Genomic DNA, 57,671 nt, shown 5'->3' on the forward strand with positions numbered 1-57,671 from the left:
CTTTCGGATCCAGGTGAGTCATTCGGCCCAGGAACCTCCCTCCGAGTTCCTCCCGGCTGAACCGGGGATACAAACAGAGCGCCTCGTGGCGCACACGGTGCGCTCGATCACCCAGCGGTGCCGGCCGAGGCGGCTTGAGGTCTCGATCCCGCGGCGGGCGATCCGGGCGCAGATCTGCCTGCAGCGCAGGTAGGAGCGGATGAAACGGTGGTCGTAGGCTTTGTCGCCGTGCAGCTTGCCGGGTCTGCGCCGTCTTGGGCCGCGCCGCGAGCGGATCGCTGGGATGGCGTCGACGAGCGGGATCAGGGCCTGGCTGTCGTGGACGTTGGCCCCGGAGATCGCGAGCGACAGGGTAAACCGGTGCGTTCGGTGAGCAGGTGGATCTTCGACCCGTACTTGCCCCGATCGACAGGATTCGGACCTGTCAGTTCCCCTTCTTGAGGGCTCGCATGTTCACCGAGTCGACCGCGCACCTCGACCAGTCCAGCTCGCCGCGCGAGCCGAGCTCGTCCAGGACGACCTGGTGGAGCTCGGCCCACACCCTGGCCCTGCTCCACTCGGTGAAACGCCGGTGAGCGGTCGGCCCCGACGGCTACCGGACGGCCTCTGACGACTCGTTCGGTCAAGGAGGTCCGGCAGTCAGCCGAGGAAGTCGACGCGGTCGATCAGGCCGTCGCGGACTCGGTAGGCGACCAGCACGCGGAGGGGGTCGCCCGTGATGCCGTGGGCGATCTCGTGGTCCACCACCCAGTCACCCTCGGTGAGCCGGCCAACGATCTCGGCCCGGCAGCGGCCCTTGGCGAACATGTCGGCGTACGCCTCCCGCACGGCGTCGCGCCCGAGCAGACGGTCGCCGCTGCGGCGGTTGATGCAGACATCGGGGGCGTACGTCGCCGCGAAGGCTTCGAGGTCGTGGCTGTTGTAGGCGGCGAGCTGGCGTTCGACGATGGTCTCTGGGGTGGTCATCAGTTGATCATGCAGAACATTCCCTCGCTCGTCCAGGGAAGACCGGGACTACCTGCCGATCGGCACATTCCCACGCACCAGGCCGTAAGTTGCGGTCCCACCGTTGGTGGGTGGCGGCCGTCCACGCATTTCGATCTGCGCCCGGTCGGCGAACCGCGGGTGACCTGCGGTGTCGGTCGTCTGACAGTCGTCTACCGGTGGCCTGCCGGTCGTTCGGCGGGGCCGACGGCCGGATGCCGGTGGCATGAAGGCGGCGCCTGACACCGTGCAGGGGCGGCCGGCCGGAGCCAATCGGGCGGTCCGATCCCGAAGGAGTCACCCATGCGCACACCCGTCACGATCATCGGCGCCGGGCTCGGCGGTCTCACGCCGGCCCAGGTCCTGCACCTCCACGCAATCCCGGTCACGGTCCATGAGGCCGAGCCCTCCTCGTCTGCGCACACGCAGGGCAGGCTGCTCCACCACGAATCGTAGGTAACTGCCAGGCACGTTGGCGCAGGGCCGCGGCAGACCGTGGCCGGTTCCGGGTTCGGTGCCGGTTGCGGAGCCGGACCCCGTCGCGGCCCGTGAACGAAGAGCTTCACTCAATACTCAAGAAGGAGGCCGTCAATGGCCGAGGAACAGCACAGTGCCGAGAGCGGCGACGCGAAGGCCGGTGGGACGTCGCGGCGCAGTGCGCTGAAGGCGGCCGTGGCTGGGGCGGCGGCGGTCACCGCGATGGGCGCGGCCGCCCCCATCGCCCACGCGGACGGGCCCGGGCGCGGCGCGCCCACCTTCGTCCTCGTCCACGGCTCGAGGAGCAACTCCTTCTACTGGCAGCCCTTGTTGCGCGAGCTGGGTCTGCGCGGACACCGCGCGATTGCGGTCGACCTGCCCGGGCACGGGCTCGGCGCGTACCTCCCCGAGTCCTACCAGTCCCCGCAGGACCTTGAGCGGCTGCGCACCTGGAGTTCTCGGAAGTACTGCACGTACAGGTCGGGGGTGAATGTGCTGAGCATGACGGCGGGTTGGTCGGTCAGGTTGGCGAAGGTGTGCGGGGTACCGGGCGCAACCACCACCAGCGTGCCCGTGGTGGCGTCGCAGTCCTCGCCACCGACGGTGAACCGCACGGTGCCGGAGAGGATGTAGAAGCCCTAGTCGTGTCGGGCGTGGCGGTGCTGCGGCGGTCCCTGGGTGTGCGGGGCGAGGACGGACTCGGCGATCGCGAGGCGGTGCCCGGTGTGGCTGCCGTCCTCCAGAACGCGCATGTGCGTGGTGCCCAGAACGATCGTCTCGCCGTCGCCGGGACCCACCACCGATACAGCGGGTTGGGTCTGCGGCTCGCTGGTCTTCGCTTCTTCGGTCATGCTCACAAGTGCACCGCCGGGGACCTGCCAGTGTCCAAGACCCGTCCCGCGGCGCCGATACCTCGTGGGTATTGTTGCAGCGTGGAGCTACGGACCTTGCGCTACTTCGTGGCGGTCGCCGAGGAACTCCACTTCGGCCGGGCCGCCACCCGACTGCACATGAGTCAGCCGCCGCTGAGCCGGGCGATCAAGCAGTTGGAGACCGATGTCGGGGCCCTGCTGTTCGCCCGCTCGAGCACGGGAGTCACGCTCACGCCGGTGGGCTCGGTGCTGCTCGACGAGGCGCGGGCCCTACTCGACCATGCCGACCGCGTCCGGGTACGCGTGAGCGCGGCAGCCGGCGTCGCGACCATCACCGTCGGCATCCTGGGCGACGGCACCGACCCGGGAGTGGCCAGGCTGGCCGCCGCCTACCGCCGAAGCCACCCCGGCATCGACATCCGCATCCGCGACACCGATCTGACCGACCCCACCTGCGGGCTGCACGCCGAACTGGTCGACGTCGCGCTGACTCGGGCGCCGTTCGACGAGACTGCCCTGACGGTGCGTGCCCTGCGGACCGATCCGGTCGGCGTGGTCCTGCGCGCCGACGATCCGCTGGCCCGCCGCGACGGACTGCGGCTGGCCGAGCTGAGCGACCGCCGCTGGTTCCAGTTCCCGCAGGGCACCGACCCCATCTGGCAGTCGTACTGGAACGGCGACAGGCCGCGCGAGGGCCCGGTGGTGCGCACCGTCCAGGAATGCCTGCAGGCCGTGCTGTGGAACGGCACGGTCGGCTTGGCCCCGCTCGGACACGATCTGCCCGCGGAGCTGGCCGTGGTGCCGCTGATCGACATGCCGCCGAGCCGAGTGGTGGCGGTGTGGAACGAGGGTGACACCAACCCGTTGATCCGATCCTTCATCGAGATCGCGACAGCCGCGTACCGTCACTGAGCACCGGCAACCGGTGCTGCCGCAGCTCGTGAACAATGAGCGGTGTCGCATGGTCCGGGCCCGCTCCAACTCGGGCTACGGCAGGTCGAGTTCACCGTCAGATATGTCGGGTTCCTCTCAGCTCGCCGCGCGAGCCCGCGTGTGGGACAGCGCTATCCGGCGCCGTGTGGGATCGACATCGGTGATCTTCACAGTGAGCAGGTCCCCAACCTGAACAACATCCTCAGGCCGCTCTGCGGGCGGTTCGGAGAGCTCGGTGTTGTGCACCAGCCCCTCGAAGCCGTCCTCCCGGTCCTCGATACGGACGAAGGCACCGAACGGCACGAGTTTGGTGACCGGCCCAGTGACGATCTGCCCGACCTGCCGCGCGACCTGCAGCATCGGGTCCTCCTGCAGCGCCTTGAGCGAAAGCGACACCCGTTCCCGGACCATGTCGACGTCAAGGATCTCGGCGGTGATCTCCTGACCGGCCGTGAGGATGTCGGCGGGATGGTTGATGTGCCGCCAGGAGACCTCGGAGGCGTTGATCATCGCGGTGAAACCGCCGATGTCCACGAAGGTAACGCCGAAGCCTGCGACCTCGGTGACGGTTCCGGTGCAGGCCTGGCCACGGCGCAGAGTCCTGAGGAAGGCCCAGTCGTGGTCGCTCGGGGTCGGTTCTGTTCTCCACCGGGCTCGTAGGACGCCGTCGCTGTCGGGCAGGACTGCGGTGAACAAGGGGTGGCGCTCGTCGATGTACACGGGCAGGAGAGCTGCGGCACGTGCGCCGGCGATCTGCGCGGCGAGTTCCGCGAACTGGGTCTCGTCGGCGACCGTGCTGGCGATCTGCCCGTCTTCGGTCTCCCACACGAACTCGATCAGGCCCTCGTCTGGGAGATCGGCCAGGACCGCGGCAACGTCGGCGGAAAGGTCCGGCCACACAGTCAGCTTCGCGCGCGGGGCGAGGCGGGCACGCACCGTGTCCAGGGAACCGTCATCGAGCCGGTGCCAGCGGGAGGCGTTGTCGACGTGGTTCTCCTCCAGGATCGCTGCTTGGCGCATCGCCACGCACCAACGCAGCCGTGCCCAGAAGAGGTCGTCGGCGGGGCGCTGTTCGCCCGGCTCGTCGAACTCCGCATCGTAGGGGGAGGCATCCACGGGTTCCGGAAAGAGCCCCAGTGCGCGAGTGCGAGCCACGGCCCTTTCGCAGGGGACGTTGCTGCCGATGTAGACGTACTGGTCCCAGCCGACGTGTACGGCAAAGATGCCCTCGACCTCCAAGCTGCACCAGAGGCCGTTGTCGCGGAGCATGGCCCGCACCAGTTCCAGACCGACCGAGACCGGCGCGAGGGCCCCGTCGTGGAAACCGCCGAGGTCGGGCGGGAAGAGTCCCGCAAGACCGTGACCCTCGACCGCCGGTTCCAGGCCGAATTGCGTGAAACCGGGCGCGATCTGAGGCTCGCGGATGGACAGGAGCTGGACCCCGGTGTCCTCGGCAAAGGCTGCGACTGCCTGAAGGTAGGCGGTCTCGACCGGTCCGTGGTCGCTGACCGATTCCTCCGCCCCGACATAGCGTCCGTGCTCGTCGCGGTCAGCGGGATCGTACTTCGTGACCCGGTAGACGTAGGGCAGCATTCACCGCCCCCCGACAGGCGGGAAGGGCTCCGCTGCCTGGTGACACCTCAGGACGTCCGCGCCCGCGTCGCGGTGTGGGACGGGCTGCTGACATCGGCGGAAGAGGTTCACCGGGCCATCCTGCCGCAGCCGACCGGTCCGCCGCTCCCGATATTCGACGCCCCGGGAAGCCGCCGTCCATGGCCCCGAAAACCGGGACCACCCTGGCCCCGGTGAACAATGCCGAACCACTGAAAATCACACGCCGATCATCACGTGGAGGTGTGATGCCGTGGCTACTCAACCCCATCGAGTTCGAGGAGAAGCACTACGCCAACCCGGCAACGGCCGAATCGGTGAACCTGAAACCACGTCAACCCGCCCTGACCAGCCGATCAGCAATTACCGCACGGCAGGGGAACCTCAACCCTGCCGGGTCGGCGCACCCTGGTGAAGCACACTGGCTCGGGAACCAATCCGGACGACGAAGGAGCCTGATCATGGCCGATGTCGACGTACTCGTGGTGGGAGCGGGCCCGGTGGGCCTGACGGCGGCGGCCGAGCTGCGGCGGCACGGCGTGGACTGCCGCATCGTCGATCGGCTGGCCGTCCCGCAACCCCATGCCAAAGCCATCGGCGTCCTGCCCCGCACGCTGGAGGTGTGGGACGCCATGGGCCTGATCCACGGGGTGCTGGACGACGCGGTGCCGCACCTGGGCCAGCTGGTCTTCATCGACGGCAAGTCGGGCCCCCCGGTCGAGCTGACTCTGCCGCCCGAGATCCCCTACCCCTTCTCCACTCTGCCCCAGTGCTCGACCGAACGGCTGCTCGCCGAGCATCTTGCGCGCTTCGGCACGGAGGTGGAGCGGCCGACCGAGCTCCGCTCGGTGGAGATGCGCCCGGACGAGGTCGAAGCCGTCCTCGCGCACGCCGACGGCCGGACCGAACGTCTGCACGCCCGCTACGTCGTGGGCTGCGACGGCGCGCACAGCCTGGTCCGCAAGGCGGCCGGGCTGACCTTCGAGGGCGACGCCTTCCCCGAGCAGTACATGATCGGCGACGTCGAGCTCGACTGGCAACTGCCCGCCGGCTACAGCATGCGGGCCGTGAACCTGGACGCGAACGGTGCGATGGACGACATGGTCGTCTGCATTCCGATGCCGGGCGTTCGGCGGTACTGGCTGTCGATGCTGCGCCCCCGCGCCCAAGCCTGGGGCGAAGACGGCTCGAGCGCGTCGGACGGGGCCGTCCTCGGCCTGGAGGATGGCCAGGGACCGGACCTCCTCCAGATCCAGGCCGTGCTCGACCGGCTGTCCCCGGAGCCGACGACCGCCTCGACGCTGCGCTGGTCCTCCACCTACCGGACCAACCACCGCCTGGTGGACCGCTACCGGAACGGCCGCCTCTTCGTCGCCGGGGACGCCGCGCACATCCACCCGCCGATCGGCGGGCAGGGTCTGAACACCGGCGTGCAGGACGCCCACAACCTCGCCTGGAAGCTGGCCCTGGCCGTCCGCGGTCTGGCCACGGACGACGTGCTGGACAGCTATCACGCCGAACGCCACCCGGTCGCGCAGGAGGTGGTCGACCGCACCGTCCGCCATGCGCGCACCGTCAGCCAAGCCCGAACCGTCGGCCATGCCCGCTCCGGCCTCAGCAGCAACGGGGACGACGCCGAGATGCTGCTGCGGCGCCAGGCCCAGCTGCTGGTCGCCTACCCGGACAGCCCGTTGATCCAGCCGCAGGCGGCGGACGGCACACCCGCGGCCGGTCCCGCCCCCGGCGACCGGGCACCGGACTGCCGCGGCCTGCTGAGCGACCTCGCCACCTACCCACGGCGGCTGTTCGACCTGCTGCGCACCCCGCGGCACGTGCTGCTCCTGTTCGCGGGCTCGGAGCACGCCTCGGGCAGCGGCGCCGCCCGGCTCGAGGCCTGCGCCGCCGAGGCGCATCGCGCCGCCCACGGCCTGCTCGACGCCTATCTGGTCACCGCCGCAGAGGTACCGCAGGACGCCCGCCCGGTCGGCCTGCGCCCGCCGCGGGTGCGCGACGCGGCGGGCGAGTTCCGCGACGCCTATGCGCCGCGTGACGGCGAGGCCATCCTGATCCGCCCGGACGGCTACGTCTCCGGACGCTTCCACCCGGCCGTACCGGAACGCCTGACGGCGCATCTGCGCCGAACCTTCGCCTGACTTCCGCTGCCGCGGGCGGAGCGCCGCCGGCGGCGTGTGGCGAAGCCGTCGCCGGTGTCCTGCGCCAGATGGGGGCCGTCGGCGTGGGCCAGGCCCTCGATGCGCACCCGGGACGGCGGTGGTGTGCACCGCGCGCATCGGGTGCGCACCACCGCCGGGGCGCCGCGCCGGGCGCGGGGCTGGTCCGGGCCGGCCATCTCCCGCAGCTCCAGCCGCGCGCTCGGGCAGCGCAGCAGCTCACGCCGGCGGCGTCGGAGACGATGCTGCTGTAGATCCGCGTGCCACGCGCGACGTCGTACTTCTCGGTCCAGCCGGCCGGGGGGAAATAGCGTTGCTCACACCCCCGGTCCCCGTGGCACGCTGACCGGGTGTTCCATGCGCTCCACCCCGTAGGCCCGACCTGGGACGAGGTCGACCCCGCCGACCGCCCCTTCGACCCCGCTTCGGCGGCGCAGGTGATCCACTCCCTCGGCCCGGCACGGCAGGTGCCCTCCCGGCTGGACCCCGCCGTCGATCTGACCAGAGTCAACTGGGCCTGGGATGTGGCCAAGCCCTGGTCCGATGCCATGACGCACGTGCCGATCGTGCGGGACCGTCTCCACCTGGTCCGACAGCGCCGGCTGCTCCGTCAGGCAGCTCGTCCAGTCGCGGCAGAAAGCCCGCAGCAGGGCGGGGGCCTCGCCGGGCCCGGGCAGCGCAGGAGCTCGCCGCCGGCAGCCGGGTATCCGGCGCCCCCGTCAAGGTGCGCGGGGCGGCGCCCGGACGAAGACCAGGGCGAGGACGAAAAGCGAGACGCGAGAGGTCGAGATCACCTGGGCGGTGCTCGCCTCGCTGTTCCGGTTCCGGATCGCCACCGCCGAACAGCTGCGGCCTCTGCGTGACGACCCGGGAGCAACCGTAGATGCGCGGTCTCATCGAGGAAGCTGCGGTCAAGCCCCGCTACCTGACGTGCCTACCGCTGTTCCACGGCTCGGGACAGGGCCGGAGGACCGGTGCCCGTCCGAGGGTGTCAGCGGTCGCACGCGCCGTCCGCCGCTGCGCCGGGTGTCCGCTGGGCCTCGATGGCGAGAGCGACGGCGGTGGCGGTCTCGGCGTGGCCGAGCGCGGCCAGGGCCGGGAGGAGGTCGCCCTTGGAGGAGAACTTCGCGGCCTGGCCGAGGAACATCTCGACCGTGTTCCAGTGGTCGTCGGTCTCGGCGTCGTACGCGGTGCGCAGGTGCGCGGTGGCGGCGGCCAGCAGGGCCGGCCAGCCGTCGTGGTCGGCCAGGTGCAGCCCCGTCAGCGGGGTGAGCCACAGATCGGCGTGGGCACGCAGCGCCTGGCCGGGCTCGCGGTAGTCCACGGCGAGTCCGCAGTCGGAGGTGAGTACCGGCTTGGTTCCGGGGCGTACGACCAGGCCGGCGAACCAGGCCTTGGGCGGCGGGGTGTGGACGGCGCAGACCTGGACGGTCAGGGCGAGGCTGTCGCCGGGATCGCGGGCGGGGCCGGTGTCGGGCAGGTGCCCTTCGACGACGGTGGCGGCCCGGCCGGGGCACCGGTGGATGTTGCGCAAACTCGTCATCTCGCCGCGCGTCCACCGTGCGCGGATGGGGCGCTGTCCCTGTATGGCGGCGCTGATCTCGTAGGGCAGCTGCTGGGCGAGGCGCACGATCGGCTTGAGGATGTCCTCCCACGGCGGGTCGTGCATGTCGTCGTCCAGGTCGGTCAGCGGCACGCCGAGCGCCCTGTCCGGGTCCAGACCGCGGCGCCCGGCCCCCGCGCGCACGCGGTCCAGGCTGCGGACCAGCTGCGCGTGCTCCTCCCGGTTCAACTCCCGCACGGTGTCGTTGCGGGCGGCGTAGCGCTGCTCGGCATCGGCCTGCAGCAGGTCGATCAGGTCGCCGAGCGCGGGTTCCGTGAACAGCGGCTTCAGCTCCGCGAGCGACAGCGGCGCCTGCCCGGCGACGACCCGGTCCAGGACCGTCATCCCGACCACCGCGTACGCGGCGGCCTGCTGCCACAGCAGCCGCGCCAGGCGGGAGGTGAAGGCGAACGCTTCCGCGGTGACCTCCGACAGCACCTCGAAGTGCAGCGGCAGAGCGCCGTCGCTCGCGTCCAGGCGCCGCTCGGCGGCATCCGTCGTCGTGGTCAGCCGCTCACCCGCCGCCTCCGCCGACGCCAGCTCGTGCACCAGGCTTCCGACCGTGTCCTCGAACGCGGCAATGACCTGGTACTCCGCCGAGCCGAGGCCCCACAAGCTCTCCCTGCTCGGGAAATCCACCCCTGATCCCCTCCCGCCACGGCCCGTCCGGTCGGCCGACCGGCCCCACGCTAACCCCTGACCGTCACCGAGCGCAGGCGAATCGCTACTCGAACAGCGGGCAGGCGGCACCAACTCCGGACCGGACCACCATCATTGGCCGCCCCGGCACCGCCCCGGCCCCACTGTTTCTGCTGTCCGGGCTGGGCCGGCCACGAGCCCGCGATCAACTGCCGCGCACGTCTCGCGGTCTGGCCCTACGGGTAGGGCCGGACCGCTCTCACCAGTGATGGCGCCTCGGCCCCGCAGCCAGGGCCGGAACCGAGGCGGGCAGCTCATCCGGTTCCGGCCTGGCAAGCGGCCAACTGCCCTCCTGGGCCCGCCTCCTGGGCGCGACGATCGGACACCGGACGCCCGCTGCCGTACCTGGATGCTATCGGCGCCGGGCCCTGCGCCTACGGAGCTCCACGAGCGCCCAGCCGAGGGCTGTGAACGCCGCGGCTGCAACCGCCATCGGTGCGACCTGGTCCAGGCCGGTGCTGGCCAGGTGTGTGCCGGGCACGGCGTTCGGCGCACCTGGTGTGCCCGGCGTCCCGGGCACGTCCGGCGCGCCTGGTGTGCCCGGCGTTGTCGGTGCCGCCGGTGTCGCCGGAGCTGTCGGTGTCGCCGGAGCTGTCGGTGTGGGGACGGGCAGCAGCCGGTTGACCACGGTCGCGGAGACTCCGACGTCGAGGTTCTCGGAGTTCAGCACCAGCGGGCCGGACACCGGGTTGTCCGGAGCCGCGTAGCCCTGCGGCGGGCTGACCTCCTGCCAGTAGTAGATTCCCGGTCCGGCCGTGGACGTGCAGACACCGTCGGCTCCGGTCGTACAGGGCTCGCCGACCTGGGTGTCGGGCTTCGTCCCGGAGGTCGCCGGTCCGTCGGTGCCGTTCGTCTCCTTCCACAGGGCGAACTTCGCCCCGGCCAGCGGCTTTCCGTCCTGGTCGTGTTTGACCAGGCGTACCGCGCCTTCCTGCTGGCGGAAGCCGAGGTCGAAGGTGTGGTCGTTCTGGCCCGGTCCGCCGGTGGTCAGCGTCCTTTCCGGGTAGCGGGCGCCCTCCGGGACGGTGCCCTTGGAGTCCACGAAGCGGTTGTCGCCGATGCCCTCCTCGGTCGGCACCCACTGGTACAGCGGCCCGCCCGGCGCGTAGTCCGCCGGGTTGTCGATCTTGATCGTGTACTTGGTCCTGGGCTTCAGACCACCGGGCACGTTCGAGTCGTCGAAGTAGTACTCACCGCGCGGTGTCGTCTTCGTCGACGCGACCGGCTTGCCGGACTCGTCGTAGAGGTTGACGGTGGCGCCGGGGACCGGACGCTGGCTCGGGCTCTGGATGCCCTTGCGCTCGGGGTCGTACCAGACCCGGTTGCCGATTTGCAGCGGCGCCTGGTCGCAGAGCACCTCCAGGTCGCCCATCGAAGCCCCCTTCCCGAAGGCGGGCCTGGCCTTCGAGGAGTTCAGGCCCAGGCCGGAACCGGGGGCCCGTGTCCCGTCACGGTTGGTGAACATCGTGCCGATGGTCCACATGACGTCGGTGGGGTCCACGGCCGAGATCGCGATGGAGTCCTCCACCTTCGACAACGCCATGCCGGCGTAGGCCGCGTTCGGATGGTTGCCCTGGAAGGTGCCCACGCTGAAGAACCTGGTCCCCCGCGATGTCATCGCGCAGCCGGCGTTCGTGTCCATCACGTACACGCCGCCGGACAGGCACGCCTTGTTCAGGTCTCCGCCGGCCGCGAAACTGTGGTAGGTCGAGGTGTCTGCGGACCGTGGAAACGCCGTCGCCCTGTCGGTGAGCCGGTCGCGGAACGCCAGCAGCATGGAGCCGTCGGTCTCGAAGGCGATCTCGGCCAGCTCTGGCTCGGGGTTGGCATAGAACCCGGTGCCGGTGCACGCCTTGCCGTTCTGCTGGGAGGGGATCGTGCCCGTCCACGGGAACCAGCCCGCCCCGGGACAGACACCCCTGGCCGTGATCTCGCGCGGGTAGTCCAGGGGCTGGTCCAGCACCGCCTTGCCGAAGGCTCCCGTCACCGGGTCGAAGGGCAGGACGACCGCTCGCAGGTCCGAGACCTTCCCGGTCGACTCGCCCGAACAGACACCGCCGAGATACCCGACGCCGTCCTGCAGGCCCAGGCCGAACGGACGCCAGTCCGCCGACGAGGGGCAGCCCGGGTCCGGAATGGCGTAGGAAGCCTCCGGCGCCGACGCGGTCGCCTTGGTGGCGTCGTAGCGGTACAGCTTGCGGTTGTTGAGGTTGACGACGAACAGGTCGCGGCCGTCCTCGGAGATCTTCAGGGCGCCCAGGCTCTCCTTGCCCGCCGCGGAGAGGAAGGCGTCGTCGGCGGTGCCGGCACCGTGCACCGACGCTCCGGCGTCCGGGACGGTGGTGAACAGCGACGTCGCCTTGTTCGCCACGTCGGTGACGTAGATCGCGCCGGCGCCGCCGGGGCCGTACGTCGTGTCTCGCTTGGCCAGCGCCGAACTGAACAGCCGCTTGCCGGACCTGCTCCACCCGATGCCGTGGACGGTGCCGGTCTCGGCGTTCGTGGCCAGATCGGTCGTGTCCGTGTTGGCACCGCGCGCACTGTAGGGGAACGTCACCAGCGTGCGCTGGTTCTGCGGCTCGTTCGTCGCGGGCTGGCAGGCCGTGACCAGCGGCGCGTTCTTCTGGCAGTAGTCGCCGGGATTCCACAGACCCGTGGTGTACGCCACGTTCTTTCCGCCACCGAGGTCGACGAACTCCTCGTTGCTGCTCAGCTGGTTCGGCGCGCCGTCCAGGCCCTGCCGCGACGCGAACGCCGGGAACAGCACGCCCGGCTTCGGGTTCACGACCTGGACACGGTACCTGCCGCTGGAAGACCGGGCCGTGCCCGGCGCCAGGGTGACCGTGCCGTCGACGGCCGTCACACCGGTGACCTCGGCGCCGCCGTCATTGCTGAGTATCACCGTGACCCCGCCGATGCCCGGCTCCAGGGCCGGGCTCCACACGCCGGTGGCGTCAACCGCCCGAACCACCCGAACCGTCACCGACCCGTCATCCGCCTGTGGATACGCCGCCGGAGCCGTCAGCATCGAACAGCTGCCGACCCCCACGGCGAGCACTGCGGCGCGGCCCACTAAGCGGCGGCCGAGCAAGCCCGACCGCCGCTGACCCGGCCCGCGCGTGGCGCCGGTCATCTCTTCACTTGTAGGTGTCATTCCCGCTCTCATCGTTCAGGCAACGATCCGCCTTGTGAACCGAAGCCTAAAGGAGGTTCAACAAGCACGTAATCAAATGGTTAAATTGACGTCATATCAACTTCTATCCACCCAAGGGTCGTTCCGTAACTGCCCTCTCAGGTCTGCGAGGGCAGTTACGGAGGTCGGAAACCGGGTGCGGCAGAGCAGCCCTGCCTGGCACCATGGCTCCCGTGATCACGTGTCGAAAGGCCGATGCCGCGTAGGCGGCCACGCGCGCTGCGCGCCGAACGACCGGTCTCCCGCGTCTGGGGGCCGACTCCGCCGCTCCGGATTCACGGACTCTCCGCCGGGACGAGCCTGGCTGTGCACCGGGTCGAGCACCTGAGCGTCAGCTTCTACCTACACCTGGGTGCCACTGACCGGGCATTGCGGCGATACCGCGAATTCCTGCACCCGCCGGGAAGGCGTCCGCTGTACCCGCAGGAATCGCATTGCTCGTGCTCGGGGTGTTCCTTCGATGACGTCAGGCACGCGCGTGACGTGCTGGAGGAAGTCCTGGAGAGACTGCCGGAACAGGCGCGTGCCGAGCTCGGCCGGCTTGTGAGGCCTCTGGATACGGTGTTCTTACGCCGCACCCTCCCTGACCCGCTCGCGCACCGACGCCAGTGGCGCACGGAGTTCTGGTGGTACCACCGCCTGGCTGAGAGGTCGGAGTGGGGGTGAAGGGACCTGCGGTCGGCCCCGCACGGAGAGGGGATGATCACAGCCATGACTGCTGTCGTGATGGCGGCCTGCATCTCGAGTTCGGAGTGGCAGACTTGGCCCATGACTCTCTCCCTCCCCGAGCCGGACCAGCAACTCTCCGATCCCAGCACGCTGTTGCTGGACTACCTCGACTACTACCGATCCGTGATCAGCGCCAAGACCGAGGGAATGTCCGACACGGAGCTGCGCGTCAGCCGGCTCCCTTCCGGATGGACCATGCTCGAATTGCTGAAGCACCTTGTCCACGTGACTCTTCCCCCGGCTGAAGCCGGGGGCTTCTCGCTAACCCTTGCGGGCGTTGCGACGGGCCAGCCCGGCCCGTAGGACGTTGATGGCTCCCACGGTGTCGGCGTGGGCCTTGTGGCCGCAGGCGACGCAGTGGAAGGTTTCCTGGGTGGGCCGGTTCTCCTTGGCGATGTGCCCGCAGGGCGGGCAGGCGCGGGAGGTGTTGCGGGGGTCCACGGCGATCACTTCCCTACCGGCGCTTTCAGCCTTGCTGGTGAGGATCGTCAGGAACACCCCCCATCCGGCATCGTTGATCGACTTGTTCAGCCCGGACTTCGCGCCAGCGCCGTTGGGCAGGAAGCCGCCGGGCCGGTCGGGGTCGGGCCTGGGTGTGGGGGTGCGCATCATGTTGCGGATCTTGAGGTCTTCGTGCGCGATGAAGTCGTGCTCACGCACCAGGTTGAGCGCGGTCTTGTGGGCGTGGTCGAGCCGCTGACGACGCACCTTGCGGTGCAGATCGGCGACACGGCGGACGGCCTTGCGTCGGCGGTTGCTGCGCCGCTTGCACCGGCTGAGGGCCTGCTGCGCGGCTTCGAGCTTCGCGGCGGCCTTCCGGCCGTGGCGGGGGTTGGGCACGAACTCGCCGCCCGAGTCGGCGAGGAAGTTGGCTATGCCCATGTCGATGCCGACCACGCTGCCGGTCGCGGGCAGCGGCTCCGGCTCGGGCTGTTCGGCGGTGAGGATGACGTACCAGCGCTTGCCTTCGCGTTTGACGCTGACGGTCTTGACCTTGCCGACCACCGGCCGGTGCTGGTTGACCCTGACGTGCCCAACGCCCTGGAAGCGGACGCGGGTCACCGGGTCGTGCGGGGTGGAATCCCACCGGCAACCGTCCCCGTCCTTCGGGAAGTCCACCGTGTCGAACCAGTTCACGCCCCGGAACCGGGGATAACCCGGCGTCTCCCCGGACTCGACCCGGCGGAAGAACGCCGCGAACGCCTTGTCCAGCCGACGAAGCGTCGCCTGCTGCGAAGAGAACGACCAGCGCCCCTGACGATCGGGGTCGAACGCCCGGATCTCCTTGAGCTGCGCCGACTGCCTGCCGTATCGGACAGTGGTCTTCGATACATGCCGGTAGGCGTCACGGCGCTCCTGCAACGCCCCGTTGTAGAGCGAGCAGTGATCACGCAGCATCTCGGCAAGAGCGTGCACCTGGCCCACGGTGGGCCGCATGAGGAACTTGTACGCACGGATCACCCGACCCACCCCCCTTCGGTAGATGTGATCAAGCTAGTGCACGCCACTGACATTGATGCTGATACTCAGGTTCCGGTGGTCGTGGCTCTGCCACTGACTGACGCCCTGCTGGGCTGTCTTCGGGTTGTTCTGTCCGGCCGCCGGGACCTGTTCTCATGGCTCCGGCCGGGCGGAACATGACCTGATAGCGCCTCTGTGTGTCAAGCGGCTGCGGCAAGTTGGGTGCGACGGTCGCGTTTCATGATCCGATAGACCACGTTGGACAGGCGTCGCTTGAGGGCCCGGCGGGCCTCGGACGGGGTCTTCCCCTCGGCGATCTTGCGCTGGTAGTACTCCTGCCCGTGGCCGCCGTCACGAATCTGGACGACAGCGATCACGTGCAGGACCGAGTTCAGCGCGCGGTTGCCGCCGGTGTTGAGCCTGTGGCGGACGTTGTTGCCGCTGGAGGCGGCGAGTTCTCGGGTGGTCGCCGATCCTGAGGCGGACTCCTTGTCGGGTCCTCGCAGCTCAGTGGCTATGACCGAGAAAAGTAGGCAGCGCCACAGGTGTGGCGCAAGGGATAGCCGCTGGTTTCACTCGTCCGTGGTCGCCAGCAAAGCCGGTGGGACGGGTCCTGACGACGGCAGCCGGTCAGGAATTCGGGTGTCCTATGGGTGAGGCCGTGCGAGCATCGGCGGGTGATCGACGATGAGGAGCTGTTCGCCGCCGACCTGATCGGGAGGCGGCTGCTGAAGGTGACCACGGCTTGGCATCATTACGCGGACGACGATCCGTCGCTTGTCCATCTGTGGCTTCACCTGGAGGGTCTGGGCCCGGTCCTGTTCCACACGCCCTCGACGGGCGTGTCTCTTCGAGCCGACCAGCCGCACGGACCGTACTCGATGGAGGAGCACGGCAGCGTCTCCGTGACCGACGATTCGCCGGACGTTCCAGTGACCCGGTTCGTCGGGCGGCCAATCCGCTCGGTTCGGCAGATCGGCTACAACGATGGCCGTGTCAGCTTCACGGCCGGCCTCACGCTCCAGTTCCCCGGCGGCAGCATCCGCCTGCTCGGTCTCGTGGACGACCTCCTCATCGCCCACGACCAGCATCTGGGAACTGTCGAGGCCCACCTACACGAGGATGTGACCCTCGCGCGAGTAGTGCAGACCTCCGGGGGCTGCCCGTCGCAGTGGGACGCCTGGACGACCACAGGCCAGTACCTGTAGCTGCGGTACCGGCACGGCGAGGGGACCGTCGAGCAGCATCCGAGCGAGGACGTCGACACCTGGGACGGCGAGGAGTCGAGGCTCTGGACCAGCTGGGACGACGGAACCGACGGCGGCTGGATCGAACTCACCGATTTCCTCGCCATCGCCGGCCTGCAGCTGGCCCTGGACGCCGAGGTCCACACCACACCGCCAATCGACCCGAAGGTCTGAGGACATTGGTCACCCACCCCAGCCGTGACTACGCGATCACCGCGATGTACTCCGTGGCTGACGACGCCTGGTACCTGGAACTGGACCTCGTCCGGGAGCAACGGGCCGTGGTGACCGCGGTCATCCCCGACGAAGATCCGGCGCGCGAGCCGACGGTGTGCTTCGATCCCCAAGGACGGCACCTGGACATCCCGTACGAGGTCATGCACTGGTTCATGGACCAGGTCGCGGGGGAGATCCGGACGTCCCGCGCCTGGATGCGGCTGAGGCCCGAGCTGGTGGAGGTCATCCACCGCTTGCGCCAGGAGTACCTGGGCTTCATCGACGACGCCGACTTTCCCGACATCCTCGCGGAACTGCGCGTCGCTGTCCCCGAGGCGGATCTCCCCGCCGTTCTCGCGGCTGCATTCGGGCTCCGTCCCGATGGCACCCCCATGGATGGCATTGAGGCGTTCCAGCTCGTCGCTGCGGGGGCAGTGGGAAGTGATCACTGTCCCACCGCCCCCGCGTCCGGGGTCAGTGGCTCGTGTTGAGCCGACTGATCAGCTGGCGGTTGGCAGCTCGGGCGGCCTGGAGTTCTTCGTTGCGCTCTTCCAGTTGACCGGTGAGATCGACCGCTTGCTGTTCAAGGGCAGTGATGCGGCGCTTGAGCTGGTCGATGTCATCGGGTCCGCCGAGTCCGGAGTCTCTCCACGTCTGCTCGCCGAGGAGTTCGGAGAGCTTGCCCTCCAGGGTCCGGATCCTTGCGGTGAGACGGCCGGCGCGTTCTTGGGCGTTGGCCAGGTCGGCTTGGAGTGAGGCGCGGGTGACGAGAGGGCCAATGCTGTCGGCCCTCGGCTCGGAATCGGCGGCGTGGACCCGGGCGAGCAGGTCCTTGTGGCGGTAGAGGAAGGCCCGGTCGACACCGGCCTGGCGGGCGATACCCGAGACGGTGATGGGCGTGCCAGCTTTGACGGCGGCGGCGACGGCCTTGATGACGCGCTGGCGCCGGCGGGCCGAGTCCGCCCGCCGGCCGTCGGCCATGGATGTGGTGGTCACGAGGTCCTGTCCGGTCGGAAGTCGACGAGTGGCTGGCGGACGGCTGGCAGGCCAAGGTGGACGACGTTGTTGCGCGCACGCCGCACCAGAGCGGTGGCCTGCTCGATTTCGGTGCGCTCCTGCTCGGAGAGCTCGTTGACGGAGTCCTTCACCCGGTTGATCAGGCGGCGGACGCGGCGGATCTCCTCGTCGGAGGGCATCGCCTCGGCCTTCGCCCACGCGTCGGCTTCGACCACGGCCACCAGGCGCTCGCGGTTCCGCAGGAGGTCGGCGAGGTATGCCTCCAGGTCGGGAAGGTAGGACACGTCGGTGCTGAAATGGCCGCAGCCCACGCAGCGGAATCGGACCGGGCAGTCGTGGCCGCCCGCGGCGACGTTGGACGGTTCGCTGCACAGCCCGTACGGGACGGCGACCTCGCCCACGGCTCGGCGCAGGCGCTCGGTGTCCAGCAGGGCCTTGACGGTGCGCCAGACCCGGTTGCCGTGGCGGTCGAACTGCATCGCGGTGACCCGTTCGACGGCCTCGCGGCGCCGCTGCTCGCCGACCCGGTAGTACTGCTGGGTGGTGACGGCTTCGTCGTGGTCCATGAGCTGCTGCAGGATGTCCGGGGGAACGCCGGCGTCGGCGTGGCGCTGGGCGTAGGTGTGGCGGTAGGCGTAGAGGAAGATCTTGTTCTTGTCGAACTCCAGCAGGTGCGTGACGGGCTGCCCGTCGACCTCGACCTTGGTCGGCACCCGCAGTTGCGGCAGGCTCTCGACCCAGGCACGGTGCAGGGCCTGCAGGCGCGCGACGCTGATGGGGCGGGTACCGTCCAGGCAGCGGTAGGACGTCGGCAGGAGCTTGAGGCGACCGGGCGGTGTGTCCGGGTACTTGGCGCGCAGGCGGTCCTGCTGGGCAGTGATCAGCCCGGCGGTCGCCTCGGCGATCGGCAGGCGCCGCCCGTAGCGGTGGGACTTGAAGTTGTCGTAGACCAGCACCGGCTTGCCCGCCTCGTCGCGCTCCAGGCAGTCGAAGGCCAGCCGGCAGATCTCCACCGGGCGGCGCCCGGTGTCGATGACCAGCTCGACAGCGAGCCGGATCTCGCGCTCGTGGCCCTGCTCCAGCCACGGCAGGTGCGCGCACAGGGCCTGCATGACCTCGACCGGCAGGTCGTGCCCGACTTCGTCCTCGTCCGGGACGGCCGGGACGTCGTCCACTCCCAGCGCGAAGTCGTCCGCGAGCCCGTGCAGGAGTCGGCCCGGGCGAGTGAGGCTCATCGCCCTCATCCGCGTCAGCATCCTGCGCAGGTCGACGCAGTGCTCCCGCCGGGTCTTGAGGGTGACCGTCCCCTGCTGTTCGAGGTAGGCCATGCGGTTCAGGTAAGCGACGATGTCGTCGCGCCCCAGGAGCGTGAGGTGCTCGCCCCGGTCGGGGCGCTGCAGTCTCAGGCTCTCCGACAGGCGGTTCAGGGCGCGGATGTGGGCCTGGACGGCGGTACCGACACTGCTGCCGCGGCGGCGCGGCATGTCGTCCAGCGCCCACTGCTTGGCCGCCTCGCGCAGCCAGGGCTGGCTGATCTTGGTGAAGTACAGCCAGCCGGTCTGCCCGAAGGCCAGCAGGTCCCAGACGTCCTTGCGGCGCTCGCTCTCCGGGGTCATGCGGGCCCGTTCGCAGTCCCGGACGATCGTGGTGCGCAGCTGGCGGTTCAGGCCGTGCAGCCCATCGGCAACCAGGTCCTCGACTGCGGCGACCTGACGCTCGCGCAGGAGGTCGCAGAACGGGCGGAGCTTGTAGTAGCAGGTGCGGGCGCCGTCGCGGACTCGCTACTGGAGACCGAGAACGACCTCCGCGACGACCCGCTCCGGCAGTCCCCGCAGGTTGACCTCCCGGCCCACGTCGATGGGCGCGGCGGTGCGCCGCCAGTGTTCCTCGTCGACGGTGCCGTGCCGCCGACGCAGGGCTCGCAGCCGGGACAGGTGGGCCTCGCAGTACTGCGCGACCTCGCTGGAGCGCTGGCGCAGGCACGCGGCGGTCCGGCAGCGCCCGATGGCCAGCAGCGGGGCCGTGGTGGGGTGGGCGAGGAAGTCCTCCATGGGCAGTTTGAAAACGGTGATGCGCCGGTGGTGGTGGGCGGTGCACAGCTGGATGGCGGAGGTCCGCCAGGGCCGCGGGCAGCCCGGCACGATGCACTCGCCGATTCCAGAGTGGCGCCCGCGCCTGACTTCGGCGGTCGCCAGGTACTCCTCGATGGGCAGGTTGCTGCGTTGCCAACGAGGTCTGCAGCCCGAGCACAGGCCGCAGGAGTAGGTGGTGGCCCGGCCGCATCCGGGGTGGATGCAGACGGGGACGCCCATCTGAGGGTGCTCCTTGGGGAAGTGGAGCACCCGAACGTCGGGGTCCCAGCCCAGCAGCTCCAGGAACTCCTGCTCTACCGCCGCCCACAACGCGGTGACGATCGGATCGCCGCTCCCGATGCCGGTCCGGGCCGGCAGGGTGGCGGTCACCGGGTGCCCTCGGCGGTCAGCTCGCGCGGGCTGGCGACCCGTTCGACCGCTTCCCGCAGGCGGGTGGGTGCCGGGTGCAGGTACGGCTGGGCAGAGGCGGGATGGTTCTGGCCAAACAAAGCCTGGATCTCATCGAGCGTGCCGCCGGCGTCGGCGACGTTGCTCGCGAACCCGTGCCGCATCCTGTGCGGCGCGACCGGCCCTTCCAGGCCGGCCCGGGCGGCCAGGGCTTCGATGAGGTCGCCGATCGCGTCCGGGGTGACCGGTGATCCCAGCGGCGCGCGGAACAGGTTCACCAACAGGAAGTCGCTGCCGCCCACGCCGAGCCGCTCGTGACGTTCGGCGACGTACTGGTCGAAGGCCTGCACCACCAGGAAGTCCACCGGCTGAACCCATCGGCGCCGCGACTTCGACCACGCCCCGTTCGAGTTCTCCCGGCGCACCACGTGCAGATGAGCTCCCTCCGACGTGCAGCCCAGCGCCCGCGAGTCGATCAGGAGGTGGCAGTCTTCCCGGCGCAGCCCCGCGACCTGACCGCGGCGCAGCCCGACGCGGGAGAGCAGCAGCACGATCAGGCGGTCCCGGGCATTGCGGCACTCCCGGAACATCGCCACCACCTGCTCATCGCTGGTGCGGTCAACCGCCGACACCGGCTCCTGGAGTCGGTGCCGGGCCTTCAGCCGGTAGGCCAGGCCGGTCCCTTCGCCCCGCGCCTCCTGCGGCAGGCCTCGGGTGTCGGCGAGCTCGTAGAGCACGCCCAGCACCCACTTCGGCGCCGCGCCGTCGCGGATCGCGTGGGTGAGGAAACCCCGGACGCCGGTCAGGATTCGGTTGACCCGGCGCTCGCCTCGCACCGGCTCGGCTCCAGGCCCCATCCGCACCGTGCCGATGCTGCCGTCCGGCTCGATCGGGGTGTACTGCAGTCACACCATGAACAAGCCCAGGTCCTGGGCCGCCTCCGGCCACTGCCGCCCGGTCCGCACGCACCAGGTGAGGTACAGGGCGGCATCTCCGGCGTAGCCCTTGGTCGTTAGTTCCGCCCGGTTCTGCCCGAACCGCAGATGGCGAAGCCAACGGTCAGCCGGACGTACAACCTCCAAGCGGTCATCGACAACTGTCCAGTACCGCACTCCGGACGGCACGAATCGGAAACGCTCGCACTTCTCACCTCGGGCTCTGTGAACTCGGCAACGACCAGCCACAGAGCAACACCCCCCGAGAACCGGCTTCCGACTCCCAACGAGGCGCCCTGAACCGACGTCACGCCACAGGTCCGGGACCCCCCGAGAAGTCCAAGGGTGCACTGCCGGTGTAGCTGGCGAAGTGATGCTCGGTGGGGAACCGAGTGATGTCGCCGACGTGGCCGAGGACCTTGGCGGCCAGCACGGTGCCCAGGCCCGGCAGGCTGGTGAGCGTGGTGCGGGTCGCGGCCAGCGCATCGCGCATCTGGGCCTCGTTGTACTTGACGAGGCGGTCCAGGCGCCGCAGGTCGGCCAGCAGGTCACGGGCTATGTCGCGGCGGCAGCCGTCGGTCGCGGTGACCGGGCGAATGCGCTTCATCGCGGCGGCGGACTTGTCGACGGACAGGCCGGTGGGCACGCCGCCGGGCAGCAGGTCGCGCAGGACGGCGTGCAGCCGGTTGAGCACACGGGTGCGTTCGTGGACCAGGTCGTCGCGCCGCTCGGTCAGCAGCCGCAGCACCGTCGACTGATCCTCGGGCGCAATCTGCCGCAGGTCCGGGCGGAACAGGGCGACCTGGGCGACGTGGCGGGCATCGGCCGCATCGGTCTTGCGGTTACCGCCGGTGCCCAGCAGCCGCGCGCGGGCAGACAGGGTAGACGGCACGTCGACCACGTGCTCGCCCGCGGCCGCGAGCTGCTGGGCGAGCGAGCGGCCGAGGCCGCCGGCGCCCTCGACGGCGAAGCGCCGCTCGGGCCAGGACTCGCACCAGGCCATGAGCTGGCGGAACGTGCCGGCGTTGACCACGAACCGGCGCTGAGCCAGCTGGCGGCCGGAGGCGTCGACGGCGACGGCGGTGTGGGAGGACTTGTGCGGATCGATACCGATCAGGATCACGCGCGGCCGGCCTTGCGCTCGAAGCGACGGGAGGAGGGCGGCGGTGGGCATCCTGACTTGAAGTGGTGTCACATCCATGCCTCTGTCGAGCCACACCGCGCGGGTGTCGGCCGGCGGCGGCACGCTATCAGAGAGCCAACCCGAGGGCGGCAAGGAGCACTGCGGGCCCGTGCCGACCGACACCCTGGACGCTACGGCTGCAGACCGCGCGTCTGGACCCGATTCAACAGGTCAGGAGCAGGGTCCAGAAGCCCCCTCAATGTCCTGTCTGCGCCACCCGGCCGGCGCCAACCTCCGGCTAGGGAAGGCATCATCAGCATGACACCAGCGGTTGCTGAGGACACAGCGGGCCAGGACGTGTTCGGCGGGGTCGACTCCGACGCCGACACCATCCACGTCGCGGTCGTCAGCGACAACGGCGGCCACCTCGCGGACGCCGAGTTCCCCACCACAGCGGCCGGATATGCCGCCGCCCTGGCCTTCCTGAACGCCCACGGCCACGTGCTCGCCATTGGTGTGGATGGCACCGCCTCCTACGGGACCGGCTTCACCTGCGAAGCTTGCGTGCACGGGCACCAGGTCGTCGAGGTCAACCGCCCCGACCGGGCGGAGCGCCGCCGCATCGGCAAGTCCGACCCCATCGACGCCTACGCCGCCGCCCGCGCAGCCCTGTCCGAACGGGCCTCCAGCGCGCCCAAGGACGACACCGTCGCCGGCATACGCGCCCTGCACAACGCCTCCCGCTCCGCCGTCAAGGCACGCACCGCCGCCCTGAACCAGATCAGGCAGATCCTGATCACCGCACCCGAGGCGATCCGCGCCAAGTACGGGCGGCTCAAAGCAAAAGAGCGGACCGACGCCCTGGCCCGGGTGCGGCCGGCCGGGGACACCGTCCACGTCGCGGTCCTGGCCGCGCTCAAGAGCCTCGCCCGGCGCGTCAAGGAACTCACCGCCGAGCACGAGGCCCTCACGAAGGCCCTCGACGCACGACCGGCGCACCCGCGACTACGTCGTCCGCCAGACCGAGACCGGGCGGACGAAGAAGGAGGTCATCCGGCTCCTGAAACGGGCCATCGCCCGGGAGATCTTCCGCTGCCTGACCACGACCGTCGCAGTCCCAGGCATCGCCGACCTACGGCCTCTGCGACAGGCCAAGAACATCACCCTCACCGCCGTGGCCGGGCACTTCGGAGTCTGGCCCGCCACCATCTCCACCCTCGAACGCGGAATCCGCCGAGACGACGACCTCGCCAACGCCTACCGCGAATGGCTCACCACCGCTTGACAGCCCATAGGCGCATAACGCAGCGAGCTCCGCCGCTTCGCGGCTCCGGCCAAGGATGCATTCCCTCCCCGGCTAAAGCCGGGGATACCCTGCAAGATCAGGGATGGAGCAGCGCTGGCTGCGCTGGGGCTTCCGGGCCGAACAGGTCTCAGCGCCCTGGGGCGACCGTGGCCCGGCCGACCGCTGGTACGTCGGACCACAGGAAACAGCCGCCGAACTTCTCGCCGCGCTGCACGCGGGTGGCAAGCACACCCGAGCCATCGTGTCGGGTACGCCCCTGTCCACCGTCGCCGCGCCCGGAGGCCGTTTCCCTGACGACGGCACCCCGCGGCCCACCCTGGGTTGGATCCTGTTCCATGTCCTCCAGGAGTACGCCCGTCACGCAGGCCACCTGGACATCGTTCGCGAGCTCACCGACGGCGTCACCGGCTGACGGTCATCGGCTACGGCGAGGCTTCGGACCTCACCACCGTCGAACGCGCGGGCTTCACGCGCTCGGGCCCGCTGCGGGTCTGGCGCGCCTCCAGGTGAGGACCCAGGCGGCGGTGAGCAGCGAGCCGGCGCCTGCCAGGGCCATCGCGCCGCCCGTGCCGCTCGCCGCGGCGATCGCGCCGAAGCAGACGGGGCCGACGCCCTGCAACGTCATGTGGCCTGAGCCCAGCAGGCCGAAGGCCTGGCCCTGGCCGTGCTCGGGGAGGACCGCCAGGAACTCCCGTTGCAGGCCCAGGCCATAGGCGAAGCCGCAGCCGGTGCAGAGCAGCAGTGCTGCCGCGGGCAAGCGGCCCGGCTCCACGGCGAAGCCGATCAGTGGCGCGCCCATCAGCGCGATCAGCGGCACCACCAAGTGCTCCCGCGTCGACGGCCGGAGCAGGCGGCCGACCAGCAGGTCGCCCAGGAGCATGCCGACCGGCAGGCAGGCCAGCAGCATGGCGTAGGAGCCGGCGGGAAAGCCGCGTGTGCCCGTGTAGGCGACGATCAGTCCCTCCGCGCCCGCGACGAAGCCGCTCGGCAGCCACTGGGCGAGCATCAGCCGGCGTACCGCGCGGTCGCGCAGCAGGGTGGTGCCGCCGCGCAGACTGTTCCGCACGGCGCCGCCACCCGTGTTGCCACCCGTGTTGCCGCTCGCGTCGCCCCGTTCCTCCCGCTCGACAGGGACAAGTGGCATCCGCAGCCGGACGGCCGCCGCGCACACCAGGTTCAGCGCCGCACCGATCGCCAGCGCCTGCCGCGGGCCCAGGGCCTCGACGACCGCGCCGCCGAGCGCCAGGCCGAACAGCTGCGCGCCGCTGGAGGCCAGGTTGTTGAGGGAGCGTCCGAGCACGTATGCGTCACCACTCAGCCAACGGGCCACCAGCCGGGCCGAGGCGCCGCTGAACACCGGCGTGGCGAGCGCGACGAGGGCGACCAAAGCCAGGCCGGCCGCCGTCGGCAACCGGACCAGGGCGAGCAGCGCCGCCGCCGCACCCTCCACCAGGAAGCCGCCGACGATCAGCGCCCGGGGCGGCAGACGGTCGGCCAGCGAGCCGAAGAGCAGCGAGCCGAACAGCTGCGGGAGGAAACCCGCTCCGAAGGCGAGGGCACTGAGCAACGCGGAGCCGGTACCCGTGAAGACCAGCACGGAGAAGGTGGTGATCCGCAACGAGCCGGCCGTCACGCCGACCACGCGGGTCACGAAGAGCAGCCGGAAGAACGGCTCGGCCAGCACCTCGCGGTAGGTCGTACGTCGCGCGGCGGCCGACTGCGCCGGGGAGGGTGGGGAAGCGGTCGTCATGCGGAGCAGCGTCGTACCAAGGGCCGGTGCACCGCGAATGATTCGCCCCAGCACGTAAGGTCTTGCGGGCGCGGTCTACTGTTGAGGCGTGCTCCGCTACACCGCCACCGCCGAGGATCTGCTGCGCAGCCGCTTCGCGCTCTCGCCGGCCTTCGAGCTCTGTGGCCTGCTGCGCCGTCTTCGCGGCATGGGCGCACCGCTGCCGGGCGGGTGGGCCGCGCGTCTCGCGCCCGGCTTCGCGCGCCTTCGCCGCGAGACTGCGCTGGACGCCGTGCTGGCCCTGCAGACCAGCTCTTCGGGCGCCAACTTCGTTGCCCCGCCGCCGCGCGGGCTCGCTCAGACCTGGGCCGACGACCTGGCGGCCATCCGGGCCACCCCGCTCTCCGTCGCCCGGGCCGAGATCGACCGGCTGGGACGCCGGGCGCCGGTCCGTGACCCGCAGGTGCGCGCGCTGCTGGATTCGGACGAGGTGGTCGACCTGATCGGCGACGCGCTCGATCGCGCCTGGAACGACCTGATGGCGCCCGACTGGTCGCAGCTGCGGGCGATCTGCGAGCGCGACGTGGTGCACCGCGTCGGCGTGATCGGCGAGCGCGGCTGGCGGGAGGCGATCGAGGGCCTGGACCGGGGACTGGTGTGGAGCGGGCTCAGCCTCCAGGTGCCGTTGCACTCCGAGAACGCGGTAGTCGACCTCTCGGGGGAGGGATTGCTGATGGTCCCCTCGGTGCTGGTCTGGCCGGGCGTGGCGGCGTTCTACGACGAGCCCTGGCCGAAGGCGCTCGTCTACCTGGCGCGCGGCACCTCGACACTCTGGGAGCGGGCCGCGCCCGGCCCGGACGCGCAGGCCACGCTGGCCGCCCTGCTCGGGCGCTCCCGGGCGCGACTGCTGGCGGAGTTGGGGACGCCCGCCAGCACCAGTCAGCTCGCCCGCAGCCTCGGCATGGCCCCCGGCGCGGTCGGCGACCACCTTGCCGTCCTGCGGGCGTCCGGCCTGCTGGCCCGGGCGCGCTCCGGCCGCGCGGTGCTGTATCGCCGCACCGCGCTCGGTGACGCGCTGGTCGGGGGTGCCACGGAAGAGATGTGACGTCCCGGGCCGGTGAGGGGCAGCTGGCCGAGGGGCCGACGTACGACCTCGGCACCGGTGTCGTCACGGGCAGCCCTTTCGCCGAGGCGCTGCCCGAGCCGGCGATGGGCGAGCGGGTCGCGCCGGCCGCGGCGATGCCCGGCGCGGTGCCCGGCGAGCTGGAGCGCGAGCTGCCCGCGCCGGCCTCCATGACGGACGCCGCCGTGGAGGCCGGCCGGGCCGCCCTGGCACCGCTTCCGCGGGCGGTGCCTGCGCGTCGCCCCGGCAGTGGGTCGAACCCGCAACCGGGTCCCCCGGCACCTTCGGGTGAGCAGATCCGGAGCCCGTTGTCGCCACGGCCCGGAGCGGTCGGCGCGGCCGCAGATCACTCCCGATGCATGACGGCCGCGAGGGCGCGCTCGCGAACGTCCGCCGACGGGTGGCGGCGCAGCTCGCGCAGCAGGGCCTGCCACTCCCGGGGCCAGCCGAGGCGATCTCCGAACGCCTCTGTCAGCGCCGTTGCGAACAGCCCGGCGGCCGGGCCGGTGTCGCCGTTCCGGCGGGCGGTCCGCGCCAGCGCGTCGAGTGTCCCGGGCGGCGGCAGTGGGCCCGAGGCGTGCTCCCGCAGCAGCGTCAGCGCGGTGAGCGCGGCCGCCGCCGGCCGGCCTCGGTGGGCGTCGGCGAGCGCGCCGAGCGCGTCTGCCAGCGTCTGCGGTCCAGCCGCCGGGTCCACCAGCCGGCGCAGCATGGCCGCCCTGACTGTCGCGAGGTCGGGTTCGGCCGCGAGCAGGTCGGCGGCGCCGGCGAGCAGCGGCCGGTGGCGGTCGTCGGCGGGGAGGTCGGCGAGGTGGGCCAGCCTCCGGCGGGCCGGTAGGTCCCGGTCGTCCCCGGCGTGGAGATCGTCCGTCCGCGCGGCGGCGGCGAGTTCGGCGAGGGTGCGGTGCAGCAGGCTGCCGGGGGCGGCGCCGCCGAGCGGGTGTGGCAGCCCGGAAGCGGCGAGCGTGCGGACGGCGCCTGCGGCCTCCCGCCAGCCGCCGCGGTTCGCCGGGTCGGTGACGGCCCGTCGGGCCACGTCGGCGGTCTCCGGGGCCCAGGCGGCCCACCGCGGCAGCGCGGCAAGGGCGGGCGCCGCGACCTCCGGGTCGGCCGAAGCGGCGACGGAGGCCACCAGGTGGGCGTAGCGGGCACGATGGGCCTCGGGTAGGTGCGCCGGATCGGCCCGTAGGACGGCGCGGCGCACGGGCGGCGGGGCCTGCCCGGCGGCGTCGGCGAGCAGCTCCCAGACCGGTTCGGCGTCCAGCAGGCCGGTCGTGAAGGCGACCGTCGCGGCGCGCACGTCGCGGTGCTGGCCCTCGACGCGGTACGCGGCGACCAGCAGGTCGGCGGCGCTCTGCGGCGGCAGGTGTTCGGCGGCCAGCCGCACGGCCTCCTTGCGGCTGGTCACCTTGCTGCCCTGTGCTCCGGACAGCAGGGCGCCGAGGTGCTCGGCGAGCTCGTGGGGCGGGGCGAACCGGGCGGCCCGGGTGGCCGCGTACACCGCGACCCGGGCGCGGTCGCCGCCCGCGTGGGCCAGCAGGTCGCACAGCGCGTCGGCGGGCCGGTCCGTCCAGGCCAGTGCGGCGAGCGCCGCCTCGGCGAGCACCACCTCGGCGGAGTCCACCTGGGCGCGGACGACCGCCTCGCCGTGCTCGGGGATCGCGGCGGCGGCGTGGACGGCCGCGGCCCGTGCGTGCAGCGGCCGGGTGGTGTCCTCGGCCGCCGCGGCGGCGAGCCCGGCGGCGGCCCGCCACTGGCGCGGGGTCCAGCGGCTCGCCGACCAGGTGGGGGGCAGGGCCGCCCGCTCCGGGCGCTTCAGGAACCTCCCGTACGGCGGCACGGGGGCGAGGAGCGGGTCGAGCAGGTCGGTGCGCCGTTCGACCAGCACGTTCTGCACCGGCGACAGGACGGCGGCGGAGGGCTCGAGTTCGAGGATCTCGGCGACCCGGGCGCCGCGGGTGCGCGGGTCGTCCAGCCACAGGGCGGCGGCCGTCGTGAACGCGCCGTCCGACCCGAACTGGAGGGCGTGCAGGAGGAGTTCCTGCAGCTCGGGGACGCCTCGGGCCCGTCGGCCGAGCGAGCGGGCCAGGGCGAACAACAGCCAGTACTCCGCGGTGTCGGCCATGGTGTCCAGCCATGGCCGCAGGGTCGCGAACACGGAGTGTTCCTGGCCCCGCCGCAGCCGGTGCTCCAGTCGGCCGAGTTCGACCGTGCCGGTCTGCCCGGCGATCCGCCGCAGGCTCCGCAGTGCCCAGTCGACCAGCTCGGCCCCGTCGGCGACGGCGTGCTCGCGCAGCACCTCGGCGACCAGCCGCTGCAGGGCGGCTCGGGTGGCGTACGAGCAGTCGCGGGCGTCGACTGCGTCCCGCACGGCGGCGTCGAGGACGGGCACCGCCGCCGGGGTCAGCAACCGGGCGGGCACCTGGACGAGCGCGGTCAGCGCCGCGCAGCGCACCGGGTCCTGCTCGTTGCGCAGCCGCGGGAGCAGACCGAGCGTGTCCTGGATGGCGGCCCGGTCGTCGGAGGCGGCCGCGTTGGCGAGCAGGCCAGTCCAGGCGGCGGCCCGGTCGTCGGCGTCCGGGCAGGAGAGGGCCGCCCGCAGCTCCGGCTGGGCCTCCTCGGTGGGCAGGTAGGCCAGGACGGGGGCGATCTGGGCCCAGGGGCGGCCCTCGGCACGGCGTGCGGCGACCTGCCGCCGCGCCTCGGCATGGCGGCGGGCGTGCGGGAACAGTGGCAGCAGAAAGGACAGTTCGGCCTCCCGCGGGAGGGCGTCGGCGTACACGAGGTCGAGGAACGCGTCGCGCCGGCCCGGCGGAAGGGTGCGCAGCAGGGCGGCGAAGCAGCGGGGCGCGGCCAGCCAGTAGCGGCCGAGAGCGGGGAGCGAGGGCGGGTCGGCGCGCACGAGTCGGCGTAGTGTGCCGCTGGTGGGCGGTGTGGTGTACGGCCCGACTGCGCCGCGCCGCGGGTCGGCGAGGATGCGGACGGTGCGTTCGGCGTCCGTGGCGGCCAGCGGCGGCAGATGATCACGGCGCAGCGGGAGGTCCGGACCGTGCCGCTCCATCAGGTCGAGGACCCGTTCGGGGCGAGCCCGTACGGTGGCACCGAGGACGTCGGCCAGGGCAGGCCACTGCCCCAGCCGCAACGTCTCGGGGCGCTCGGCGAGCACCCGCTCCAGGTGGTCCAGGACCTCGTCCGGGAAGCGTGCGGCGAGGGGTGCGAGCGGTGCGGCGTGCGCGAGGTCGGGCAGGGTCCGGGCGACGAACGCGGGACTGCAGGCGGAGAGCAGTCGGGCGGCCTCGGCGTCGCCCCACTCGGCGCGCAGGCGGCCCACCAGCCGCTCGGCGAGCCGGTGTCGGCGGCCGTGCCGGACGACCCGGGTAAGCTGCCTGCGCAGGGTGCAGGAGGCTCCGGTGAAGGCTTCCTCGATCGCCTCGTCCGGGATGCCCTGGGTGCGGGCGGCGCGCAGGGCGTATCCGCGGACCACCGGGTCGGGGTCGGTCAGCCGCTCGGTCAGGTGGCCGGTGGCGCGGCCGGCCGATGCCGCGAGCGCGGCCAGCCGCCGGCCGTACACGCCGGAGCGTTCCAGGTCGGACAGCAGCCCGGGAAGCTCGCCGTCGGGGTCGAGCTCCCGGGCCCTGCGGGCGAGGAGCCGTTGGCGCTCCGGGTGGGAGAGCGGGTCGAGGTCGGCGAGCAGCTGATCGGCTTCGTGCGGCATGCGGTCATTCTGGCCCGGCGGAGCGGGTGTCTCCTACCGGATTTCCTCTGCGCGGCCCGGGTGAGCCGGACGGCGGCCACAGCCGACGGCGGGTTCGCGCGGCGCCGGATCGGCGTCCACCGCCGCGAGGAACGCATGGGCAAGTTCTGACCTCGACGGCGGGCGGGAGTCCGGTCGGGGGTGTCATGCCGGGCCCGCCCAGGCCTCGGCGCCGAAGGCGGCCTTGATGTCGGAGACGATGGTGGCGGCGTTCACGGTGGCGGGCAGACCGTAAACGGTCGTCTTGCGGGGGTCGCGCACGACGAGCCGCAGCGGGGTGTCGCCGGGGTGGGCGGCGAGGATCCGTTTGAGTTCGGCGACGGACTGCGGGGTGATCCGGTGGGCGGGCAGGAGGAGCCGGACCGGCGGCCCGCCGGTGTGCTCGGCCGCGGACAGGTCGAGCAGGGCGAGTTCTTTTCCATGGAGGTTCAGGCTGCCGTCGCGGTCCTCGATCCGGCCGTGGACGGTGACGGCGTTGTCCTCGGCCAGGGCGTGCCGCACGAGCGGGTAGACGGCGGGGAAGAAGAGGACCTCCAGGCCGGCGTCGCGGTCTGCCAGGGTGGCGACGGCCCAGGGGTTGCCCTTCTTGGTGACCTTGTGCTGGAGGCTGGTGATCAGCCCGCTGAGCCGGACGTCGCCGGTGGTGCGGGCGGAGGTCAGGAGGTCGGCGATGGAGCAGTCGCGGGCGGCGGCGAGGACGTGCTCGGCGCCGTCGAGGGGGTGGGCGGAGACGTAGAGGCCGAGCATCTCCCGTTCGGTGGCCAGCAGTTGGCGGCGCGGCCATTCGGTGTCGTCGACTGGGATGTCGAGCCCCAGGGCGGCTGATGTGTCGTCCGTGGCGGTGAGGCCGGTGAAGAGGTCGTGTTGGCCGAAGCCGGCCGCTTTCTTGACCGGGATGATCGCGTCGATGGCCCTCTCGTGGACGGCGGCGAGGCCCTGGCGGGTGTGCCCGAGCGAGTCGAAGGCGCCCGCCTTGATCAGGGAGTCGACGGCCCGTTTGTTGAGGGCGGGCAGCTCGACCTTGTGGAGGAAGTCGGCGAAGGACGTGAAGCGTCCCTTGTTCCGACGGGCGTCGGTGATCGCCTCGATGACGCCGTCGCCGACGTTGCGCACCGAGCGCAGGCCGAACCTGACATCGTCGCCGACGGCCGTGAACTCGGCGACGGATTCGTTGACGTCGGGCGGCAGGACGCGGACCCGGTTGCGCCGGGCGTCGGCCAGGTAGAGGGCGGCCTTGTCCTTGTCGTCGCCGACCGAGGTGAGCAGGGCGGCCATGAACTCGGCCGGGTGGTTGGCCTTGAGATAGGCGGTCCAGTACGAGACGAGGCCGTAGCCGGCGGTGTGGGACTTGTTGAAGGCGTAGCCGGAGAACGGCAGCATCACGTCCCACAGGGCCTTGACCGCCTCGTCGGAGTAGCCGCCCGCCCGCATGCCGGCGTGGAACTTCTCCCACTCGGCGGCCAGGACCTCCGGTTTCTTCTTGCCCATCGCCCGGCGCAGCATGTCGGCGCCGCCCAGGGTGTAGCCGGCGAGTTGGCGGGCGATGGCCATGATCTGCTCCTGGTAGACGAGCAGGTGGTGAGTGGAGCCGAGGATGGGCTCCAGGGCCTGGTGGAGTTCGGGGTGGATCGGGGTGGGTTCCTGTTTGCCGTTCTGGCGCAGCGCGTAGTTGGTGTGGGCGTTGGCGGCCATCGGGCCTGGGCGGTAGAGGGCGTTGGCGGCGGCGATGTCCTCGAAACGGGTGGGTTCCATCAGTCTGAGCAGGGCGCGCATGCCGGCGCCGTCGAGCTGGAAGACGCCGAGGGTGTTGGCGTCGGCCAGCAGCCGGTACGTCCTGGCGTCGTCGAGGGGGATGACGGTGGTGGTCGGGTCGCTGGTGGCGGGTGCGACGGTGGCCAGATGGATGCCTCGGTTGGCGCGGATGTTCTCGATGGCCTGGTCGATGACGCCGAGGTTGCGCAGGCCCAGGAAGTCCATCTTGACCAGGCCCATGGCTTCGCAGGAGGGGTAGTCGAAGCCGGTGATCCTCGCGCCGTCGGCGGCGCGCATGTGCAGGGGGATGCGGTCGGTGAGTTTCGTCTTGGAGAGGATGACGGCGGCCGCGTGGACACCGGTGCCGCGAGTGAGGCCCTCGACCCCACGGGCGGTGTCGATCACCCGGCGCACGTCCGGCTCGTTCTCGTACAGCCGTCGGACCTCGCCGGCTTCCGCGTACCGGGGGTGGGCGGGGTCGAAGATCGCGGCGAGCGGGGCGGATTTGCCGTTCTGGTCGGGCGGCAGTGCCTTGGTGATGCGCTCGCCGTGCGCGTAGGGGTAGCCCAGGATGCGGGAGGAGTCCTTGATGGCGTTCTTGGCCTTGATCCTGCCGAAGGTGTTGACCAGAGCGGTGTACTCGTCGCCGTACTTGTCGATGACGTAGCGGACCATGCGCTCGCGTTGGCGGTCGTCGAAGTCGAGGTCGACGTCGGGCGGGTTGATGCGTTCGGGGTTGAGGAAGCGCTCGAAGAGCAGACCGTGCTCCAGCGGGCACAGTTCGGTGATGCGGGTGGCGTAGGCGACGATGGATCCGGTGGCCGAGCCACGGCCGGGGCCGAGCGGGATCCGGTTGTCCCGGGCGAAGCGGCAGATGTCGGCGACGACCAGGAAGTAGGAGCTGAAACCCATCGGGCCGATGACCGTCATCTCGGTCTCGAAGCGCTCCAGCACGTGCGGGGGGACCGGGTCGCCGTAGCGGGCGGCCAGTCCCCTGAGGACCTCCTTGCGCAGCCAGGACTCCTGGGTCTCGCCGCCGGGGACGTCCGGGTACTGCGGCATCTCGTCGACGTGGTCGAAGACCTCGCCGTAGGACTCGATCCGCTCGGCGACGAGCAGCGTGTTGTCGCAGGCCTGCGGGAGTTCGGCGAAGAGCGTGCGCATCTCCTCTGCCGTCCTGAGGTAGTAGCCGGAGCCGTTGAAGCGGAAGCGGTCGGGGGCGTCCTTGTTCTTGCCGACGCCGATGCACAGCAGGTTGTCGTGGGCGTCGGCCTGGTCCTCGGTGGTGTAGTGCGCGTCGTTGGTCGCCAGCAGGGGGATGTCCGACTCGCGGGCGAGGCGCAGCAGTCCGTCTCGGACCCCGTGCTCGATGGGCAGGCCGTGGTCCATCAGCTCCAGGAAGTAGTTCTCCCGGCCGAAGATCTCCTGGTAGGCCGCGGCGGCGGCCTTCGCCTCGTCGTACTGGCCGAGCCGCAGCCGGGTCTGGACCTCGCCGGAGGGGCAGCCGGTGGTGGCGATGATGCCGTGCGGCCGTGCGGCGATCAGCTCGCGGTCCATACGCGGCTTGCCCGCCGGGAACTGGCCCTCGTAGCTGGCCTGTGTGCTGAGCCAGAACAGGTTCCGCAGGCCCTGGGCGGTGCTCGCCCACATGGTCATGTGTGTGAAGCGGCCGCCGCCGGAGACGTCCTTGGAGCCCTCGCCGTCCTCGCCCGTGGCGCGGCGGCCGCCCTGCCCCCAGAACTCGCGTGTGCGGGCGAAGCGTGAGGAGGGAGCCACGTACGCCTCGATCCCGATGATCGGCTTGACGTCCGCGAAGTCCTTCGCGACCCGGGCGAACTCGTAGGCCCCGAACATGTTCCCGTGGTCGCTCATCGCGACCGCGGGCATCCGCTGTCGTGCCACCTCACCGAACATCGGCCGCAGGCTCTGCGCGCCGTCCAGCATCGAGTACTCGGTGTGGTTGTGCAGGTGGACGAAGGAACCGGAACCAGGCATGCGTGGGCCACCTCGTGACTGGGGCGTCTTGTCGGGTACAACCATCCGTTGGCCCGGGTCATCTAAATCGAGGCAGTGATGGCGGATCAAACAACCAGATGGCGGGTGAGCCACAAGCAATGCTTGTATCGGTAGGTTGTCAGGTGTGGATCTCAACGCTGTGCGCACGTTCGTCGCCGTCACCGAGGCCGGCCAGTTCCAGGGGGCCGCGGACGACCTCCGCCTCACCCAGCAGGCCGTCTCCCGGCGCATCGCCGTACTGGAACGGGACCTCGGGGTGCGGCTGTTCGAGCGGACGGGGCGCGGCGTCGAGCTGAGCGTCGACGGCCAGGCCTTCCTCCCCCACGCCCGCACCCTGCTCCGGGCCGAGGAACGCGCGGTCGCGTCGGTGCGCCCGGGAGCCCGCGCCCTGCGCGTCGACGTGGTCGGTCACCGGGTCGGCCCCGCCGGGCTGCTGCGGGACTTCCACACCGCCCGTCCCGACCTGCCCCTGGACGTGGTGACCCTCTTCGACCTCGACCAGGCCGTCGCCGCCCTCCGGGCGGGCTCCGTCGACGCCACCTTCCGTGCCGTCCTCGCCCCCGGGCGCCCTCTGCCCGAAGACATCGAATGCATCGCGGTGTACGACGAGGCCCTCCAGCTGTGCGTCGGCCCGGCACACCCCCTGGCCCGCGCCGCGACGGTCACACCGGTGCAGCTCGCCGGACAGCGCGCCTGGATGCCCGGCAACGCCCCCGGAACCGAATGGGCCGCCTACTACGACAGGTTCGCGGCCGCCTTCGGCATCACCCTCGACACCATCGGACCCGACTTCGGCATCGAGGCACTCCTCGACACCATCGCCGGCTCCGACTCGCTGGCCACCTTCCTCGGCGAGCGGACCCCGCTCGTCTGGCCGGCCGGCCACGACCTGCGGCGCATCCCCCTGCACCACCCCACCCCGGTCTACCCCCACTCGCTGCTCTGGCACGCGGACAACCCCCACCCGGCCCTCGCCGCCCTACGCGACTACCTCACCGCGGTGCGACCGCGCCGGGACGACGGCACCACCTGGGTGCCGGGACTGGCCGGAGAGGCCGTCACGGTGCCGGCCCCGCCCCCGCACCGTGCCGACCGGCCCCTCGCCGCACCGTCCGCGGATCCGGCAGTTCCGCCGGCAGTGAACGCCCCTCGTGCGCCCGGGACACCCGGAACCAGCCCGTGCGACAGGCGATGACGGCCCGGGACCGGGACCGGAACCGGGACCCGTCCCGGCCGAACCAGGCCGGTCGTCCGGCGCGCGGGCGGCCAGGCCGAACGCGCACTGACGCCCACACACAGCCCAGGACCGGCTGACGGCACCACGCCCGGCGGACGGGGCCGTAATGAAGGCCACGCAGGCTGGGGACACCGGCTGAAGGGCGGTGGCGACGCCAAGGAAGCCTCAGGCACCGAAGGCATGGGCCTGAGCCTGCGGGCCGGTCTGTCAGGAGCGCGCCAGTGCCGCGAGTTCGGTCTCGACGGCCACGGTGTGAGGGTGCCGGGCGCCGAAGTGCTCGCGCCAGGCGGTGGCGCAGCGGGTCAGCTGTTCTTCGGCCTCGTGGCGCCGGTCCTGGGCTGCGAGTGCGCGGCACAGGGTGGTGGCGGCCTCCAGAGCCCGGTGGTTGTTCGGGTGGTAGTGGCCTCGGGCGAGGTCGACCGCGTGCCGGGCCCGGGGCTCGGCCTCGTCCGGCCGGTCGAGGCCGAGCAGGGCCTGAGCGGTAAGGGCGACGAACAAGACGGCGAGCGCGCCCTCGCCGACCTGCGGGTCGTCCGCCTTGGCCTCGGCGAGGACCCTCAACGCCTCCGTGGCCCGACCGAGACCGTTGAGGCTCCGGGCGAGGCCGAGGGAGAGAGCCGGCCGGTCGGTGTGCAGCCGGACGACCTGCCGCAGGACGGCTTCGGCCCTCGCCCACTGTCCCTCGGCGGCAAGTCGCTTCGCCTCGTCGGCCAGTGAGTCGGCCCGGCGCTGCGACCGGGTCCGCCACCACACCTGCATGTCCGCCCCTCACCCCGGTCGCTCCGGCCCCGAGCCGATATGCGGCGGTGATCATACTGGCGTGCGCGAGCGCTGCGATGACACACCTCAACGCGTCGGAGAGTTCCGGGCCATGGCACCGTCCGCAGCTGGTGCCGCCCGCGGGCGAGCGGGCGGCACCGACCGACACGGGAGAAGAAGAAAGCCCGCCGCTGACACAGCGGACCCGAACCACTGGCCACCTTCCCCAGCGGGCGGACGGCCTGGCGGCTGCGGCAGGGCGCGACCTGCCGCCTCGCTGTTCTCCAGGACGGCGAAATCCGCTGGCAGACCGACCTTTCACGCCCGTAGCATCCGAGCCCCAGCCCCGTCCGTCATCCCGAAGGAGCGCCCCATGTCCGTGGACGCCGGCCTGTACCTGCGCTGGCCCGAGGGCCGGGCTCCGTCCGCCGAGGAGCTGGCCGAACTGTTCGGCATCACCCCCCGGAACGGGTCGGACATCTGGGGGAAGATCGTCTCGGCCGACGGCCGCAGCAGGATGTGGGTCACCGTCTCCACCGACCCGAGCGACCGCGTCGCCCCCTCCCGCACCTTCGAGTACGCCTACGACCACTGGCTCCACCTCTCCCCCTCCAAGACCGCTCCGTACCCCGAGGACACGTTCGCCGTGCTCCGCGCCCAGTGCCGGGAGATCATCGCCCGGCTGCGCCGCACCGGGCTGGTGGAGAGCGCCTTCTACGTCGACGCCGACAGTCTGACCAGCTACTGGACCGACATCCGGTCGGCCCTCGGCCCCGAGCCCCTCCCGGCCGTCGAGCTGGACGTCTGGTGGGCCGCCGAGGCCCCCACCACGTCCACGCTCCCGGCCGTCCTCACCCCGAACCTGCACCCGGCCCCGGCCGACCCCGCCCGGACCGCCCGCCTCATCCCCGCACTCGCCGAGGCCTCCGGCATCCCGTGGGACATCGCCTACCGCGCCGGCGAGCTGCCCGTCCGGCACACGGCCCGGTTCACCGGCCACCACGTGACCCCCGAGGAGCTCGACGCCTTCTCCGACCGGCTCGCCGCCGAACTGACCAGGCCCGGCGAACAGATCGACGTCGCCCTGTGGGTCAACGACCGCCTGTGCCGCTACGAGGTGGCCAACCAGCCCGTGACCGACCTCCGGGTGTGCTGACTCCGATCGCAGGGGAGCCGGCCCGGAATTCCTCCCATCAACCATGGTCTGTCCCGGCGATCATCCGAGGCGCGGGCCCGGTCACTCCGATCGCCGTACCGCACCCTCTTGGTGTTGAACCGCATGAAGTGGTCGATGCTCGTGGAGCGGCTCTCGTCGCCGAACAGGCCGACGGTCAGTGGCCGGCCCTCCTGGACCACCTGGCGTATTGCGCCGGTGACGTCGGAGTCGACCCAGACACCCGGTCGACGACACGACCAGAACTGACCCGCCCCCAAAGACGACCCAACCACGCCCCGGTCCCTGCTTGGCGCCACGCGCACCCCGAAGCCTGCGACGGCCAGGGCGCCGAGCCGGGCCGGCGTGTGCTGCGAGGTGGACGCGGCCCGCTGTCCGATCGCCGCGCACAAGCGGGCACCGGCCAGGACCGCCGATGCGGCGATCAACACGATGCTCACGAACGGGACGCCTCCCGCGACGAACGGGCGATTCACCGAGGCAGGTGGTGGCAGACTGACGGCACATCGAGGCTCCGGTACAGGGCGACTTGGCGAGGTCATCCCTTCAACCGAGGCCTCGTTGCGTTGGCCACGGGTCGGCCAGCCCGCATCACACGCCTCGTGACCCGGCCTGGAGGTCATCAAGGTTTCCGGTGGAAACCTTGATGACCGCCCCAGGCCAGGTTGCCAATGTACCGAAGAACGGGTTGCGCCACCTGTCCGCAGTCCGTTCCGACCTGCGCTGTGAAGGTTGGCGGCGCACCTCGGCAGCGCGGGTCGCGGAGGCGGGTGGTCAGCTCTTGGCGGGCCCGGCGGGCAGCGTCCGGACGAACTCGGCCGCCCGGACGCCGGCCTCGTCCTGGCCGAGTACCCGGTAGAGGGCCCGGTCCCCGGGGCCGGTATTCCGCACCACCACGCGGTGCGGGGCCCGGGGACCGGCCAGCACCCGGCCGCCCGGCGGCCCACCTCGCAAGTCCTGTTCCTGCATCACAGTCTTTCCTTGGAGGGCACCCCTCCTCACCACTTCGGGTGCTCGGGGGGGGTGGACAGGGCCGGGGCTGGGGAGCAGCTGGGCATCGGCCGTTCGGGTGCGGCGCACGCCGCGGGCAATGGGGTGCGGCGCGCACCGCACCCGCCGAGTCTCCCGTCTGCGGGGCCCGCGGGGCCAGCGGGTGGGGTCCGACGGCGATGAGGGCGCCCTGCTCAGCGGGCACCTGCGGGAGGCGTTGGCGTCGGCCGGATGGTCCTGAGCACGCGTTCGGAACTGAGCCCTTACCGGGCGGGGCCCGGCTCGGCCTGCGGACGCCAGGATCCCGGAGAGCGGCAGCAGTACGGCGGTCGGCGCTGGGATCGATGCGGCCGGCACGTCAGGCGCGGCCCAGGGCGTCAGCTGCTGCTGGAGGATCCCATCTGCTTGATGCCGGCGAGGATCTGCTCCAGCGCGGCCTTGTCCGGCGAGAGCGCGTCGTCGTCCACCGAGCCCTTGAACACCACGTAGCCGCCGCCCTTGGCCGGGAAGGTGGCCAGCAGGACATAGCCCTGGGTACCGGTCGAGGTCTGCACATGCCAGCGCTCGGCGTAACCGGGCACGCCGTCCACGCTCATGGGACCGGAACCGTAGTCGGTGTGCTGGGTGACCCCGAGGTAGAGCCCGTTCGCCCAGTCCGGCATCGCGGAGTCGGCGGCGTCCTTGGCCGTGGCGCCCTGGACCGTGTCCTTGCCGATGGCGAACATCCCCCGGACGCAGCGGTGGCCGCCGTTGCAGCTGTACTGGCCGGTGCCTTCGAACCATGACAGGTTCGGGCGGTCGGTCTCCGTGGCCCAGCCGTCGAGGATCGGGACGGTGATGGCGTGCTGCGGGTCCGGCCAGATGCCCGTGACGGGCGGCACCGGCTTGGCCGTCGTGGGCGCCGGGGTGGGAGCGGGGCTCGGCGTCAAGCCGGTGCTCCGGGAGGCACTGACCGTCGGGCTCGGGGTCGGGCCGGCCTGCGGATCGCCCCCATCGCGGAACGCGAACGCGGCTACGATCCCACCCACGGCCAGCACACCGACCACGGCACCGATGATCACACCGGGCCTGGTGCGCTGGGGGCCCGCCGCAGGCGGGTAGCCCGGGCCGGGGTAGCCGTAGCCGGCTCCCGGGTGGGCGTTCTGGCTCGCGCCCGGGTAGCCGTAGCCGGGGGCCTGACCGATGTTTCGACCCGGATAGCCGTAGCCGGGCTGCACGGCGCCGGCCTGGAACGGCCGGACTTCGTTCGTCCAGGCGTTGCCGTCCCACCAGCGCTCGTACCCGGGGGAGTTGTCCGCACCAGGGACCGGGTACCAGCCGGGAGGCGTCGAGTTGGTCACGGGCGTACGCTACCCGCCCGCCGCCGGCCCGCTCCGAGCGGGTACGTCCCAGCCCGGCCGCGGCAGGCGGCCGCCGCTCGTCGGCGACGTCAGCGGCGACGGCCGGCGCTGCCCCGCCGGCACCTGTGATGGCCTCCACCGTTTCGGCGCAGTCCGCCTCGTCCAGGTCGATCACTCCGAGCGCCAAGCCGTCGCCCGCCAGGCGCCTGGCAACAGCGGCACCGGTGCCGCGTGCCGCGCCGGTGACAATCGCCGTACGCTGCACGTGAGTTGTGTGTGTCATGGGAGGAAGTCCACGGCATCGACGCCGCGTCGCCAATCGATGTAGCGTATGGCTCAATGATCAGCTTTGTGCTCGGCGTCGAGGACCTCGCGGACACCCGCTTCGCCCTCTCACCCCTGCACGAAACCCTGTTCAGCCTGCGGGTGCTGCAGGATCCGGGCCTGTCCGCGCTGCACCTGCCCTGGCGCAGATCCGTACTCGGCAGACTCAGCACGCTCGACACCGGTCTACTGATGTCCCTGGTCGCCCAGCAGCGCACCCTCCCTGACTTCCTGACTCCGAATCCCACGAGTTTCGCGCCGGCCTTCGAGGAAGAACTCTCCGTCGTCCGCCGGGCGTCCTGCGCCCGGGTCCGCCACGACCTGCTGCTTGCACACGCACCCGACCCTCTTCCCGAAGCCCTCCGCGACGCCGCCGCCGCCGATGACGCACCTGTCGCCAGGCTCCGCGACGCCATCTGCGATCTCAGCTTCTGGAGTTGACCCCCGATCCGGTCCGTGGCCAGGTCCAGGGAGTCGAGTCCGCCGGCCGGATGACGTGGGAGGGTATCGGAGCCGCAATCGCCGGCGGCGTTGCCCAGCACTTCACCCCCGGCGCGGCCATCACTGCTGTGGCCGCGATCTCCGTCGCCATCACTGTCCTCTCCCGGCCATTCGTGGTCCGCGCCCGAGCCGTCCGCATCGAGACAGCCAACCCATACGCCAACGCGAGTCGGTAGCCGATTGCACGAGCCTTCCACGACGGCATGAGCGGCGGGCGCGGCCGGACGCGCCCGCCGCGCTCCGCTACTCGTCGACAGCGTCCGGGCGCAGCCCGGTCGGGATGTCGACTGGTTGAGACGGATGCCTGGACATAATTCGCAGGCGCGCGGCAACGGCAGGGACCTATTCTGCCCGTCATGATCGACTGGAAGAGCGTCGAGGCCGCCGACTGTGCCGTGCCCGCCGACCACCCCATGGACGACCTCGTCCGCGAGCTGTCCCGTGCCCTGGCAGATCCCGATCCACTGGTCCGGGACGGCGCGCCCTACACCGTCCTGGCGACCTGGATCGCCCGCGGGACCATCGGGACGTCCCGGCGGCTGGAGCTGGGGGACGAGATGGCCACCCGGTTCACCGACCCGCGAGTCGAGGCCCGCACCTTCGCGCCCCTCGTGCTCGACATGCTGGTGGCCGCAGGGGACTTCAAGGCCGGCTGGGTGGACGCGTTCGAGCTCTGGTACCCGGCGGAGCAGGATCTGCGCGGTCACGACGAGACGCTCGGCTGGCTCCACGCGGTGGCGCACGGCGCGGACCTGCTCGCCGGCTTCGGCTGCCACCCCGAGGTGGCGCCGGTGCGGATGCTGGACCTCGCCGCCGCCCGGCTGACGGCGCCCACCGACCACGTCTACGACCAGCTGGAGGACGACCGCCTGGCCCGGGCGATCGCCCGGGTCCTCACCCGCACCGACCTGAGCGAACGCGATGCCGTCGGCTGGCTGGATCCGATCGCCGACCGCTTCGGGGCCGACCGCATCAGCACCCCGGTGCCCGCCCACATCAGCAACTGCCTGCGTACCCTGCGCCTGCTCTACATCCTCGCCGACCGAGGCGTGCGCCCCACCAGCGAACTGCCCGCGATACCCCTCCACCACCGCGACGCCGTCAAGTCCGGCATCGCCGCCGTCCTCGACCGGATCGTCAGACGCTGACCGGCGGCACCCGGCCGCGCGAAGTCACGGAACCCGGCCGCCGAAGTCAGTCGCCGCACTTCACCACAACCTTCGATCCAGGAACCAGGAGTACCGACATGAGATTCGACGGTCACCGCGTGGTCATCACCGCCGCCGGCCGCGACTTCGGACGCACGTTGGCCATCCGCCTCGCGGACCTCGGCGCCGAGGTCTTCCTCTCCGCGCGCACTCTCGCCGCCGCCGAGCGTGTCCGCGACGAGATCCGCGGCCGAGGTCACCAGCAGGTCCACGCCTTCACCTGCGACCTGACGGACCCGGCCTCGATCCGCGACTTCGCTGCCGACGTCGGCCGGCACACCGACCGCATCGACCTGCTGATCAACAACGGCTCCCGCTACCTCCAAGGCCCAGACCTCCAATCCGCCTCCGACGCCGACGTCGTCGACACCATCGCCTCCGGCGCCACCGGCACCGTCCTGACCGTGAAGAACTTCCTGCCCCTCCTCCTCAACTCGGACAAGCCGGATGTGGTGACCATGGTCTCCGCCTGCGGAACGGCCGGTCATCACCGCTCGGAAGCGCACGACGCCTTCTACGCGGCCAAGAGCGCCCAGGCGGGGTTCGCCGAGATCCTCTCCAAGCGGCTGCGGCCCCAGGGGGTCCGGGTGATCTCCCTCTACCCGCCGGACTTCGACAACCCTGATCCGCTGTCCGAGGAGTGGGAGAACACACCGCGCGAGGCCAAGGACGCGCTCACCGCGCAGTCGCTCGTGGAGTGCATCCTCTTCGCCGTCGCCCAGCCGCGTGACTGCTTCATCAAGGCGTTCCACTTCGAACAGGTCTGACTGGCTCCTGGCACGTGATGCGCGAGACCTCAGCATGCGAGCCCACCAGTCCCCGGGCCGGGAGCGGCGGCTGGGCGCCACATGGTGGTGACGACGTGGCCGGTGGCGATGACGATCTGGTCCAGGGCGGTGAAGCCGACGCTCTCGTACCGCTGGAGATTCGCCGGGTTGGACGACTCCAGGTAGGCGGGGACGCCGAGGGCGTCGATGCGGGCGAGGCTCTCTGCCAGCAGAGCCATGCCGAGCCCCTTGCCCCGGTACTGGTCGTGAACGCCGAGGAGCGTGAGATAGAAGTGCGGCTTCCTTGGTCGCGCGGCCGCGAACTGGTCGCCCATCGCCAGAACGGCCTCGGCCACTTCCGGGCCGGCGGCCTCACGCAGAAGGTCTGCGAGGTCGACTGCTTCTTCGGCGGTCAGTTCCTGTCTGCCCGGCGGGATCCATACGGCTGTGGCCTCCGCGTTCTCGCTGACGAGCAGCCACTGGTGGCGCAGCGCCGACGTCGCGTAGAGCCGCCACATGGCCGCGGCCCGGACGGCGCGCCGTTCGATGTCAGGAAAGGCTGGGCCCCACAGCGGGTCGTGAAAGAAGGCGGTGGTCAGCGTGCGGACGACTGCGTCGATGTCTGCGGCCGTGGCGACGCGCGGGGGAAAGGGGCGCTGCATGGTGGTCAACCGTCGGTCCGTTCCAGAAGGGCGAGGGCGGTTTCGGCGGCGGCGAGGTCCTGGGGGCCGATGCCGATGAGTTTGGCGACCGTGATGTCGTCCGGTGTGCGGCGTCCTGGGATCCGGCCGGCCAGGACGTCGCCGATTTCGCCGTCGATGCGCTCGTCGGTCACCTCTCCGCGGGCGATGGCGGCGTGGATGTCCCCGTAGCGGAGAGCGAGTTCCCGGCTGTCGACGAAGACCCGGGTGGCGCGGCGCAGGCCGGCGCCGTCGAGTTCTCGCTTGGCCGGGTCGTCGGCACCGAGGGCGGTGATGTGCTGGCCGGGGCGGAGCCAGGAGCCGAACAGGACGGGGGTGGGGCTGGCGGTCGCGGTGACGACGATGTCGGACTGCTGTACGGCCTGCTCCGGATCCGCGACCGCGGTGAAGGCGTCGGCGACCGGCTCCACGAGGTCGGCGAGGTTCACGGCCGCGCGGATCCGGTCGGCCGTGTAGAGGGGGAAGCCGGGCATGGGGGTGGTCCTCACTCGGGCAAGGTGTCCAGGGTTCCGCGGGCAACCATGGCCACGTCGCCGCCTACCCGGATGTTGCGCAGGTCGTCGGGGTCTCCCTGCGGGAGGACGGTGAGCCGGCTCGGACGGCCGGTGAAGCGCCCCTGCCGCAGCGCGAACTCCTCCTCGACGGGCACGATGCGGTGCTTGGCCAGGTACGCGCCGACGCAGCCGGCCGCGCTGCCGGTCGCGACGTCCTCCAGGAGGCCGTCGTTGTTCCAGTGGCGGCCTTCCAGGGCCTCGACGTCGATCACGTACGCGAACTGCGCGCCGTACCGCGCGACCAGGTCCGCGAAGTCCTTGCGGACGATCCTCGCCTCCGCCAGACCCGCCACCACCGGGACCATGAGATAACGCAGGCCGGTGGAGACGACGTGCAGGGGAAGATCGGCGAGTGCCCGATCGGGCAGGTTCAGTGCCGCGGCGACCTCCGGTCTGTTCTCCGTCGGGACGGTCGCGAGGAACTCCGGCTCTCCCTGGTCCAGTTCCGCGTGGTATCCGGTGGCGGTGCGCCGGGTGGTCACCTCGACGGTCCTGCCGGTCAGGCGGAAGGTCCAGCGCCGCGGGCCGGGGTTGCCGTCGCGCTCGTGCAGGACGGCGGCGGCGCCCAGGATCGGGTGCCCGGCGAAGTCGAGTTCCTCGAAGAGGTCGAACACCCGGGCGGTGACGTCCTGCGTCCCGTCCGCGCCGCTCAGGAAGATCGTCTCGAAATGCCGGAGCTCCTGGGTGATCGCGAGCATCTGCGCGGTGGACAGGCCCGGGTTCTCGGGGAAGACGGCAAGGCTGTTGCCGGTGAACGCCCTGCCGGCGAAGACATCGACATGTCGATAGCTCAAGGGCATGTGGTTTCCGGAGTGGTGGTGGCTGGTCACGGCTCGACGCTAGGCGGGACCGACCGTCCAGTCATGGTCCAATCCCGGTAAAGTGGCCTACGTGAATCGCGCTGTGCGGCGCGTCCCGGCGTCGCAGTTCCCCCGTCTGCTCGGCGACTGGCGCGTCGGCGCAGGCCCCCTCGCCAAGCGACTGGCCGTTGCCGTGGAAAAGGCCATCCACGACGGTCGGCTGCCGCTGGGGGTGCAGCTTCCTGCCGAACGCCTCCTCGCCGGCGAACTCGGACTTGCCAGGGGCACCGTGGCAGCGTGCTACCACATCCTGCGAGCCGAACAGTTGATCGTTACCCGGACCGGCTCCGGAAGCACCACCTCCCTGCCACCCCGGCTGCGCGATCGCCTTTCGCCGTGGGCCAGTGACCGGGGCCAGGCGGGCAGGAGCGGCGCGGTGCTCGACCTGACCATGGCGGAGCCCGCAGCGCCGTTCGACGAGCTCCTTCAGGCAGTACACGCCACAGCCCATGCTCTGCCCGCCGCTCTGCTGCGCGACACCGCCGACGGTGATGGGCCGTCAGCGCTGCAGACGGTCATCGCCGATGCCTACTGCGCCCAGGGGCTCGCGACCCGCGGTGAGCACCTCCTGCTGACCAGCGGCGCCGACGCCGCGCTGAGCCTGCTCAGTGCGGCGTACCTGCGACAGAGCAGCAGGGTCGTCCTGGACTCCCCCACCTATCCCGGCGCGCTCGCCACGTTCCGCGCCACCGGTGCCAGGCTCGTCGCGCAGCCCCTCAGCTCCACCGGCTGGGACATTCCCGCCCTCGACCGCACGCTCCGGGCGGCCCGGCCGTCCCTGACCTATCTGATCCCTGACTTCCACAACCCCACCGGCCTGCTGATGAGCGAGGACGAGCGCAGCGAGCTCCGGCACCGCCTGCGCAACCACGACACCGTGGTCGTCTTCGACGAGACCATGCGGGACCTCGACCTGCGCGAGCACGCCTCCCCGCCGCCCCGCGCCGTCACGCGCGTCGGCGACCGCAACGTCGTGCATGTGGGCTCCCTGAGCAAGTCCCTGTGGCCGGGCCTGCGCGTGGGATGGATCCGTGCTCACCCCGACGTCATCCACCGCCTGGCGGCGCTCCCGCTCGCGGCCGCTCTCGCACCCTCACCGTTCGACCGGCTCGTCGCGACCCGACTCGTGGACCACCTGGAGACGGTCCTCGACCGCCGACGCGCCCAACTGCGTGCACAGCGCGACCACCTGGTCTCCCGTCTGTCCGCGCTGCCGTGGTGTCGCTTCCGGACCCCGCAGGGCGGCTTGTCCCTGTGGCTCGAACTCCTCGACACCGACTCCAGCCGACTGGCCGCCCTCGCAGCCGCACGCAACCTCTCCCTCACACCGGGCTTCCACTTCTCCCCCGACGGTGCCCTGGACCGCTACCTGCGCCTTCCCTTCACCCTCCCGCCCGAGACACTCGACGCCGCGGTCGACAGACTCACCGAGGCCCATGCCGCCCTGGAAGGCGCTCACTGTGGTTACACCGCGTCGTGACCGTTGTCCGTGACGCTCCTCGCTCCGACCGTGGTTCCGGCCTGACCAGCACAGTGGGCCGTTTCTTCGGAGCCACTCGACTCCGGTGACAAGCCTGCTGTGAGGGCGAGGCCGATGCCGTCCGGGCGCGGCAGCTCCCGGACGGCATCGGCCTCGCGGGGTCGCGGAGGTCTGCCAGCGGCCGTCCGGGATCGTGCCCTGCCGCTCGGGCCTGGCGGGACAGAGATAATGATCTTGGATGTGGGCTGATGCCGAGCGAGGGGCGGGCGGGGTGCGGATCAACGTTCTGGGGCCACTTCAGGTCGTACGGGGTGAGGACGGGGCGGCCTTCGAGGTCGGCGGGGCACGGCTCCGGCTGCTGCTGGTCCGGCTGGCTCTCGACCCTGGGCGCGTGGTCACCCGTGAGCGTCTGGTGGACGACCTCTGGGAAGACACCCCGCCGGAGGAGCCGGCCGGCGCCCTGCAGTCCCTGGTTTCCCGGCTCCGCCGTGCGCTGGGGGGCGACCGGGGCGTGATCGGCTCGCACCCCGCCGGGTACCTGCTCGACCTGCCCCGGGGAAGCGTGGACGCCTGGGACTTCGAACAGCGGGTGGCAGCGGGGCGGGCGGCACTGGCGACGGACGGGTTCGCCGAGGCGGTCGCTCTGCTGGACGGGGCGCTGGAACTCTGGCGGGGAACGCCGTTCGCGGACGCCGAAGGCGCCGGGTTCGTCGCGGCGTCGGCAGCCCGGCTGGCGGAGCTGCGGCTGTCGACGGTGGAGGAACGGGCCGACGCTCTCCTCGCACTCGGCAGGACCGACACGGTGCCGCGTCTGGTCGCCGAGCTCACCGGACTCTGCGCCGCGCACCCGCTGCGCGAGCGGGCCGCCGTCAGGCTGATGCGCGCACTCCATGCGGACGGGCAACAGGCGGCGGCACTGGAGGTGTTCGAGCGTACCCGGCGGGCCCTGGCCGAGGAACTGGGTGCCGACCCGTCCGCCGAACTGCGGGACGTCCACCTGCGTGTGCTGTCCGGCGCAAGGACGCCTGCGCCGGGGCCGGCCCCCGCGTCCACCGGGAACCCGGTCAGGCGTGCGGCACTGCCCACCTGGCTCACCGGTCTGGTCGGTCGCGACGAGGCGCTGGCGGCGGTTCAGGAGCGCCTGCGCCGCTCCCGCCTGGTGACGCTGACCGGACCGGGCGGTGTCGGCAAGACCCGGCTGGCGGTTGCGGCCGCGACCGCCGCACCGCCCGCAACGGACGTACGGCTCGCCGAACTCGCGGGCGTCGACGGGCCGGACGGAGTGACCCAGGCCGTGCTGATCGCGCTCTGCCGTCCGGCGGAGGCCGGTGTACTGGCCGGCGGCCTGCCGGCCGGCGATCAGGCCGGCCCGGGTCAATCCGTTGGGCCCGTCGACCGGATCGTCCGGGCCCTGGAGGGCCGTGAGGTCCTGCTCGTCCTGGACAACTGCGAGCACCTGATCGAGGACACGGCCCGGTTGGCCCATCGCCTGCTGGCTGCCGCGCCCCGGCTCACTGTGCTGGCCACCAGCCGCGAACCGCTCGGTGTCACCGGCGAGGTGCTCTGGCCGGTGACGCCGCTCGCCGTGCCCGAACCCGGCGGCACCGCGCAGGAGGCACGCGCGCACCCGGCCGTCGCCCTCTTCACGGAGCGGGCTGCCGCAGCCTGCCCCGGATTCACCCTGGACCACGACACCGTCGAGCCGGTCGTCCGGATCTGCCGGGAGCTGGACGGCCTGCCGCTGGCCCTCGAACTGGCGGCGGCCCGGTTGCGGGCCCTGAGCCCCGGGCAGGTCGCGGCGCGGCTGCACGACCGGCTCCGGCTGCTGGACCGCGGCTCACGCACCGCTCCCGACCGGCACCGCACGCTGCGCGCCGTGGTCGACTGGAGCTGGGAGCTGCTCGACGAGGACGAGCGCGTCCTGCTGCGACGGCTCTCCGTGTTCGCGGGCGGGGCGACCCTCCCCGACGCACACCTGGTCTGCGCCGGGCACTGGCCGGGCGGGCCGGCGCCCGACCCGACGGTCGTGGAGGACCTGCTGGCGTCCCTGGTCGACAAGTCCCTGGTCGCGGCCGTCGGCGGGGAGGCCGGGACGGTGCGGTACCGGCTGCTGGAGACGGTCCGCGCGTACGCCGCCGAACGGCTCGTCGAGGCCGGCGAGGACGGACGAACCGGCGCCGCCCACCTGCGCTGTTTCGTCGAGCTCGCCGAGAACGCCGAACCCCGGCTGCGGACGGACGGCCAGATCGGCCGGCTGGCCCGGCTCGACGCGGAACAGGACAACCTGGACGCGGCGCTGCGCCGGGCGGTCGCCGTCGGCCCACCGGAGCACGCGCTGCGGCTGACGGCCGCCCGGGCCTGGCCCTGGCTGATGCGTGGTCAGGGCCGTGAGGCCGGCGAGTGGACGTCGGCCGTCCTCGCGGCCCACGGCTGCACCCCGCCACCCGGTCTGGAGCAGGCACACGCCCTGTGTGTGATCCTGGCGCAGCTCACCGCCCCGCTCCGGGAGACCGGTGACGCCGTGGTCCCGCCGGAGGCGATGGGCGCGGCACTGGTCACGGCGCAGCAGGCTGATCACCCGGTCGCTCTGGCCGCCGCACTGCTGCTCGCCACGGCGGGGCCGCCGGACACGGTGGGTGCGACAGCGGAGCGGTTCGGCGAGCACCCCGACCGGTGGATGCGGGCCGCCGCCCATCTGGTGCTCGGCCGGATCGAGTTGGGCGCGGGCCGGATCGGGCGCGCCGAGCACTGCCTGCGGACCGCGGTGGACGGCTTCCGTGTCCTGGGTGACCGTTGGGGGCTGGCCATGGCGTTGGTCACGCTGGCCGCACTGCTGTCCGTCACCGGCGCGGCCGACGAGGCGCTCGCGGCGCTGACGGAGGCCGGTGAACGGGACGCCGAGATGGGCGGTTCCGGCGAGGCGCCGCTGTCACTGCTGCTGTCGGGCCGACTGCGGGCGCGCTGCGGCGAACCGGCCGCGGCCCGGGCGGACCTGGAGCGCGCGCTGGCCGCAGCCGAACGGGCCCGGGACCCTCACCTGCAGGCCGCCGCCCGCTACGCGCTCGGTGAACTCGCGCGGCGTGCAGGAGACTTGGAGGTGGCGCTGCACGGCCAGCAGGAGACGCTGCGGCGGCTGGAGCGGCTGCCCGGGAGCGGCCCCGGCGCCCCGGCGCGGCTGCACCTGCTCGCCCTGCTGCACACCAGCCTGGCCCGGATCCAGCAGCGGCGCGGCGCGCCGGACGCGGCCGGCCCGCTGCACCGCCGTGCCCTGGAGCTGGGCGCGGACAGCGGCGACCAGCCGGTGCGGGCGGACGTGTTGGAGGGGTTCGCCGAGTACTGCCTCGCGCTCGGCGAGGCGGCGCGCGGGGCGGCGGCGCTGGGCGCGGCGTACGGCCTGCGCGGGGCCCACGACGCGGGCGATCCGGAGCTGCGGGCCGTCCTGAACGGCTGCGCCGAGGCCCTCGGGGAGGCCGGTTTCCGGGCCGCCTGGGAGCGCGGCCGGGCGTTGCCGCGGCCGGAGTCGCTGGCGCTGGAGGCGGGCTGACCGGCTCTTCGGCGTCGGCCGGGTGTGTGCCCGCCGCGCCACCCGGGGCGGGTGGCGCGGCAGGACGGATGCGCGATCAGCCGCTGAACGGCGGGCGGGTGGGTGCGCAGACCGTGCCGGGCGCGGGAAGGACGCCGTCGATCAGGTAGCGGGTCTCGTGCCGGGCAGCACAGTCGCTGGGGTTGGCCAGCACGGTGTGGCCGTAGCCGTCGACGGTCAGCAGCTCCGCGCGGGCGAGCGAGCGGGCCATCGCGCGGGACCCTGCGTACGGCATGGCCGGGTCACCGGTGTTGGCGACGACCAGGATCGGTCGGGCGGTCGGGTGGTTCCAGGGGCCCTCGTACCGGTCGCGGTCCCGGGCGGGCCAGTCGGCGCAGCGCGCGTCGGCCCAGGCGAAGTAGGGGCCGGCCTCGCCGGAGCGGGCTCGGGCGGACGCGGCGAGGGCGGGGTAGTCGGCCCGGGCGGGCGGGTTGGCGCTGTCCGAGCACGCCACCGCCAGCGCCTGGTCCGGCGGCTGGTGGAAGACGGGCGGCAGCGGTGTGGTCGGTGTGGCCGGTTCCTCGGTGGCGGCCCACAGAGCCTGGAGCGTCGCGCCGAGCTTGGTCCAGCCGGTGAGGGGCAGGTGCGGGACGGGGTTCGTGGCGTAGAGCGAGAGGATCGTCGCCTCCAGGGCCGAGCCGGCGGTGAAGGTCGTGCCGTCGACCGCGACCGGCCGGGTGCGCAGCCGCTGGAGCAGCTCGCCGTACCTGGCCCGGGTGGCGGCGGCCGTCCCGGCGGAGAAGGCGCAGGCCGGGGGACCGACCTGGGCGCACCGGTCGAGGAAGGCGTCGAGGATACGGCCGGCGGCCACGTCGCTGCCGTTGCGCAGCAGGGTACCCATGGTGGCGGCCTGCCCGCCGTGGCCGGTCGACCAGGCCACCGGGTCCGGTGCGCTGTCGAGGACCATGGCGCGGACCCGGCCGGGGAACAGGTTGGCGTAGGTGGCGCCGAGGTAGGTGCCGTACGAGGTGCCCAGGTAGGTGAGCCGTCGGTCGCCGACCGCCCGGCGGAGCAGGTCCATGTCCCGGGCCACGTTCGCGGTGGAGACGTGCGGCAGCAGGGCCGGGTTGCGGGCCGCGCACTGCCGGGCGAGGCGCTGGTAGGCGTCGGCCCAGGCATGCTGCTGGTCCGCGCCCTCGGGGTAGCCGGCGGCGGTGCCGGCCAGCAGGGCCTGCTCGTCCGCCGGGTTGTCGAAGCACTGGACGGGAGCGCTGCCACCGGTGCCGCGCGGGTCGAAGCTGACGATGTCGAAGCGCTTGCGCACCTCCTCGGGGAACTGGCCGAGCATCATGGGCAGGGCCACGGTGCCGGGCACGGCCGGCCCGCCGGGGTTGTAGAACAGTGAGCCGATCCGGTGCGCCCGGTCGTCCGCCGGGTGCCGGATGACGGAGAGGTCGATCCCGGCGCCGCCCGGGTCGTGGTGGTCGAGCGGCACGCGGGCGGTCGCGCACTCGAAGCCGTCCCCGCACTTCGCCCACGTGAGTCGCGGCACCGGGGCGGTGTCCGGCGCGGCCACGGCGGTCGCCGGACACACGGCGGCCAGCAGCGCTGCCGCGGCGGCGCCCGCGCCCAGCCTCCAGGAGGCCGCCAAGCGTCGGGCTGCGGTGCGGGACGCCTCGGGCCGGCGCGGGCCTGCGGCGGAGGCGATGGGAGGGGAGGTACGAGTCACGCGAGTGCCCTTTCGTCAACGGGCCGGGTGGTCACGCGCTCCTCGGTCGCGGCGTACCGCCCGGCACGTCCGACAGTTCCGCACCCCGCTGGCAGAGTGCTGGCAGACCGCTGGCAGCGGATCAGGCGCCGGCCGCCAGCGAGGTGGGAGGCGTGCCACCGCCACCGTGGCCCGCCGGCTCGCCGCCGCCGCTGCGGCCCGGCCCGATATCGCGTCGGCGGCGCGTGAAGCAGGAGACCGAAGCGGGGGTAACGGGCAGTTCCCGTACGGGGCGACAGCGTCCGGCCGCTCAGCCCTTGACCGACCCGGCGGTCAGGCCTTGGGCAAGGTAGCGCTGAAGGAACTGGTAGACCACGATCACCGGCAGCGAGGTCACCAGCGCCCCGGCCGCGAACAGGCCGTAGTTCTGGTCCTGTTGGCCGGAGATGATCCCGTAGAGGCCGACCGCGACGGTCTTGGAGTCGTTCGAGGTCAGGAAGATGTTCGCCAGGATCACGTCGTTGAGCGCGGCGGTCAGCGACAGGATCGAGATCACCACCAGCATCGGCGCGGCGAGCGGCAGGATCAGCCGGAAGAAGATCTGCGCGTGCCCGGCGCCGTCCACCTTGGCGGCCTCGTCGATCTCGCGCGGGATGGTGTCCAGGTAGCCCTTCATCAGCCAGGTGTTCACCCCCATCGCGCCGCCCAGGTACGCCAGCACCAGGCCCCACGGGGTGTCCAGGCCGATCGCCGGCAGGACGTCGCCGATCTTCGCGAACATCAGGTAGAGCGAGATCACCGCGAGGAACTGCGGGAACATCTGCACCAGGAAGACCGCCATCAGCCCGATCCGCCGGCCCCGGAAGCGGAACCGCGAGAAGGCGTACGCGGCCAGCACCCCGAGCAGCACGTTGAGCACCGCGAAGGTGCCGCAGACCAGCGCCGTGTTCCCCAGCCACGGGGCGAACGGGTACTGCCCGTTGGTGAACAGGGCGGTGAAGTTGGCAAGCGAGGCGTGCCGGGGCAGCAGCGTGGACGACTGCAGCGTGCCGAGCGGGTTCAGCGCCGCGGAGAGCACGAACAGCAGCGGGAACAGCGCGAAGCAGACGGCGAGCACGGCGACCAGGTGCCGCCAGCGCGCGCCCCGACCCCGAGGTCGGCGGTGTCGTAGCCGCCGTCCGCCTTGGCGGCGAACAGGTAGCCGCCGGCCGAGGTGAACAGCGGCTTTAGGGCGTACGCGTTGCCCTGCTGGCCGATCGGCAGGGCGAGCGGGATCTCGCTCTTCCCGTCCTTGACGGCGCCCTGCCCGGCGGCGGCCAGGTCCTCGAAGGTGGTGGGAGCGTTCGGCGCGAGCTCGGTGTTGCGGAACAGCACCAGGTTCTCCGTCGCGTACGGCAGCCCGTACGGCCGGCCGTCGTAGTTCACGGCCTCCAGCGCGGCGGGCTGGAACAGCGCCTTCTGCGCCTGGGTGAGCGGGACGGGCGCGACGACGCCGTTCTGTACCAGGTTGCCCAGCCAGTCGGAGGCGCCGACCACCAGGTCCGGGCCCTTGCCCGCGTTGGTGGCCGAGACGTAGGCCTGCTGGGTGTTGACGGACTGCGGGGCGACGGTGACCTTGACCCCGTGCTCCTTGCCGAACCGGTCGGCGAGCGGCTGCAGGGCGGCGGCCTGCTGGGTCTGCGCCCAGATCACCAGGTCGCCCTCCGGGCCCGCGATCGGCGGGGCGCTCAATCGGATCCCCCGCCGCCGCGCCGCTCGCGGACGAGGTGCCGGTGGACGGCGCGCCGGCGGGCGAGGTGCCGCCGCAGGCCGTGACCAGCAGGGCGAGGACGCCGAGTGCGGCGTGTCTGCGGTAGCGCATCGTCCGAGACTCCTTCGTTGGGGAGGGGCCGGGGCCCCGGGGTGGGACAGCGGGTCAGATGCCGTCCGCCGGGCGGTGCCAGCGGTCGACGGTGAGGTCGAGGCGGGTGTCGCGGTTGACCGTCAGCGGGTGCATCACCCGCAGGCCGTCCTCGTCGACGGCGTCCAGGCCCCACCCGCGCGAGACGCCGCCGTCGAAGCCGGTGCCGCGCGGGACGGCGATCCGGCCGCGGAAGCGCCCGGGGCCGTCGGGGCGGCAGGGCAGCGGGCCGTACATCACCGGCGTGTCGTGCGGGGTGCCGTCCGGGACGGTGACGACGACCTCCAGGACGGGCCGGGCCGGAAGCTCCGGCGCCACCTCGACCTCGCAGTGCCCGCTCAGCCCGTGAGCCCGTACGGTCACCGCGGTGCGCCCGGCGGCCAGCGGGCGCAGCAGCCCGTGCGGCGAGACGGCCACGACCTCGGGCCGCTCCACCCGGTAGTCGGCCTCCAGCGCGGTGTACCGCACGCCGTCGGCCCGCACCGCGGCCGGGTTGACGGCGCTCCAGGTCTCGCCGGGGGCGAGCCGCAGGTGCGCGGCGGCGGTGAGCGAGACGACCGGCGAGGGGCCGCCGAACAGGTGCAGCAGCGCGTGCCGGGAGCGGGGGCGCCAGGCGTCCTCGTGGTGGGGTGCCTCCGGGTCCTCGTAGTACAGGAGGTCCGCGCCGGAGGTGTAGCCGGCCTCGTCGAGAAGCTGGATGGCCAGCTCCCGCGCGGGCCGGGCCTGGGCGCGGCCGTCGCCGAGGCCCTGTGGCGCCAGCTGGAGGGGCACGGCGGCCAGGTCAGGGACTACCTGTTCACCCCGGAGCTGGTCGCCCGCGAGTCCACCGGCCGACTGCGGCACGGCTGACCCGACGCCGAGGGCCGGGACACCGCCGGTGTCCCGGCCCTCGCGCGTACCGCACCGCATGGCAGCGAGCCTGGCCGTTGCCACGACCTGCTCCCCTGGCCTGGCTCTTCCTGCGCACGCCGCCGCGACCGGGTCCACGACCGTCACCGGCCGGTCGCTGCTGTCGTCCGTCGACACCTCCGGAATGGACCCGCAGACCAAGGCCATCGTCGACAGGATCCAGGCCAAGCTGCCCGCTGACCGGGAGTCCCGCCTCGGTGCAACCCGTGCGGCCCTGGCTGGCCGAACGACGAACCGATGGCGGTATCGGCGTTACCAGCGCACGTGCTTCGTCAGAGGGAAGCAGCGACGACCTGGTCGATCGCGGGCCCGAGGAAGGCGAGCGTCAGTTCTGCCCGTCGGTTGATCCACTGCTGGTCGGCGGGGCCGGGAGTGCCGTAGCGACGCTGCCTGATGTCGTCCACGACGTCCGCGGGGGCGCCCAGTTCGGCGAGTACGTCGAGGGCCTCGGCCTTGGTGATCAGTCTGCCGTCCTGCAAGGTCACTGCTGCTCTGGCCAGGGTCAGCAGGCCGAGGTCGACCCAGATGTCGCGCGTCCACCGTTCCGGGTGGTCCAGGGCCGGCCGCCAGAAGTTCTGAAGGTCCTTGACGATGGAATCGGCGAGCTCCCCGTCGGTCACCGGTGGCAGGATCTCAGTCGGTGGCTGACCGTGGAGGACGAGTCCGAAGTCGTGCAGTTCACGCCTGGTCACCGGTGTGATCGGTCGGTGCATGAGCTCCTCGTGGGCCCACGTGAGGTGTGAGCGTGCGGGATCGTCCAACTCGGTGACGGCGGGGTAGCTGCAATGCAGCCTCGACGCGAGGGGGCTGACCCTGCCCAGGGCCTCGTGCATCTCGCCAAGTCGCTGCTCCTCGGTTGCCGTGCACGGTCGGCCGAGGAGAGCGATCAGGTCGAGGTCGCTACGGCCCGGCTGGTAGTCACCTCCGGCAAGTGACCCGTGCGCCCATACCGAGACCAGCGGCACAACCGGCCGGAGGGCGCTGACGAAACGGTCGATGAGATGCTCGGTGATCTGATCTGCCATGGGGACAGTCTGGCCACATCATGAGGAACATCTGGGGGGAATGGTTGGACTGCTCTTCTGGTGGGTTCTCGTGTTCAACCCGCCGACGGTTCCCCGAGGAACCCAGCGTGCCGGTGACCTCGCGTGATCCCCTGGGGCGTCTCGGCTCCATGACCGGCCCGGACAAGGAGCACGCCGAGACCTCAAGGACTCCCAGGAGCTCACCGACCCCCGGATGAACGAGGCTGCGTGGCGGAGGATTCCTTCACCGGTGCGGCATGGGTACGCCTGCGGCGCGGAGTTTGGTCTCGGTGAGCGCGGTCAGCCGGGCCGCGACCGGTGCCTGGTCCTCGCGGTGGTTGTTGATCAGCTTGTACTGGGCCGAAGCCTTGGCCCATGCCCGCAGACTGGCATGATCCCCCAGCAGCGCGGGGTTCGCGAGGTAGCGGTCGGCCATGGCGGTCGCGAGTTCCTCGATCCTCGGGTCGTCCGGTTCCCAGGTCTCGGCCTCCCAGCCGCGCTTGGTCAGGTCGATGTACTCGGGGTCGTCCAGCCCGTGTTCGAGCTGGGTCAGGAAGCCGTCGAAGCCCTCAGGCACCAACGCCCGGGCCAGTACCAGGGCCTCGCGTTGCGCGGCCACGTAGTCGGGACTGAAGCCGAGGCCGGGCATCCGGTCCAGGACCGCGCAGGCACGGTCTGGCAGCAGGGCCCGGTCGCCGTCGGCGAGCCGGTGCAGCGTGTCGCGGCGGGCGACCAGCTCATCGATGCGTTCGGTGAGCTGCCGCCCGACGTCGGCGAGCGCGGCACCGAACCGCGCGGCGTCGGTGTCGAGCATGGGCCCGATCCCGGCCAGCGGCACGCCCGCGGCGGCCAGCGTCCGGACCTGAACCAGCTGCAGCAACTCCCCGGATCCGTACCGCCGGTAGCCGGAGCTGTCGCGTTCCGGCTCCGCCCTGCCCACCGAGCTCATCGCCGAGGCCCGCCGCCTCCAGAGCAGCTGACGGGTCACGACGGGGCGCGCCGGGCTGCGGTTCTACTCCTGAGGATGGATCGCCCCTTGCCTGGCGAGGAAGCGGTCCCGGAGCCGGCCGTAGAAGTCGGTGGCTGAGGGGAACGAGCCGTACGCGTTGCGGGGCGCGGTAGACACCGATCCGGTCGCCGAAGTCGAGGGCCCCCGGAGCTGTAGGCGGTCGAGCCGGTGGGCGTGGCAACCACGAGGGCGTCGGCCGAGCAGGCAGCCAGCAGCCTGCCGGAGAGCCGAGGGGCCCGCACCGGGCATGTGCGCGGTGCGGGCCCCTCGCTGCTAGGCGGGTGCCATGGCAGAAGAACTACAGCGGGCGAATGTTCTCGGCCTGCGGGCCCTTCTGGCCCTGCGTGACGTCGAACTCGACCTTCTGGCCCTCGAGCAGCTCACGGAAGCCGTTGGCGTTGATGTTCGAGTAGTGGGCGAAGACGTCGGGGCCGCCACCCTCCTGCTCGATGAAGCCGAAGCCCTTCTCCGAGTTGAACCACTTCACAGTGCCATTAGCCATTAAAAATCTCCTTCAAGGGGCTGTCCGAAGCACGCACGGCGCGGGCTTCGAGTCACCGCATGGAGCGCCCACCGGGGAAGAGCCGGGGAACAAAAAATGCGCCTGCAATACATCAGCAGGCGCACACAAAGTTCATGGGAACCACTACTGCAACTAGGGCGACTGTAGCAGGCCACCGCCGGCTGCGGCGGGATTTTTCACCCCGGTTCTGCGGGCGCCTTCCCGCCGAACGGCCGTTCCGAGCCGAGAGGACCGTGAACATGCCTGGAGAGCAGGCCCCTTGAGCATGCGGCCACGCCCTGTCCGGGCCGACAACTCCCAGGAATTCCCGCGACACGGAACGCCCGCCCTCGCGGTGACAGCCCCTCGAAGACGGTGCACACTGCCCACCGTCGCCCTTCGCGAGGACGCACCAGACGATGTGTGCGGCATTCCGGTCAGGCTCGACCCGTATGCACTGGAAAGTCCGCGCCCGCGCTTCCAGGCACATACCGGCCGGAATGACGAAATTTGCGGCAGGTCGCCGCCCCCTACCCACCAGCCCCTTCGAACCCCAGGCGGAGGCGCCGCCCAAGCACTTCACCGTCGGCAACCGGGTCACCCATGAGGCGTCGCCCAGGGCGCGGGCGAGGACGGGGGCAGTCCGTACCAGCCTGCACCTTGTCGCGGTGCCGGACTCACTGCCCCTGATCACCGGTCCACGCGAGGGTCGTCAGGCGGCGGCCGAATCGCCCGGGAGCGGGAGGCTGGTTCGGAAGGTCGCCGTGCCCGGTGTGTCGGGAACGGTGAGGGTGCCGCCGTGGACGGTGGCGATGTCGCGGGCGATCGGGAGGCCGAGGCCGGCGCCGCCGTCGTCGCGGCTTCGGGCGTCGTCGAGTCGGGCGAAGCGTTCGAAGACCTTCTCCTGGTCGGCCGGTTCGATCGGAGGACCGTCGTTGGCCACGTCGAGGAGGGCCCGGCCCGCGGCCTTGTCGAGGTCGAGGTCGAGGTCGAGCCGCACGGTGATGTGGTGCCGGGCGTGGCGTTGGGCGTTGTCGAGCAGGTTGGTGAGCAGCCGGCGCAGCCATTGGGGGTTCCCGTGGATGATGACCGCTCCGGGCGTGTGGACGGTGACCGGGTGGGGCTCGGTGCCGCGGGCTGCGACGGTGGCGCGGACGAGTTCGGTGAGGTCGACGGGTTCGTGCGGCCAGTCGTGTCCGGTGGCGTCGAGGCGGGCGAGCAGGAGGAGGTCGGTTGCGAGGGCCTGGAGGCGTTCGGTCTCCTCCAGGGCGCCGGCGACCAGGTCGTTGCGGACGTCGGGGTCGGGGTGGGCGCGGGCGACTTCGAGTTGGGTGCGCAGGACGGTCAGGGGGCTGCGTAGTTCGTGGGAGGCGTCGGCGATGAAGCGCCGCTGTCGGACCCCGGCGGCCTCCAGGCGTTCGAGCATCGCGTTCATGGTGCCGGCGAGGCGGGCGATCTCGTCGTCGCTGCGGGGTTCGGGGACGCGGCGGTCGAGGTCGCGGTCGCCGATGGAGGCGACTTCGGCGCGGATGGCCTCGACCGGACGGAGGGCACGGCCGGTCGAGCGCCAGGTGAGGGCGCCGACGGTGAGCAGCAGAACGGCGCTCAGCGCGGCGAGGGCGGCGGTGGTGAGGTCCTCGGCGGCATCGACGGTGCGCAGGGAGGCGCCGACGTGGATGGTGACCGGGCCGGTGGGGGTGGTGGCGGTGATCGTGGTGACGCGCTGGTGGTGTTCGTCGCCCCGGGCGCCGAGGTTGAAGGTGTCGTGGCCG

The 57,671-nt window shown here is 71.8% G+C and carries 42 protein-coding genes and 6 pseudogenes (1 of these 48 running past the window's edge); 17 read left to right on the top strand and 31 right to left on the bottom strand.

Going from position 1 to position 57,671, the window contains the following annotated elements:
- Positions 1–93 precede the first annotated feature (93 nt).
- Positions 94–589 (bottom strand): annotated as a pseudogene (locus tag ACIRRH_RS37035) (IS5 family transposase); the annotation flags it as partial.
- Positions 590–639: 50 nt separating this feature from the next.
- Positions 640–966, bottom strand: a complete 327-nt coding sequence (locus ACIRRH_RS37040) for a nuclear transport factor 2 family protein (RefSeq protein WP_403076442.1) — start codon at positions 964–966, stop codon at positions 640–642.
- Positions 967–1,287: 321 nt separating this feature from the next.
- Here ACIRRH_RS37040 and ACIRRH_RS37045 point away from each other — a divergent pair.
- Positions 1,288–1,425, top strand: a pseudogene (locus ACIRRH_RS37045) (FAD-dependent monooxygenase); the annotation flags it as partial.
- A gap of 258 nt (positions 1,426–1,683) precedes the next feature.
- Positions 1,684–1,911: pseudogene (locus ACIRRH_RS37050) on the top strand (alpha/beta fold hydrolase); the annotation flags it as partial.
- Here the strand turns inward: ACIRRH_RS37050 and ACIRRH_RS37055 are convergent.
- Positions 1,911–2,312 (bottom strand): annotated as a pseudogene (locus tag ACIRRH_RS37055) (cupin domain-containing protein); the annotation flags it as partial. The pseudogenes ACIRRH_RS37050 and ACIRRH_RS37055 sit on opposite strands and share 1 nt — an antisense overlap.
- Before the next feature lie 81 nt (positions 2,313–2,393).
- On the opposite strand from ACIRRH_RS37055, the gene ACIRRH_RS37060 reads away from it, so the two are divergent.
- On the top strand, positions 2,394–3,245 hold the full coding sequence (locus ACIRRH_RS37060) for a LysR family transcriptional regulator (RefSeq protein ID WP_403076445.1): 852 nt from the start codon (positions 2,394–2,396) through the stop codon (positions 3,243–3,245).
- A gap of 117 nt (positions 3,246–3,362) precedes the next feature.
- Here ACIRRH_RS37060 and ACIRRH_RS37065 read toward each other — a convergent pair whose 3' ends face one another.
- On the bottom strand, positions 3,363–4,859 hold the full coding sequence (locus tag ACIRRH_RS37065; protein WP_403076448.1) for a S1 RNA-binding domain-containing protein: 1,497 nt from the start codon (positions 4,857–4,859) through the stop codon (positions 3,363–3,365).
- A 479-nt stretch (positions 4,860–5,338) separates the two neighbouring features.
- Here ACIRRH_RS37065 and ACIRRH_RS37070 point away from each other — a divergent pair, with 479 nt between their 5' ends.
- On the top strand, positions 5,339–7,030 hold the full coding sequence (locus ACIRRH_RS37070; RefSeq protein WP_403076451.1) for an FAD-dependent monooxygenase: 1,692 nt from the start codon (positions 5,339–5,341) through the stop codon (positions 7,028–7,030).
- A 1,009-nt stretch (positions 7,031–8,039) separates the two neighbouring features.
- On the opposite strand, the gene ACIRRH_RS37075 is transcribed toward ACIRRH_RS37070, so the two are convergent.
- Together ACIRRH_RS37075 and ACIRRH_RS37080 are read right to left on the bottom strand one after the other, a co-directional pair.
- Positions 8,040–9,290, bottom strand: coding sequence for a hypothetical protein (locus tag ACIRRH_RS37075; RefSeq protein ID WP_403076454.1), 1,251 nt, complete (start codon positions 9,288–9,290; stop codon positions 8,040–8,042).
- 412 nt (positions 9,291–9,702) lie between these two features.
- Positions 9,703–12,483 (bottom strand): SdrD B-like domain-containing protein, encoded by a 2,781-nt coding sequence (locus ACIRRH_RS37080; protein WP_403076457.1) that lies wholly within the window; start codon positions 12,481–12,483, stop codon positions 9,703–9,705.
- Between the two features lie 828 nt (positions 12,484–13,311).
- Between ACIRRH_RS37080 and ACIRRH_RS37085 the strand changes: the two genes are divergently transcribed.
- On the top strand, positions 13,312–13,575 hold the full coding sequence (locus tag ACIRRH_RS37085; RefSeq protein ID WP_403076460.1) for a DUF664 domain-containing protein: 264 nt from the start codon (positions 13,312–13,314) through the stop codon (positions 13,573–13,575).
- On the opposite strand, the gene ACIRRH_RS37090 is transcribed toward ACIRRH_RS37085, so the two are convergent.
- The gene (locus ACIRRH_RS37090) at positions 13,534–14,733 is read right to left on the bottom strand and encodes an RNA-guided endonuclease InsQ/TnpB family protein (RefSeq protein ID WP_403076462.1); all 1,200 of its coding nucleotides are present in this window, start codon (positions 14,731–14,733) and stop codon (positions 13,534–13,536) included. The two genes, ACIRRH_RS37085 and ACIRRH_RS37090, sit on opposite strands and share 42 nt — an antisense overlap.
- A 200-nt stretch (positions 14,734–14,933) precedes the next feature.
- Positions 14,934–15,278, bottom strand: a complete 345-nt coding sequence (locus tag ACIRRH_RS37095; protein ID WP_403076600.1) for a transposase — start codon at positions 15,276–15,278, stop codon at positions 14,934–14,936.
- Positions 15,279–15,410: 132 nt separating this feature from the next.
- Here ACIRRH_RS37095 and ACIRRH_RS37100 point away from each other — a divergent pair, with 132 nt between their 5' ends.
- Both ACIRRH_RS37100 and ACIRRH_RS37105 read left to right on the top strand, forming a co-directional pair.
- On the top strand, positions 15,411–15,941 hold the full coding sequence (locus tag ACIRRH_RS37100; protein ID WP_403076464.1) for a hypothetical protein: 531 nt from the start codon (positions 15,411–15,413) through the stop codon (positions 15,939–15,941).
- A gap of 257 nt (positions 15,942–16,198) precedes the next feature.
- On the top strand, positions 16,199–16,687 hold the full coding sequence (locus ACIRRH_RS37105) for a hypothetical protein (protein WP_403076603.1): 489 nt from the start codon (positions 16,199–16,201) through the stop codon (positions 16,685–16,687).
- On the opposite strand, the gene ACIRRH_RS37110 is transcribed toward ACIRRH_RS37105, so the two are convergent.
- The 5 genes from ACIRRH_RS37110 to ACIRRH_RS37130 form a co-directional block, all read right to left on the bottom strand.
- Positions 16,671–17,177 (bottom strand): DUF6262 family protein, encoded by a 507-nt coding sequence (locus ACIRRH_RS37110; protein ID WP_403076467.1) that lies wholly within the window; start codon positions 17,175–17,177, stop codon positions 16,671–16,673. The two genes, ACIRRH_RS37105 and ACIRRH_RS37110, sit on opposite strands and share 17 nt — an antisense overlap.
- Before the next feature lie 11 nt (positions 17,178–17,188).
- A complete protein-coding gene (locus tag ACIRRH_RS37115; RefSeq protein ID WP_403076469.1) occupies positions 17,189–18,829 on the bottom strand; it encodes a tyrosine-type recombinase/integrase in 1,641 nt (546 codons plus the stop codon).
- A gap of 165 nt (positions 18,830–18,994) precedes the next feature.
- Positions 18,995–19,675, bottom strand: a complete 681-nt coding sequence (locus ACIRRH_RS37120; RefSeq protein WP_403076471.1) for a hypothetical protein — start codon at positions 19,673–19,675, stop codon at positions 18,995–18,997.
- Entirely contained in the window at positions 19,672–20,529 is an 858-nt protein-coding gene (locus tag ACIRRH_RS37125) for a tyrosine-type recombinase/integrase (protein WP_403076473.1), read from the bottom strand. Before ACIRRH_RS37125 ends, ACIRRH_RS37120 begins: the two co-directional genes overlap by 4 nt.
- Positions 20,530–20,935: 406 nt before the next feature.
- Positions 20,936–21,751, bottom strand: coding sequence for an IS110 family transposase (locus ACIRRH_RS37130; RefSeq protein ID WP_403076475.1), 816 nt, complete (start codon positions 21,749–21,751; stop codon positions 20,936–20,938).
- A gap of 318 nt (positions 21,752–22,069) precedes the next feature.
- Here ACIRRH_RS37130 and ACIRRH_RS37135 point away from each other — a divergent pair.
- Together ACIRRH_RS37135 and ACIRRH_RS37140 are read left to right on the top strand one after the other, a co-directional pair.
- Positions 22,070–22,534, top strand: a pseudogene (locus tag ACIRRH_RS37135) (transposase); the annotation flags it as partial.
- 605 nt (positions 22,535–23,139) lie between these two features.
- Positions 23,140–23,469: a DUF664 domain-containing protein gene (locus ACIRRH_RS37140; protein ID WP_403076477.1), complete on the top strand. Its 330-nt coding sequence runs from the start codon at positions 23,140–23,142 to the stop codon at positions 23,467–23,469.
- 54 nt (positions 23,470–23,523) lie between these two features.
- Here the strand turns inward: ACIRRH_RS37140 and ACIRRH_RS37145 are convergent, their stop codons facing one another.
- Positions 23,524–24,807, bottom strand: a complete 1,284-nt coding sequence (locus ACIRRH_RS37145; protein ID WP_403076480.1) for an MFS transporter — start codon at positions 24,805–24,807, stop codon at positions 23,524–23,526.
- An 88-nt stretch (positions 24,808–24,895) separates the two neighbouring features.
- Here ACIRRH_RS37145 and ACIRRH_RS37150 point away from each other — a divergent pair, with 88 nt between their 5' ends.
- The gene (locus ACIRRH_RS37150; protein WP_403076482.1) at positions 24,896–25,891 is read left to right on the top strand and encodes an ArsR/SmtB family transcription factor; all 996 of its coding nucleotides are present in this window, start codon (positions 24,896–24,898) and stop codon (positions 25,889–25,891) included.
- A 364-nt stretch (positions 25,892–26,255) separates the two neighbouring features.
- Here ACIRRH_RS37150 and ACIRRH_RS37155 read toward each other — a convergent pair whose 3' ends face one another.
- Together ACIRRH_RS37155 and dnaE are read right to left on the bottom strand one after the other, a co-directional pair.
- Entirely contained in the window at positions 26,256–29,621 is a 3,366-nt protein-coding gene (locus ACIRRH_RS37155) for a hypothetical protein (protein WP_403076484.1), read from the bottom strand.
- Positions 29,622–29,804: 183 nt separating this feature from the next.
- A complete protein-coding gene (gene dnaE / locus ACIRRH_RS37160; RefSeq protein WP_403076485.1) occupies positions 29,805–33,407 on the bottom strand; it encodes a DNA polymerase III subunit alpha in 3,603 nt (1,200 codons plus the stop codon).
- A gap of 145 nt (positions 33,408–33,552) precedes the next feature.
- Here dnaE and ACIRRH_RS37165 point away from each other — a divergent pair, with 145 nt between their 5' ends.
- The gene (locus ACIRRH_RS37165; protein ID WP_403076487.1) at positions 33,553–34,623 is read left to right on the top strand and encodes a LysR family transcriptional regulator; all 1,071 of its coding nucleotides are present in this window, start codon (positions 33,553–33,555) and stop codon (positions 34,621–34,623) included.
- 249 nt (positions 34,624–34,872) lie between these two features.
- On the opposite strand, the gene ACIRRH_RS37170 is transcribed toward ACIRRH_RS37165, so the two are convergent.
- Positions 34,873–35,424: a tetratricopeptide repeat protein gene (locus ACIRRH_RS37170; RefSeq protein ID WP_403076490.1), complete on the bottom strand. Its 552-nt coding sequence runs from the start codon at positions 35,422–35,424 to the stop codon at positions 34,873–34,875.
- Positions 35,425–35,797: 373 nt separating this feature from the next.
- On the opposite strand from ACIRRH_RS37170, the gene ACIRRH_RS37175 reads away from it, so the two are divergent.
- Complete coding sequence (locus tag ACIRRH_RS37175; protein WP_403076493.1) at positions 35,798–36,580, top strand: hypothetical protein; 783 nt, start codon at positions 35,798–35,800, stop codon at positions 36,578–36,580.
- A gap of 792 nt (positions 36,581–37,372) precedes the next feature.
- Here ACIRRH_RS37175 and ACIRRH_RS37180 read toward each other — a convergent pair.
- From ACIRRH_RS37180 to ACIRRH_RS37190, 3 genes and pseudogenes are all read right to left on the bottom strand, one after another.
- On the bottom strand, positions 37,373–37,567 hold the full coding sequence (locus ACIRRH_RS37180) for a hypothetical protein (RefSeq protein ID WP_403076614.1): 195 nt from the start codon (positions 37,565–37,567) through the stop codon (positions 37,373–37,375).
- A 398-nt stretch (positions 37,568–37,965) separates the two neighbouring features.
- Positions 37,966–38,928 (bottom strand): DUF2510 domain-containing protein, encoded by a 963-nt coding sequence (locus ACIRRH_RS37185; RefSeq protein WP_403076496.1) that lies wholly within the window; start codon positions 38,926–38,928, stop codon positions 37,966–37,968.
- A gap of 58 nt (positions 38,929–38,986) precedes the next feature.
- A pseudogene (locus ACIRRH_RS37190) lies at positions 38,987–39,211 on the bottom strand (SDR family NAD(P)-dependent oxidoreductase); the annotation flags it as partial.
- On the opposite strand from ACIRRH_RS37190, the gene ACIRRH_RS37195 reads away from it, so the two are divergent.
- The 3 genes from ACIRRH_RS37195 (at position 39,205) to ACIRRH_RS37205 (ending at position 41,728) form a co-directional block, all read left to right on the top strand.
- On the top strand, positions 39,205–39,693 hold the full coding sequence (locus ACIRRH_RS37195; RefSeq protein ID WP_403076499.1) for a hypothetical protein: 489 nt from the start codon (positions 39,205–39,207) through the stop codon (positions 39,691–39,693). The pseudogene ACIRRH_RS37190 and the gene ACIRRH_RS37195 overlap by 7 nt on opposite strands.
- A 416-nt stretch (positions 39,694–40,109) precedes the next feature.
- Complete coding sequence (locus ACIRRH_RS37200; RefSeq protein ID WP_403076502.1) at positions 40,110–40,901, top strand: DUF2785 domain-containing protein; 792 nt, start codon at positions 40,110–40,112, stop codon at positions 40,899–40,901.
- Positions 40,902–40,999: 98 nt separating this feature from the next.
- The gene (locus tag ACIRRH_RS37205; protein WP_403076504.1) at positions 41,000–41,728 is read left to right on the top strand and encodes an SDR family oxidoreductase; all 729 of its coding nucleotides are present in this window, start codon (positions 41,000–41,002) and stop codon (positions 41,726–41,728) included.
- A gap of 29 nt (positions 41,729–41,757) precedes the next feature.
- Here ACIRRH_RS37205 and ACIRRH_RS37210 read toward each other — a convergent pair whose 3' ends face one another.
- From ACIRRH_RS37210 to ACIRRH_RS37220, 3 genes are read right to left on the bottom strand one after another with little or no spacing between them, the layout of a single operon-like run.
- Complete coding sequence (locus ACIRRH_RS37210; protein WP_403076606.1) at positions 41,758–42,390, bottom strand: GNAT family N-acetyltransferase; 633 nt, start codon at positions 42,388–42,390, stop codon at positions 41,758–41,760.
- Positions 42,391–42,395: 5 nt separating this feature from the next.
- Positions 42,396–42,902, bottom strand: a complete 507-nt coding sequence (locus ACIRRH_RS37215) for a hypothetical protein (RefSeq protein ID WP_403076507.1) — start codon at positions 42,900–42,902, stop codon at positions 42,396–42,398.
- A gap of 11 nt (positions 42,903–42,913) precedes the next feature.
- Entirely contained in the window at positions 42,914–43,783 is an 870-nt protein-coding gene (locus ACIRRH_RS37220) for a PhzF family phenazine biosynthesis protein (RefSeq protein WP_403076609.1), read from the bottom strand.
- Between the two features lie 91 nt (positions 43,784–43,874).
- On the opposite strand from ACIRRH_RS37220, the gene ACIRRH_RS37225 reads away from it, so the two are divergent.
- The gene (locus ACIRRH_RS37225; protein WP_403076509.1) at positions 43,875–45,323 is read left to right on the top strand and encodes a PLP-dependent aminotransferase family protein; all 1,449 of its coding nucleotides are present in this window, start codon (positions 43,875–43,877) and stop codon (positions 45,321–45,323) included.
- A 271-nt stretch (positions 45,324–45,594) separates the two neighbouring features.
- Entirely contained in the window at positions 45,595–48,867 is a 3,273-nt protein-coding gene (locus ACIRRH_RS37230; protein ID WP_403076511.1) for a BTAD domain-containing putative transcriptional regulator, read from the top strand.
- Positions 48,868–48,943: 76 nt separating this feature from the next.
- Here ACIRRH_RS37230 and ACIRRH_RS37235 read toward each other — a convergent pair whose 3' ends face one another.
- The 8 genes from ACIRRH_RS37235 to ACIRRH_RS37270 all read right to left on the bottom strand — a co-directional run.
- Positions 48,944–50,575, bottom strand: a complete 1,632-nt coding sequence (locus ACIRRH_RS37235; protein ID WP_403076513.1) for an alpha/beta hydrolase — start codon at positions 50,573–50,575, stop codon at positions 48,944–48,946.
- 289 nt (positions 50,576–50,864) lie between these two features.
- A complete protein-coding gene (locus tag ACIRRH_RS37240) occupies positions 50,865–51,671 on the bottom strand; it encodes a sugar ABC transporter permease (RefSeq protein ID WP_403076515.1) in 807 nt (268 codons plus the stop codon).
- Positions 51,614–52,285 carry an extracellular solute-binding protein gene (locus tag ACIRRH_RS37245; protein WP_403076518.1) on the bottom strand — a complete coding sequence of 224 codons (672 nt, stop codon included), beginning with the start codon at positions 52,283–52,285 and terminating at the stop codon, positions 51,614–51,616. The genes ACIRRH_RS37240 and ACIRRH_RS37245 overlap by 58 nt, the downstream gene beginning before the upstream one ends.
- A gap of 184 nt (positions 52,286–52,469) precedes the next feature.
- Positions 52,470–53,363 (bottom strand): hypothetical protein, encoded by an 894-nt coding sequence (locus ACIRRH_RS37250; RefSeq protein WP_403076520.1) that lies wholly within the window; start codon positions 53,361–53,363, stop codon positions 52,470–52,472.
- Positions 53,364–53,635: 272 nt separating this feature from the next.
- A complete protein-coding gene (locus tag ACIRRH_RS37255) occupies positions 53,636–54,388 on the bottom strand; it encodes an aminoglycoside adenylyltransferase domain-containing protein (protein WP_403076523.1) in 753 nt (250 codons plus the stop codon).
- A 244-nt stretch (positions 54,389–54,632) separates the two neighbouring features.
- A complete protein-coding gene (locus tag ACIRRH_RS37260) occupies positions 54,633–55,268 on the bottom strand; it encodes a MerR family transcriptional regulator (RefSeq protein WP_403076525.1) in 636 nt (211 codons plus the stop codon).
- Between the two features lie 427 nt (positions 55,269–55,695).
- Positions 55,696–55,899, bottom strand: coding sequence for a cold-shock protein (locus tag ACIRRH_RS37265; protein ID WP_045694210.1), 204 nt, complete (start codon positions 55,897–55,899; stop codon positions 55,696–55,698).
- A 712-nt stretch (positions 55,900–56,611) separates the two neighbouring features.
- Positions 56,612–57,671, bottom strand: partial view of an ATP-binding protein gene (locus ACIRRH_RS37270; RefSeq protein ID WP_403076526.1) — the 3' portion only. 395 nt of this gene lie beyond the right edge of the window; the window shows 1,060 of its 1,455 coding nt (coding positions 396–1,455); its start codon lies off the right edge, out of view; the stop codon is at positions 56,612–56,614.

The organism is Kitasatospora sp. NPDC101235, from assembly GCF_044767505.1.
Taxonomy (GTDB): Bacteria; Actinomycetota; Actinomycetes; order Streptomycetales; family Streptomycetaceae; genus Kitasatospora.

Bases quoted from the DNA above. Each gene is read 5' to 3' on its own strand.
- ACIRRH_RS37070 (WP_403076451.1), top strand. From the start codon at position 5,339: ATGGCCGATGTCGACGTACTCGTGGTGGGAGCGGGCCCGGTGGGCCTG.
- ACIRRH_RS37140 (WP_403076477.1), top strand. From the start codon at position 23,140: ATGGAGCAGCGCTGGCTGCGCTGGGGCTTCCGGGCCGAACAGGTCTCA.
- ACIRRH_RS37200 (WP_403076502.1), top strand. From the start codon at position 40,110: ATGATCGACTGGAAGAGCGTCGAGGCCGCCGACTGTGCCGTGCCCGCC.
- ACIRRH_RS37220 (WP_403076609.1), bottom strand. From the start codon at position 43,783: ATGCCCTTGAGCTATCGACATGTCGATGTCTTCGCCGGCAGGGCGTTC.
- ACIRRH_RS37110 (WP_403076467.1), bottom strand. From the start codon at position 17,177: ATGGCCGACGGCCGGCGGGCGGACTCGGCCCGCCGGCGCCAGCGCGTC.
- ACIRRH_RS37250 (WP_403076520.1), bottom strand. From the start codon at position 53,363: ATGCGGTGCGGTACGCGCGAGGGCCGGGACACCGGCGGTGTCCCGGCC.
- ACIRRH_RS37085 (WP_403076460.1), top strand. From the start codon at position 13,312: ATGACTCTCTCCCTCCCCGAGCCGGACCAGCAACTCTCCGATCCCAGC.
- ACIRRH_RS37265 (WP_045694210.1), bottom strand. From the start codon at position 55,899: ATGGCTAATGGCACTGTGAAGTGGTTCAACTCGGAGAAGGGCTTCGGC.
- ACIRRH_RS37115 (WP_403076469.1), bottom strand. From the start codon at position 18,829: ATGACCCCGGAGAGCGAGCGCCGCAAGGACGTCTGGGACCTGCTGGCC.
- ACIRRH_RS37170 (WP_403076490.1), bottom strand. From the start codon at position 35,424: ATGCAGGTGTGGTGGCGGACCCGGTCGCAGCGCCGGGCCGACTCACTG.
- ACIRRH_RS37080 (WP_403076457.1), bottom strand. From the start codon at position 12,483: ATGACCGGCGCCACGCGCGGGCCGGGTCAGCGGCGGTCGGGCTTGCTC.
- ACIRRH_RS37205 (WP_403076504.1), top strand. From the start codon at position 41,000: ATGAGATTCGACGGTCACCGCGTGGTCATCACCGCCGCCGGCCGCGAC.
- ACIRRH_RS37175 (WP_403076493.1), top strand. From the start codon at position 35,798: ATGTCCGTGGACGCCGGCCTGTACCTGCGCTGGCCCGAGGGCCGGGCT.
- ACIRRH_RS37040 (WP_403076442.1), bottom strand. From the start codon at position 966: ATGACCACCCCAGAGACCATCGTCGAACGCCAGCTCGCCGCCTACAAC.
- ACIRRH_RS37145 (WP_403076480.1), bottom strand. From the start codon at position 24,807: ATGACGACCGCTTCCCCACCCTCCCCGGCGCAGTCGGCCGCCGCGCGA.
- dnaE (WP_403076485.1), bottom strand. From the start codon at position 33,407: ATGCCTGGTTCCGGTTCCTTCGTCCACCTGCACAACCACACCGAGTAC.
- ACIRRH_RS37210 (WP_403076606.1), bottom strand. From the start codon at position 42,390: ATGCAGCGCCCCTTTCCCCCGCGCGTCGCCACGGCCGCAGACATCGAC.
- ACIRRH_RS37180 (WP_403076614.1), bottom strand. From the start codon at position 37,567: ATGCAGGAACAGGACTTGCGAGGTGGGCCGCCGGGCGGCCGGGTGCTG.
- ACIRRH_RS37255 (WP_403076523.1), bottom strand. From the start codon at position 54,388: ATGGCAGATCAGATCACCGAGCATCTCATCGACCGTTTCGTCAGCGCC.
- ACIRRH_RS37065 (WP_403076448.1), bottom strand. From the start codon at position 4,859: ATGCTGCCCTACGTCTACCGGGTCACGAAGTACGATCCCGCTGACCGC.
- ACIRRH_RS37215 (WP_403076507.1), bottom strand. From the start codon at position 42,902: ATGCCCGGCTTCCCCCTCTACACGGCCGACCGGATCCGCGCGGCCGTG.
- ACIRRH_RS37105 (WP_403076603.1), top strand. From the start codon at position 16,199: ATGTACTCCGTGGCTGACGACGCCTGGTACCTGGAACTGGACCTCGTC.
- ACIRRH_RS37155 (WP_403076484.1), bottom strand. From the start codon at position 29,621: ATGCCGCACGAAGCCGATCAGCTGCTCGCCGACCTCGACCCGCTCTCC.